Source organism: Streptomyces sp. NPDC006335 (genome assembly GCF_040612795.1).
Taxonomy (GTDB): domain Bacteria; phylum Actinomycetota; class Actinomycetes; order Streptomycetales; family Streptomycetaceae; genus Streptomyces.
The window spans coordinates 1-56,401 of the sequence record NZ_JBEXQX010000029.1 but is presented as its reverse complement, the minus strand read 5'-3'; the positions used below and the strand labels follow the sequence as shown (position 1 = coordinate 56,401).

52 protein-coding genes and 1 pseudogene (1 of these 53 cut by a window edge) are annotated in these 56,401 nt (G+C 70.2%); 30 read left to right on the top strand and 23 right to left on the bottom strand.

The genetic code is table 11. The features are described from left to right. Positions 1–215: the 3' portion of a hypothetical protein gene (locus ABZ098_RS42545; RefSeq protein WP_356600006.1), read on the top strand. Its footprint begins 199 nt before the window's first position; only the last 215 of its 414 coding nucleotides appear in the window; its start codon lies beyond the left edge, outside the window; the stop codon is at positions 213–215. A gap of 43 nt (positions 216–258) precedes the next feature. On the opposite strand, the gene ABZ098_RS42540 is transcribed toward ABZ098_RS42545, so the two are convergent. Genes ABZ098_RS42540 through ABZ098_RS42530 form a run of 3 tightly spaced genes read right to left on the bottom strand, consistent with a single transcriptional unit; the run spans position 259 to position 2,636 of the window. After that, positions 259–1,053, bottom strand: a complete 795-nt coding sequence (locus tag ABZ098_RS42540) for a MerR family transcriptional regulator (protein ID WP_356600004.1) — start codon at positions 1,051–1,053, stop codon at positions 259–261. A 15-nt stretch (positions 1,054–1,068) separates the two neighbouring features. Then, positions 1,069–1,830, bottom strand: a complete 762-nt coding sequence (locus ABZ098_RS42535; protein ID WP_356600002.1) for an ABC transporter permease — start codon at positions 1,828–1,830, stop codon at positions 1,069–1,071. Then, positions 1,827–2,636 (bottom strand): ATP-binding cassette domain-containing protein, encoded by an 810-nt coding sequence (locus ABZ098_RS42530; protein WP_356600000.1) that lies wholly within the window; start codon positions 2,634–2,636, stop codon positions 1,827–1,829. Before ABZ098_RS42530 ends, ABZ098_RS42535 begins: the two co-directional genes overlap by 4 nt. Positions 2,637–3,253: 617 nt before the next feature. On the opposite strand from ABZ098_RS42530, the gene ABZ098_RS42525 reads away from it, so the two are divergent. Then, positions 3,254–3,457, top strand: coding sequence for a hypothetical protein (locus ABZ098_RS42525; RefSeq protein WP_356599998.1), 204 nt, complete (start codon positions 3,254–3,256; stop codon positions 3,455–3,457). Positions 3,458–3,623: 166 nt separating this feature from the next. On the opposite strand, the gene ABZ098_RS42520 is transcribed toward ABZ098_RS42525, so the two are convergent. From ABZ098_RS42520 to ABZ098_RS42510, 3 genes are all read right to left on the bottom strand, one after another. After that, a complete protein-coding gene (locus ABZ098_RS42520) occupies positions 3,624–4,184 on the bottom strand; it encodes a hypothetical protein (RefSeq protein WP_356599996.1) in 561 nt (186 codons plus the stop codon). Further along, complete coding sequence (locus ABZ098_RS42515; RefSeq protein WP_356599995.1) at positions 4,181–4,933, bottom strand: ferritin-like protein; 753 nt, start codon at positions 4,931–4,933, stop codon at positions 4,181–4,183. The genes ABZ098_RS42520 and ABZ098_RS42515 overlap by 4 nt, the downstream gene beginning before the upstream one ends. 835 nt (positions 4,934–5,768) lie before the next feature. Further along, the gene (locus ABZ098_RS42510) at positions 5,769–6,347 is read right to left on the bottom strand and encodes a TetR/AcrR family transcriptional regulator (protein WP_356599993.1); all 579 of its coding nucleotides are present in this window, start codon (positions 6,345–6,347) and stop codon (positions 5,769–5,771) included. 91 nt (positions 6,348–6,438) lie between these two features. Here ABZ098_RS42510 and ABZ098_RS42505 point away from each other — a divergent pair, with 91 nt between their 5' ends. Together ABZ098_RS42505 and ABZ098_RS42500 are read left to right on the top strand one after the other, a co-directional pair. After that, positions 6,439–6,885, top strand: a complete 447-nt coding sequence (locus ABZ098_RS42505) for a DUF1772 domain-containing protein (protein WP_356599991.1) — start codon at positions 6,439–6,441, stop codon at positions 6,883–6,885. A 977-nt stretch (positions 6,886–7,862) separates the two neighbouring features. Further along, positions 7,863–8,171 (top strand): hypothetical protein, encoded by a 309-nt coding sequence (locus ABZ098_RS42500; protein ID WP_356599990.1) that lies wholly within the window; start codon positions 7,863–7,865, stop codon positions 8,169–8,171. Between the two features lie 93 nt (positions 8,172–8,264). On the opposite strand, the gene ABZ098_RS42495 is transcribed toward ABZ098_RS42500, so the two are convergent. After that, positions 8,265–9,233 (bottom strand): WYL domain-containing protein, encoded by a 969-nt coding sequence (locus tag ABZ098_RS42495; RefSeq protein WP_356599989.1) that lies wholly within the window; start codon positions 9,231–9,233, stop codon positions 8,265–8,267. Positions 9,234–9,295: 62 nt separating this feature from the next. Here ABZ098_RS42495 and ABZ098_RS42490 point away from each other — a divergent pair, with 62 nt between their 5' ends. Beyond that, positions 9,296–10,525 (top strand): epoxide hydrolase family protein, encoded by a 1,230-nt coding sequence (locus tag ABZ098_RS42490; protein ID WP_356599987.1) that lies wholly within the window; start codon positions 9,296–9,298, stop codon positions 10,523–10,525. Positions 10,526–11,031: 506 nt separating this feature from the next. On the opposite strand, the gene ABZ098_RS42485 is transcribed toward ABZ098_RS42490, so the two are convergent. From ABZ098_RS42485 to ABZ098_RS42475, 3 genes are read right to left on the bottom strand one after another with little or no spacing between them, the layout of a single operon-like run. Beyond that, positions 11,032–12,141 (bottom strand): enolase C-terminal domain-like protein, encoded by a 1,110-nt coding sequence (locus tag ABZ098_RS42485; RefSeq protein WP_356599985.1) that lies wholly within the window; start codon positions 12,139–12,141, stop codon positions 11,032–11,034. Further along, a complete protein-coding gene (locus ABZ098_RS42480; RefSeq protein ID WP_356599983.1) occupies positions 12,138–13,961 on the bottom strand; it encodes a thiamine pyrophosphate-requiring protein in 1,824 nt (607 codons plus the stop codon). The genes ABZ098_RS42485 and ABZ098_RS42480 overlap by 4 nt, the downstream gene beginning before the upstream one ends. A 44-nt stretch (positions 13,962–14,005) precedes the next feature. After that, complete coding sequence (locus ABZ098_RS42475) at positions 14,006–17,110, bottom strand: FAD-linked oxidase C-terminal domain-containing protein (protein ID WP_356599982.1); 3,105 nt, start codon at positions 17,108–17,110, stop codon at positions 14,006–14,008. 597 nt (positions 17,111–17,707) lie between these two features. Here ABZ098_RS42475 and ABZ098_RS42470 point away from each other — a divergent pair. The 5 genes from ABZ098_RS42470 (at position 17,708) to ABZ098_RS42450 (ending at position 25,325) form a co-directional block, all read left to right on the top strand. Continuing rightward, a complete protein-coding gene (locus tag ABZ098_RS42470; RefSeq protein WP_356600042.1) occupies positions 17,708–18,319 on the top strand; it encodes a MarR family transcriptional regulator in 612 nt (203 codons plus the stop codon). A 156-nt stretch (positions 18,320–18,475) separates the two neighbouring features. After that, positions 18,476–19,696 carry a metallophosphoesterase gene (locus ABZ098_RS42465; RefSeq protein WP_356599980.1) on the top strand — a complete coding sequence of 407 codons (1,221 nt, stop codon included), beginning with the start codon at positions 18,476–18,478 and terminating at the stop codon, positions 19,694–19,696. Between the two features lie 75 nt (positions 19,697–19,771). Beyond that, positions 19,772–20,272 carry a GNAT family N-acetyltransferase gene (locus tag ABZ098_RS42460; RefSeq protein WP_356599978.1) on the top strand — a complete coding sequence of 167 codons (501 nt, stop codon included), beginning with the start codon at positions 19,772–19,774 and terminating at the stop codon, positions 20,270–20,272. Positions 20,273–20,657: 385 nt separating this feature from the next. Continuing rightward, complete coding sequence (locus ABZ098_RS42455; RefSeq protein WP_356599976.1) at positions 20,658–23,816, top strand: glycosyl hydrolase 115 family protein; 3,159 nt, start codon at positions 20,658–20,660, stop codon at positions 23,814–23,816. Between the two features lie 144 nt (positions 23,817–23,960). Further along, positions 23,961–25,325 (top strand): SGNH/GDSL hydrolase family protein, encoded by a 1,365-nt coding sequence (locus ABZ098_RS42450; protein ID WP_356599975.1) that lies wholly within the window; start codon positions 23,961–23,963, stop codon positions 25,323–25,325. Between the two features lie 291 nt (positions 25,326–25,616). Here ABZ098_RS42450 and ABZ098_RS42445 read toward each other — a convergent pair whose 3' ends face one another. Continuing rightward, positions 25,617–25,940 (bottom strand): hypothetical protein, encoded by a 324-nt coding sequence (locus ABZ098_RS42445; protein WP_356599973.1) that lies wholly within the window; start codon positions 25,938–25,940, stop codon positions 25,617–25,619. 235 nt (positions 25,941–26,175) lie between these two features. Between ABZ098_RS42445 and ABZ098_RS42440 the strand changes: the two genes are divergently transcribed. Genes ABZ098_RS42440 through ABZ098_RS42395 form a run of 10 tightly spaced genes read left to right on the top strand, consistent with a single transcriptional unit; the run spans position 26,176 to position 37,400 of the window. Further along, a complete protein-coding gene (locus ABZ098_RS42440; protein ID WP_356599971.1) occupies positions 26,176–27,432 on the top strand; it encodes an ATP-grasp domain-containing protein in 1,257 nt (418 codons plus the stop codon). Continuing rightward, positions 27,429–28,292 carry a DUF364 domain-containing protein gene (locus tag ABZ098_RS42435; protein WP_356599970.1) on the top strand — a complete coding sequence of 288 codons (864 nt, stop codon included), beginning with the start codon at positions 27,429–27,431 and terminating at the stop codon, positions 28,290–28,292. Before ABZ098_RS42440 ends, ABZ098_RS42435 begins: the two co-directional genes overlap by 4 nt. Beyond that, positions 28,289–29,377: a PLP-dependent cysteine synthase family protein gene (locus ABZ098_RS42430; protein WP_356599968.1), complete on the top strand. Its 1,089-nt coding sequence runs from the start codon at positions 28,289–28,291 to the stop codon at positions 29,375–29,377. Before ABZ098_RS42435 ends, ABZ098_RS42430 begins: the two co-directional genes overlap by 4 nt. Continuing rightward, positions 29,374–30,423, top strand: coding sequence for a dipeptide epimerase (locus ABZ098_RS42425; RefSeq protein WP_356599966.1), 1,050 nt, complete (start codon positions 29,374–29,376; stop codon positions 30,421–30,423). The genes ABZ098_RS42430 and ABZ098_RS42425 overlap by 4 nt, the downstream gene beginning before the upstream one ends. Further along, positions 30,407–31,648, top strand: coding sequence for an MFS transporter (locus ABZ098_RS42420; RefSeq protein ID WP_356599964.1), 1,242 nt, complete (start codon positions 30,407–30,409; stop codon positions 31,646–31,648). Before ABZ098_RS42425 ends, ABZ098_RS42420 begins: the two co-directional genes overlap by 17 nt. Positions 31,649–31,661: 13 nt before the next feature. Further along, on the top strand, positions 31,662–32,456 hold the full coding sequence (locus ABZ098_RS42415; protein ID WP_356599962.1) for a class I SAM-dependent methyltransferase: 795 nt from the start codon (positions 31,662–31,664) through the stop codon (positions 32,454–32,456). A 21-nt stretch (positions 32,457–32,477) separates the two neighbouring features. Beyond that, the gene (locus ABZ098_RS42410) at positions 32,478–34,052 is read left to right on the top strand and encodes an ABC transporter substrate-binding protein (RefSeq protein ID WP_356599960.1); all 1,575 of its coding nucleotides are present in this window, start codon (positions 32,478–32,480) and stop codon (positions 34,050–34,052) included. After that, positions 34,049–35,002, top strand: a complete 954-nt coding sequence (locus ABZ098_RS42405; RefSeq protein ID WP_356599958.1) for an ABC transporter permease — start codon at positions 34,049–34,051, stop codon at positions 35,000–35,002. Before ABZ098_RS42410 ends, ABZ098_RS42405 begins: the two co-directional genes overlap by 4 nt. Further along, positions 34,999–35,838: an ABC transporter permease subunit gene (locus ABZ098_RS42400; RefSeq protein WP_356599956.1), complete on the top strand. Its 840-nt coding sequence runs from the start codon at positions 34,999–35,001 to the stop codon at positions 35,836–35,838. The genes ABZ098_RS42405 and ABZ098_RS42400 overlap by 4 nt, the downstream gene beginning before the upstream one ends. Beyond that, positions 35,835–37,400, top strand: a complete 1,566-nt coding sequence (locus ABZ098_RS42395) for an ATP-binding cassette domain-containing protein (protein ID WP_356599954.1) — start codon at positions 35,835–35,837, stop codon at positions 37,398–37,400. Before ABZ098_RS42400 ends, ABZ098_RS42395 begins: the two co-directional genes overlap by 4 nt. A 102-nt stretch (positions 37,401–37,502) precedes the next feature. Here ABZ098_RS42395 and ABZ098_RS42390 read toward each other — a convergent pair whose 3' ends face one another. Then, positions 37,503–38,162: an MSMEG_1061 family FMN-dependent PPOX-type flavoprotein gene (locus ABZ098_RS42390; protein ID WP_356599952.1), complete on the bottom strand. Its 660-nt coding sequence runs from the start codon at positions 38,160–38,162 to the stop codon at positions 37,503–37,505. Positions 38,163–38,414: 252 nt separating this feature from the next. Between ABZ098_RS42390 and ABZ098_RS42385 the strand changes: the two genes are divergently transcribed. Beyond that, entirely contained in the window at positions 38,415–39,206 is a 792-nt protein-coding gene (locus ABZ098_RS42385; RefSeq protein ID WP_356599950.1) for a GNAT family N-acetyltransferase, read from the top strand. Continuing rightward, positions 39,203–39,427, top strand: a complete 225-nt coding sequence (infA, locus tag ABZ098_RS42380) for a translation initiation factor IF-1 (RefSeq protein ID WP_356599948.1) — start codon at positions 39,203–39,205, stop codon at positions 39,425–39,427. The genes ABZ098_RS42385 and infA overlap by 4 nt, the downstream gene beginning before the upstream one ends. 270 nt (positions 39,428–39,697) lie before the next feature. Here the strand turns inward: infA and ABZ098_RS42375 are convergent, their stop codons facing one another. The 4 genes from ABZ098_RS42375 to ABZ098_RS42360 form a co-directional block, all read right to left on the bottom strand. Then, positions 39,698–39,925 (bottom strand): RICIN domain-containing protein, encoded by a 228-nt coding sequence (locus ABZ098_RS42375; protein WP_356599946.1) that lies wholly within the window; start codon positions 39,923–39,925, stop codon positions 39,698–39,700. 474 nt (positions 39,926–40,399) lie between these two features. After that, positions 40,400–40,903 (bottom strand): hypothetical protein, encoded by a 504-nt coding sequence (locus ABZ098_RS42370; protein ID WP_356599944.1) that lies wholly within the window; start codon positions 40,901–40,903, stop codon positions 40,400–40,402. Further along, positions 40,900–41,145 (bottom strand): helix-turn-helix transcriptional regulator, encoded by a 246-nt coding sequence (locus ABZ098_RS42365; protein WP_069766804.1) that lies wholly within the window; start codon positions 41,143–41,145, stop codon positions 40,900–40,902. The genes ABZ098_RS42370 and ABZ098_RS42365 overlap by 4 nt, the downstream gene beginning before the upstream one ends. A 730-nt stretch (positions 41,146–41,875) precedes the next feature. After that, the gene (locus ABZ098_RS42360) at positions 41,876–42,313 is read right to left on the bottom strand and encodes a hypothetical protein (protein ID WP_356599942.1); all 438 of its coding nucleotides are present in this window, start codon (positions 42,311–42,313) and stop codon (positions 41,876–41,878) included. Positions 42,314–42,398: 85 nt separating this feature from the next. Between ABZ098_RS42360 and ABZ098_RS42355 the strand changes: the two genes are divergently transcribed. Together ABZ098_RS42355 and rox are read left to right on the top strand one after the other, a co-directional pair. Then, positions 42,399–43,079, top strand: a complete 681-nt coding sequence (locus ABZ098_RS42355; protein ID WP_356600040.1) for a helix-turn-helix domain-containing protein — start codon at positions 42,399–42,401, stop codon at positions 43,077–43,079. 245 nt (positions 43,080–43,324) lie between these two features. Beyond that, positions 43,325–44,803: a rifampin monooxygenase gene (gene rox / locus ABZ098_RS42350; RefSeq protein ID WP_356599940.1), complete on the top strand. Its 1,479-nt coding sequence runs from the start codon at positions 43,325–43,327 to the stop codon at positions 44,801–44,803. Between the two features lie 16 nt (positions 44,804–44,819). Here the strand turns inward: rox and ABZ098_RS42345 are convergent, their stop codons facing one another. Next, the gene (locus ABZ098_RS42345) at positions 44,820–44,960 is read right to left on the bottom strand and encodes a hypothetical protein (RefSeq protein ID WP_356599938.1); all 141 of its coding nucleotides are present in this window, start codon (positions 44,958–44,960) and stop codon (positions 44,820–44,822) included. A gap of 74 nt (positions 44,961–45,034) precedes the next feature. Between ABZ098_RS42345 and ABZ098_RS42340 the strand changes: the two genes are divergently transcribed. Both ABZ098_RS42340 and ABZ098_RS42335 read left to right on the top strand, forming a co-directional pair. Continuing rightward, the gene (locus tag ABZ098_RS42340; protein WP_356599936.1) at positions 45,035–45,658 is read left to right on the top strand and encodes a TetR/AcrR family transcriptional regulator; all 624 of its coding nucleotides are present in this window, start codon (positions 45,035–45,037) and stop codon (positions 45,656–45,658) included. Positions 45,659–45,809: 151 nt separating this feature from the next. Beyond that, entirely contained in the window at positions 45,810–46,556 is a 747-nt protein-coding gene (locus ABZ098_RS42335) for a phosphotransferase (protein ID WP_356599934.1), read from the top strand. A gap of 514 nt (positions 46,557–47,070) precedes the next feature. Here the strand turns inward: ABZ098_RS42335 and ABZ098_RS42330 are convergent. Then, complete coding sequence (locus ABZ098_RS42330) at positions 47,071–47,676, bottom strand: dihydrofolate reductase family protein (RefSeq protein WP_356599932.1); 606 nt, start codon at positions 47,674–47,676, stop codon at positions 47,071–47,073. Between the two features lie 188 nt (positions 47,677–47,864). On the opposite strand from ABZ098_RS42330, the pseudogene ABZ098_RS42325 reads away from it, so the two are divergent. Further along, positions 47,865–48,011 (top strand): annotated as a pseudogene (locus tag ABZ098_RS42325) (LacI family DNA-binding transcriptional regulator); the annotation flags it as partial. A gap of 59 nt (positions 48,012–48,070) precedes the next feature. Here the strand turns inward: ABZ098_RS42325 and ABZ098_RS42320 are convergent. Further along, the gene (locus ABZ098_RS42320; RefSeq protein WP_356599930.1) at positions 48,071–48,442 is read right to left on the bottom strand and encodes a helix-turn-helix domain-containing protein; all 372 of its coding nucleotides are present in this window, start codon (positions 48,440–48,442) and stop codon (positions 48,071–48,073) included. Between the two features lie 83 nt (positions 48,443–48,525). Between ABZ098_RS42320 and ABZ098_RS42315 the strand changes: the two genes are divergently transcribed. Next, the gene (locus ABZ098_RS42315; protein WP_356599928.1) at positions 48,526–49,434 is read left to right on the top strand and encodes an NAD(P)-binding domain-containing protein; all 909 of its coding nucleotides are present in this window, start codon (positions 48,526–48,528) and stop codon (positions 49,432–49,434) included. Between the two features lie 130 nt (positions 49,435–49,564). On the opposite strand, the gene ABZ098_RS42310 is transcribed toward ABZ098_RS42315, so the two are convergent. The 3 genes from ABZ098_RS42310 to ABZ098_RS42300 are packed head-to-tail and all read right to left on the bottom strand — an operon-like array spanning position 49,565 to position 52,185. Next, positions 49,565–50,095, bottom strand: coding sequence for a cupin domain-containing protein (locus ABZ098_RS42310; protein ID WP_356599926.1), 531 nt, complete (start codon positions 50,093–50,095; stop codon positions 49,565–49,567). Between the two features lie 42 nt (positions 50,096–50,137). Continuing rightward, a complete protein-coding gene (locus tag ABZ098_RS42305) occupies positions 50,138–51,184 on the bottom strand; it encodes an aminoglycoside phosphotransferase family protein (RefSeq protein WP_356599924.1) in 1,047 nt (348 codons plus the stop codon). After that, a complete protein-coding gene (locus tag ABZ098_RS42300) occupies positions 51,181–52,185 on the bottom strand; it encodes a C-terminal binding protein (RefSeq protein ID WP_356599923.1) in 1,005 nt (334 codons plus the stop codon). Before ABZ098_RS42300 ends, ABZ098_RS42305 begins: the two co-directional genes overlap by 4 nt. Before the next feature lie 735 nt (positions 52,186–52,920). On the opposite strand from ABZ098_RS42300, the gene ABZ098_RS42295 reads away from it, so the two are divergent. Then, complete coding sequence (locus ABZ098_RS42295) at positions 52,921–54,189, top strand: MFS transporter (RefSeq protein WP_356599921.1); 1,269 nt, start codon at positions 52,921–52,923, stop codon at positions 54,187–54,189. A 73-nt stretch (positions 54,190–54,262) separates the two neighbouring features. Here ABZ098_RS42295 and ABZ098_RS42290 read toward each other — a convergent pair whose 3' ends face one another. Continuing rightward, the gene (locus tag ABZ098_RS42290) at positions 54,263–55,042 is read right to left on the bottom strand and encodes a fumarylacetoacetate hydrolase family protein (protein WP_356599919.1); all 780 of its coding nucleotides are present in this window, start codon (positions 55,040–55,042) and stop codon (positions 54,263–54,265) included. A 185-nt stretch (positions 55,043–55,227) separates the two neighbouring features. Here ABZ098_RS42290 and ABZ098_RS42285 point away from each other — a divergent pair, with 185 nt between their 5' ends. Beyond that, on the top strand, positions 55,228–56,259 hold the full coding sequence (locus ABZ098_RS42285; RefSeq protein ID WP_356599917.1) for a LacI family DNA-binding transcriptional regulator: 1,032 nt from the start codon (positions 55,228–55,230) through the stop codon (positions 56,257–56,259). Positions 56,260–56,401: the final 142 nt, after the last annotated feature.

Below are 56,401 nucleotides of genomic sequence, written 5' to 3'. Positions count from 1 at the left end.
GCGCGACCGATCCTGTCTCCGCGGACTACATCTACAGGCGCTTCGACCCCGCCGGTCTGACTCTGCGCGCAGTTCGCGCCGACAGCATCCTGGATGAGGTCCGCGAGACCGAAGATCCCTTCCACCTCGTCCGTGTCTTCGAAATCTCCATCACCACTGCCATGAAGTACATCCACGCTGCCCACCCCTACCGCCTCGGCCCTGTTCCTCACTGAGGCAGACGGCCGTCCCGAGAAGCATGTGCACCCCCAAACAGCGTCACGATGGCGGCAGCTCAGTGTTGAGTCTCGTGGCAGGCACTCGCTCGATGCGGGTCCAGCCCCTCCAGCCCCGCTCCTCCAGGATCGCCAACAGCCTTGCGGCGTGCGGTGAGGACTCGACCATGGTCGAGTCCAGCAGTTCGACGAACTGGTCGTCGATACCGTCGTCGGCACCCACCTCTCCGGCCTCCACAGCGCGAATCATCAGACGCTCCATGATGTCGGCGACCTCGACGATCCGCGGATCGTTGTCCGGCCAGTCGAGTGCCCCGCTGAGAAGGCTGTAGAGCTTCACCATGTCGGGGTCGTCCAGCTCCTCGTGCTTCTTGGCGATCACGGAGTCGATCGAATGCGGCACCTGGGCGGCGATCATGATCCAGGCGTCCCGCTCCATCTCGATGTACCGCTCCTCGACGCCGAGACCGCGCAGCCGGTCGAGGTAGTCCACGACGCTCTGCGGAAGCGCCAGGTGCTCTCCGGCGGCGAGCCTGGCGAGCCGGCTGCGAGTGTCCTGCAGCCGCCGGATCTCGGCACGCAGGGCCTTGTCAATCTCCTGGACGCCGTCGGCGAACTCCTCCGGGCCGGCGTCGAGGAGTTCCTGCACGCGGGCCAGCGGCACGCCGGCGTCAGCGAGGGTGCGGATCCGGATCAGTCGCACAACCGCGGCAGCGTCGTAGGTCCGGTATCCGGACCGGTCGCGTTCAGGCTCCGGCAGCAACCCGATCCGGTGGTAGTGACGTACCGCCCGCACCGTCACGCCGGCGTACGCCGCAAGCTGGCTGATGGTGAGCATGGGGCTCAGCCTGCCTCAGGCGATCTTCCGGCGATAGGCGGCCATCGCGAAGATGTACGCCACGACGAGAATGCCGACGCACCACGCGAGGGCGGTCCAGATGTCGTCACCGACCGGCTGCTGGGCGAACAGGTCTCGGATCGTGTTGACGATCGACGTCACCGGCTGATGTTCGGCGAACCAGCGCACCGGGCCGGGCATCGTCTTTGTGGGCACGAACGCCGAACTCACGAACGGCAGGAAGATGAGGGGGTAGGCGAACGCGCCAGCGCCCTCGACCGACGACGCAGAAAGCCCGGGGATCACGGCGAGCCAGGTCAGCGCCAGGGTGAACAGGAGCAGGATGCCGGTGATAGCGAGCCATGCCGACACTCCTGCCCCGGAGCGGAAGCCCATGAGCACAGCGACGCCTACGACGAGCACGAGCGCGATCAGGTTGGCGACCAACGAGGTGACGACGTGGGCCCACAGCACACCCGACCGCGCGATCGGCATGGACTGGAATCGTTCGAAGATCCCGCTCTTCACATCGGTGAACAGCCGGTACGCGGTGTAGGAGATGCCTGAGGCGATGGTCATGAGCAGGATGCCGGGCAGCATGTAGTTCACGTACGGAACCGACCCGGTGTCGATGGCTCCGCCGAACACGTAGACGAACATCAGCATCATGGCGACCGGCGTGATGGCGGTCGTGATGATGGTGTCCATGCTGCGTGTGACATGGCGCAGGGTCCGCCCCGTGAGCGCGGCAGTGTCGTTGAAGAAGTACGTGGTCATCCTCGTCCCCCAGTTGTCGTGCCAGTGACCTCGCTCTTGTCGCTGCCGCCGATGACTGCGAGGAAGATTTCCTCGAGGGTCGGCTGCTTCTCGACGTACTCGACCTTGGCGGGTGGGAAGAGCTGCTTGAGCTCGGTGAGGGTGCCGTTGACGATGATCCGCCCCTGGTGGAGGATCGCGATCCGGTCGGCCAGCTGCTCTGCCTCGTCCAGATACTGCGTGGTGAGCAGCACCGTCGTTCCGTGGCCGGCGAGCTCCTTGACTGCGTCCCACACCTCGATGCGCGCCTCGGGGTCAAGACCGGCCGTCGGCTCGTCCAGGAAAATCACCGGCGAATTCCCGATGAGGCTCATCGCGATGTCCAGCCGGCGGCGCATCCCACCCGAATACGTGGACACTCTCCGCGCGCCCGCCTCGGTCAGCGAGAAACGCCTCAGCAGGTCGTCCGCGGTCGCACCGGGGTCCTTGAGGTGGCGCAGTCTGGCGACGAGTACGAGGTTCTCCCGACCGCTGAGGATCTCGTCGACGGCCGCGAACTGTCCGGTGAGACTGATGGACTCCCGCACGTTCGCCGCTTGCGTGGCGACGTCGAAGCCATTGACGTTCGCCGCCCCCGCGTCGGCTTTCAGGAGCGTGGCGAGGATTCTCACGGTCGTGGTCTTGCCCGCTCCGTTGGAACCGAGCAGGGCGAAGATGCTGCCCGGCGCCACGTCGAAGTCCACACCGCGCAGCACTTCGAGCTGCCCGTACGACTTCTCCAGACCCTGCACGCGAATCGCCGGACCGGCGATCGATTGGGCTGTCATGGTCATCTTCCTCCTTCGCGGAGCTGCTCCAGGCGACTGCGCGGAAGCTCCTTTCGGAAGGATGGAGGGTTGACCCAGCGTCAAGGTCAAGCCCGTTCCGACCGCGGCACTCAGATCGCCGACCGGCCAGACACACCGCAGCGACGACGGGCCGCTCGCCCCGAGCTCGTTCGGCCGCGAACCCGCCATACTCATAGCTGTCGGTGAACCACTCACGCGTCGGTTCCTGCGACTCACCGGCCAGAAAGCAACGAACCCGCCTGCTTCGCCCGGTGGGCGCGTTGCGGCAGGCGAACTGCTGGAGAGGACCGGTCAGGTGCCCGACGCACCGTTGCGTTTCGTCGGCTACGCAGCCTTCGTGCTCGCTCCCGATCGGCGAGCTGAGTACACGGCCTGTTCGCCGGACATGTCAGGGGGTGGACGCGTCCCGGCAGGGCCTCCTGACCACTCTGGCCCACTCGGCGTGCGCACACGCCCGAGAACAACACCCGTCAGCGACCGTCGCTGGCGCCGGCGTCTATGAGTTGGACCAGGCGTGAACCGGCACTAGATCGGTAGCATCCCCGGACCCGGCTCATTTCAGAGGGGTGTCGGGATCTTACGTCGAGGGGTGGCACATGGCGCAACGGTTGGTGGCCTGGAACGAACACGGCTTCATGCCCGACAAGTTGGGGGCAGTTGCTTCCATGAACCTGGACTACGCGTCGTTGTCCAAAGAACGACCGCAACTGGCACAGGCCCTCGGAAACGGACGCGTCATTTCGCACAATGTCCTGCACTACGGCTACGGCGTGCTGTTCACGTTCGTCGTGGAGGACTGAACTGGCTGGAAGGTCGACTATCGAACGGCGTGCTCTGAGCGCCCGGCCCCTGTGGGTCGGGCGCTGCTTGTTGTCGATCCTGCGCTGCCCTCAGAACGGCACGCGAAACACCCCCACAGACGCTCTGACCTGCTTGATCACGCTGGGCCGTTGCGGATGCGTCGGATCAGGCGTCGGCGCCGCGGTCCGTTTCGACGAGCCGGAAGGCCGGGCCGAGTACCGTGCGGCCTCCCGTTGTGCGCGGCATCTCCGCCAGTTGATGTGCCTGCTTCTCCAGTCGGGTCATCAGGTCGGCGGCGTGTCTGAGTTCGCCGGGGTGGCCGTCGAAGACACGCTGCAGGACAGCAAGGATCGTCGTGTACGTCTGGTCGCAGGCTTCGGCGGCTTTCCGTTCGGGTGATCCTTCGGGCAAGCGGGTGGGGTCCGGGTCGTCGACCATCGGGTAGATCCCCTTGGGGTCCAACTCGACCGGAGAGCCTTCGAAGCGCCACTGGCCGCTGCGGTAGACCATGCGGCGCCCCTCGACGATCTCCTGGAACCGGTAGTAGTGCGCCAGTTCCTCGGATGGTGCGGTTGCAGGAACCCCTCCCGACGCGCCGTCGTCGGCGGTGAGGGCGGGACGGCGGCCGTCTGCCGCTTGGACCGTCGGGGCACTGGCGACCGCAGTGGGCACCGCGAGTGCGGCGGCGCCTTCGAGTGCCGTACGACGGCTGATCTCCGGGTTCATCGGCGGGTGTCCTCCTGGGCGGGTGCAGACTGCGGACCGGAGCCGGACCTGTCGGGAAGCGACCCTGTGGTCGGATCGGTGGGGGTGCCCTCTCCTTGGCGGATGATCTCCAGGACGGCCCAGAGCGCGGTATGCGCGTCCGTCACCCGGTAGAGACGGCCGGGTGCCTTGGGCCAGATGACCTGATGAGCGGGGTCGCCGTTGAACAGATCCTCGCGGCTGTCGAGGTCGATGATGGCGGAGGCGATCTGCTGGTAGAACCAGCCCAGCGTGCCGTCGTCGTACAGGGCCTGCTGGAAGAACTCCCGCGGCGCGAGCAGGACATGGTCCGGGCAGTCGTGGATCTCGCCCTGCTCGGTGAGGACGATGTCGTGGGCTTCCAGGGCGGCCAGGGCCTGGCGGCCGGCCGGATTCAGCGGGACGTGAGGCGTCTCGATGGCCATGAAGACGTCCCTCACGTGCTCCACGGAGCAGCGGCGCAGGGAGACGGTCAGACCGGGCATGACCCCGCCCGGCAGGGGCCCCGGATACCGCGGGACTGCGCTGGGGTGGGCGATCTGAGGTGTGGCGCCGATCGCGTTGAGGATGTTGGCCACCAGCGCCATGTGCAGCATCTCCTCCATCACCACGCTGCGGATGATGCCGGCGACCTCCCGGTTTTTGCCCGGCCGGAGAGAGAACAGCGCATACAGATAGGGCGGGATCGTGGCGTGCTCCAGGGCCAGCGCCGTCTGCAGAGCGTCCTGCAATCCCTGACGATCGTTGATGTCCACCCATCCGGTACTGAGATCAGCCGTAGCGCCGTCCCGCAGCTTCGTACGGGCAGGACTCACGTGAGACATGTCCGCCTTCCATCCCTGTCGACTGGCTCGGACCCCTGTCCGTGACCTGCGTGGCACCGTGACACGGCGCCGGAAAGAAAGTCGTGATTGAACCGCCGACCGAACCACTTTCGCGCTATCAGGCGAACCTCCGCCTGGTACGGCGTAAGGGGTCGAGAGGCGAATGGCGCGCCGGCGAGACGGTCCGGCAATGTGGCCTGCTCACGCTGCCAGTGCGGTTGCGTCAGCGGTATCGGCGCCTGCGTTTCGTGGATCGGACACGTCTGGTCACTCCGCGCGCCCGAACGGCTGGATGTTCTCCCGTAGTTGGTCGGACAGTCCGCGCAGTATCTCGCCGCCCCGCGATCACCCGGCGCATGATCTGCCCATCCCCAGGACGATTGGGCGGATCTCTTCCCCTGTCGCTCAGGTGACTTTCCGCGGCTCCTAGCCCCGCTACCTGGGCACCCCCCTCTGCCTGCGGGCACCTTCCCTGCCTGGCGGGCTTCCTCTACTTCATCGAGGAGACGTTCGACCTGCTCTGACGGGAGCTGCCTATGACACGGGGCCGTCGGTGCATCGCGGACAGCCCCACGTATCGGGTCGTGATCAATGAGCACCGCCGCTTCGGGGCGGGTGACCGATCGGGCGTACGCGGCTCGGCGATCTGGGCTGTGTGGGCGCGAGTGGCCGAAAAGCGACGCCGCAGGCAACCAGCGGCCGGAGCCGAGAGCCCCCGCCGCGTGCCGACCGGGACGGCCTGTCAGAGGATGGCGAGTCGGTCCACCAGCAGCCTGACCCTCGCCTCGGTGTGCTGTGGGGGCAGCCGTCCCGATCGGGTCAAGGTCGCCAGCCCGTGCAGGGACGCCCAGAACGTCTCGGTGAACAGCCCCGGATCGACGCCGTCCCCGGCGCCCTCGCCGAGGCTCTCCAGCAACGCGGCGAAGGCGTCCTTGAGAGGTTCCGGGGTGTCCTGCTGTGCGTACGCCAGGCCACCGTCGAGCTGGAAGATGGCGTCGTAGACCGCCGGGTTGCGTTCGGCGAAGTCGAGGTAGGCGTGCGCGAGGGCGGCGATCCGCTCGCGCGGGCCGTCCACGGCGGCGGTCGCGGCCCGCACCGCCGTGGCCATCTCGGTGGCGCCCTGAAGGGCAACGGCGCCGATGATCTCGCGCTTGCCGCGGAAGTGGCTGTAGAGGACGGGCTGGCTGTATTCGATGCGCTCGGCGAGTCGGCGGGTGGTGACCGCGTCCCAGCCCTGCTGCTCGGCTAGTTCACGGGCCGTCGCCACGATGAGGCGCTCGCGCTCCGCCCTTTCGCGCTGCTTGCGTTCCTGTACCGACATGATCCGATCCTAGCACCGCTAGACAACAGAGCGGCAGCAGGTCTAGCGTTGCCACATCAGCTAGCAACACTAGATTCCGAGAGGGTTCATCATGCTCAACGCACTTGAGGTCATCACCACCGTGGTCGTCGGCGTGATGGTGGGGGTGGAGTTCTCCGTCGCCTTCGTCATGAACCGGATCCTCAACGCCCTCCCGGAGGACAGCGCCCAACTCGGCCATGCCCACGGAGGTCGGATGCTCGGCGCCGTGATGCCGGTCTGGTACATCGGCTCGCTCGTCCTCGCCGGCGTCTGGGCTGCCGCCGGGTGGCAAAACCACGGCACCGGCCTCGTCGTCACCGCGGGCGCGCTGCTGATCCTCAGTGTGGTCATGTCGGTCCTGCTGCTCGTCCCGATCAACAACCGGAACAAGACGTGGACCCCCGACAACCGCCCCGCAGACTGGAAGCAGCAGCTCAACCGTTGGGAGCGCTTCCACTACGTCCGCCTCGCCGTCATCCTTGCAGCCTTCGCCCTGCTGGTCACCGCCCTCACCTGAGCCCACGGCTCACCGCCCGGTCACCAGCCCCAGCTCACCAAGGCACGCAGGGAGAAGAGCGATGTCACCGAAGAAGATCGACACCCTTCTGGCCGCTGCCATCACCTCTTCGTCCTCTGGCTCGGGGGCAAGTTCATCCTGAGCCCAAAGACGACGGGGGCCGAACTTCGGCCTGCCGAGCCGACCGTCCGGCGACGACGGCGGCTTACTGATCACCAAGAGAATCCGCACCGTCGTCCCTGGTGACGAGCGCCGCCAAGCGCTGGGCACGGTGCTGCCGGTGGAGCTCTCGCCGGCTCGGCGACATGACCGCAGTCGACGGGCCTGCGGACGGCCCGGACGGTGCCTGGTGGGATGCCCTGTGCGGTGGAGGGAGACGTCGACGGCCACGTCGTGCGGCAGTTGCCGAGCATGGCTGCGAAGTCCCGGCGGGCCAAGCATCGGTCCCACCTCAAACGGGCCCGAGTGGCGAGGTCGGGTCACGAAGCGCGGCGGAAGACGGCGGCGGGTCCGCGTGTGCGAGGGCCGAACTTGTCGCGCACAAGGTCGGCGGCGGTTTCGGCGCCAGGCAGCTCTCTCCCCGAGAGCGCACACGACGCCCGCCTCGCAGCCACTCGGTCGACGGCGACGAGGTCCTCGTCCTGCGGCACGAGCCTGGTCAGCAGGCGCACTGCCAGCCGGCGGCGGCTATCAGGTGATTAGGGAGCTGCCGCAGGTCCTCCTCGTGGGCCGACGGCGCCAGGCCGCGAACCCCCTCCCCGAGTGCTGCCGTCGGCGCACCGCAATGTCGAGTCCAGGCGCGGTCGGCCTGGCCTCGGCCGCGCAACGGTCACCGAGTCGCGCGACCAGCTCCAGCATGTCGGCGCGGACGGCGGAAAGCCCGCTTGGTCAGCGCGTCGCGGGCCGGTTACTGGCGGGTTCAAACAGTGCGTAAGATCAACTTCGACCAACGCAAGCCCACTTTGGGGGAACAACTCATGACAAAGCGCATCTCCGCTCTCGTCGTCTCCGCGGCCATCGCCGGAGGCTTCTTCATCACCTCTGTGCCCGCTCACGCCGCCACGTCGGCCGAGCAAGGCCAGGTCTCGGTCAAGGCCTCCGTCACCTGTGACAAGAACCAGCTGCGCCAGCAGATCGACGAACTCAAGAACAAGGCCGCGAAGCTGAAGCGACTGGGCCAGACCGCGGCGGCGCGGAAGGCGCTCAGCGACGCGACCGCTCTCGAGAAGAGGCTCCACGCGTGCATCAAGGCTGAGGAAGACTCGAGCAAGCCGTTCCCCGGTTAACTGCGTTCCCGACCTCATCGGCCTGCTGAGCAGTGATCGGGCTTGGTGGTCGCGTCCCGAGGTTCCGCGACGCCTGCGTGGCGGCACCGGTGCCTATGCGCTGCGTACGGCGTTCAAGCAGCGGGCGGCGTGGGCGCGCAGGGCGTCGGCGAGTTCGGGTGGTGCGTGGGTGAGAGTGAAATCGGCGTCGACCGAGGTGATCATCCAGGCGAGGTCGCGCGGGGTGTCGGCGCCCAGGTGCAGCAGGCAGGTGTCGTCGTCGACGGGTTCGATGACGCCCATGCCGGGCCAGACGCGGTCGGTGACCGCTGCGGCGGGCTCGTGCAGGGTGATGGTGGCCTGGAACGGCCAGGTCCGCGACGACAGTCGGTGGGCCAGGTAGGTGGCCACGTCGGTGTCGGGGAGTTCGCGGGGGGTGAACCGCGGTCCAGTCGGCGTGCGCGGCGTGAGTCTGTCGACGCGGAAGGTGCGCCAGTCGGCGCGGTCGGTGTCCCAGGCGACCAGGTACCAGTGGCGGTCGAAGCTGACGAGACTGTGCGGCTCGACCGAGCGCGTGCTGCGGCCGCGGCTGCGGCGAGGGCCGGCGTAGTCGAAGCGCAGCCGCTCGCGTCGGCGGCACGCTTCCGCGATGGCCATGAGGGTGTCCGCGCGGACCTGGGGAGCCGGGGCCGCGCCGGCCCGGACGGTAGCGGTGTGCAGGGTGTTCACTCGGTACCGCAGCCGGGGTGGGAGCATCTGCTCGAGTTTGGTGAGCGCGCGCAGCGAGGACCCTTCGATGCCGGCGACCGAGCCACCGGCCGCCGTGCGCAGGCCGACGACGACGGCGACAGCCTCGTCATCGTCGAGCAGCAACGGCGGCAGCGTGGCCCCGGCCCCGAGCCGGTAGCCCGCAGTGCCCTGGGTGGCGTTGACGGGGTAGCCGAGCGCGCGCAGCCGCTCCACATCACGGCGCAGGGTACGTCGGCTGACACCGAGGCGTTCGGCGAGTTCGGCCCCGGACCAGTCGCGGTGGGCCTGCAGCAGGGAAAGCAGCTTCAGCAGCCGCCCGGAGGTCTCCAGCATGCCGTAAGCGTGCCGGAAGGTGAGGACCGGAACTGACCTAAGCGGGCCCTAGCCTCGCGGCCATGGCGAACACAACACCCGGCGGTATCCGCTCCTTTCGCATCGACATCCCCCAGGCCCAGCTCGATGATCTGCAAGCCCGTCTGGCCGTCACCCGCTGGCCGGATGAGCTGCCCGGTGTCGGCTGGAGCCGCGGTGTCCCGGTGGCTTACCTGAAGGATCTGGCCGAATACTGGCGCACTGCCTACGACTGGCGGGCGCACGAGGCGGAGCTCAACGCGTTCCCTCAGTGCATGACCACCGTCGACGGGCAGAACATCCATTTCTTGCATGTGCGCTCCCCCAGGGCCGATGCCACGCCGCTGATGCTGCTGCACGGCTGGCCGGGCTCGGTGGCGGACTTCCTCGATGTCATCGGGCCGCTGTCCGATCCCGACGCGCACGGCGGTGATCCGGCCGATGCGTTCCACTTGGTCATTCCCTCACTGCCGGGGTTCGCCTTCTCCACCCCGCTGGCCGGGCCGGGTATGGACACGGCCCGGATGAGTGCGGCGTTCACCCAGCTGATGGCCCGCCTCGGCTACCCGCGCTACGGCGTTCACGGCTACGACACCGGCTCATGGATCGCCCCGGAGATGGGCAAGCAGGCACCGGATCACGTGATCGGCGTCCACGTCAACGCCATGATCACATTTCCCGCCGGGGCGGAGGGCGAGATGGACGGCCTCACGGAGGCCGAACAACGACGATGGCATCGGATGCAGAACGTCAACGACGGTTACCTGCAGTGCAATTCCAAACGTCCGCAGACCGTGGCCTACGCCCTCACCGACTCCCCCGTCGGCCAGTTGGCCTGGACCGTGGAGAAATTCAAGGAGTTGACCTACCCGGAAGACGCCCTGCCCGAGGCCGGCATCCACCGGGACCGCATCCTGACCGACGTCTCGCTGTACTGGCTGACCGCAACGGCCGCCTCAGCCGCTCAGGTCTACTACGAGGAGATGTCCGCGAGCACTTGGAGCGAAGCGGCAGCCGACGACTCAAGTGTCCCCGGCGCCGCGCACGACAGCGGGTGGAGCGACGGTCAGGGCGACTGGGCAGCCGACCCACGCGGGACCGTGCCCACGGCCGTGCTGCTCTCCGCCCACGATGTGACCATCCGCCGCTGGGCCGAACGCGACCACAACATCGTGCGGTGGACCGAACTCGACCGTGGCGGCCACTTCCTCGCGATGGAAGCCCCGGAACTGCTCGTCAACGACGTCCGCGAGTTCTTCGCCAAGGTGCGCTGACAAGAAGGGTCCCCAACCCGCAACGGCGGGGCAGCATTCGCCCGTGGCCGCCCTGCGCCTCGGCCCCAGCAGGGCGGCCACGGGCAGCGTCGAAGTACGTCGACAGGCCGAAGGCTTCCGCCGTAGCCGCGCCCGGCAGCCTCGACACGCTGCACGTCCCCGGTGTCGACGACCTCCTCCGGCGGGCGGCCGCACACGGCTTCGACTTCGTCGCCGGCGGCTGGGAGGCCGCTGAGCACCCTGACGACGAGGATGGCATTCGCGCCCCGCTGCCGTAGGGGCGGGCGGTCGTCCTGGCGGCCATCGCCGCGCCCGCCGGTGATGACGACTTGCGCGGCCACGGTCGACTCCCGTGTCCTCAGCGCCGTTTGCGCCGGGACCGGGATCCCGCAAGGCGCGCGGTGCTCCGGCGGGAGGCATTGCAGGAACACCTGCGGCAGGCCGTCCCCCAGCCGGCGCCCGGCGGGATCGGGATCCTTCGCGTACGGGGGCGGCCTTCCGGCCGTTCAGCTCACCCGGTACCGCTGGGCGCGCTCGTTGTTCAGGGTCAGGCCCAGGCCGGGCGCCGTTCTGCCGCGGGGGTCGATGCTGCCGCCGACGGGGTCGAGGACGCCGTCGAACAGGAGGCGTTCGATGCGGACGTGGTCGTGGAACCACTCCAGGTGCCGCAGGTTGGGCACCGCCATCGCGACGTGTGCGTGGGCGTGCGGGGCGCAGTGGCCGGAGATGTCCACCCCCCTGGCCTGGGCGAGGGCGGCGGCGCGCAGCCAGACGGTGATCCCGCCGCACCGGGTGACGTCCGCCTGGAGACAGTCCACCGCGCCGGCGGCGAGCATGTGCTCGAAGTACGGGAGGGTGTAGCCGTACTCGCCGGCGGTGACGTCGGCCGTGACGCGGTCGCGGATGCGGGCGAGGGTGGTGAGGTGGTCGGAGGAGACGGGTTCCTCGAACCAGGTCACGCCCTCGTCGGCAAGCACTGCGGCGACCCGGACGGCCTGTTTGGCACCGTAGGCGCCGTTGGCGTCCACGAACAGTTCCGTCGTGTCGCCGATGCTCGCGCGGGCCGCGGCGACACGCCGCAGGTCGCGTTCCTCGCACCGCCCCCACGACTCACCGATCTTGATCTTGACGCGGGGGATCCCCTGTTCCTGTGCCCAGCCCCGCAGTTGGCGGTCCTGCCGCTCGGCGTCGTAGGTCGTGAACCCGCCGCTCCCGTAGACCGGCACGTCCTCGCGGGCGGCGCCGAGCAGGTCGGCCAGGGACAGATCCAGCAGGCGCGCCTTGCAGTCCCACAGCGCGATGTCCACGGCGGAGACCGCCTGCGCGGCGACCCCGGGCAGGCCGACGTTGCGTACCGCGCGCTGCATGGCCTCGTTCATGCCCGGCACGTCGAGGGCGGGGCGGCCGACGACGACATCGGCGAGCAGGTCGTCGATGACGCGGGCCGCGGCCGCCGGCGCGTAGGTGTAGCCGATCCCGGTGACCGGACCGCACCGCACGGTCGCGAGCACCAGGGTCGTGCTGTCCCAGCTCAGGGTGCCGTCCGCCTCCGGCGCGTCGGTGGGCACCGTGTAGACGGCCGTCTCCAGCCGTTCCACCGTCTCCTTGCGTGTCACTGACCCTCTCCGCTGCCGGGCCGGTCCTCGCGGTGGCGGTGGCCGGGCAGCATTTCCTGGACCTTGGCCTTGAAGCCCTGGCGGACCATGCCGGCACGGTCGCTGTCGCCCTTGAGCACGGACAGCGCCGCGGCCTCGATCTGGTCGAGGGACGCGTGCGGCGGGATGGGCGGCACGGCCGGGTCGGTGCGGAAGTCGAGGACGAAGGGCCGGTCGGACGCCAGTGCCGTCTCCCAGGCGCCCTGCACGTCCTGCGGCTTCTCGATCCGCATCCCGCCCAGGCCCAGCGACCGGGCGAAATCGGCGTAGGCGACGTCGGGCAGGGACTGCGAGGGCAGGAACTGCGGGGCGCCGGACATGGCGCGCATCTCCCAGGTGACCTGGTTGAGGTCCTGGTTGTTGAGCACGGCCACCACCAGGCGCGGATCGGCCCACTGCTGCCAGTACTTGGCGATGGTGATCAGCTCGGCGAGGCCGTTCATCTGCATCGCCCCGTCGCCCACGAGCGCGATCGCCGGGCGGTCGCCGTGCGCGAACTTCGCGCCGATGACGTAGGGGACGCCCGGTCCCATGGTGGCCAGCGTGCCGGACAGCGACCCGCGCATGTCGCCGCGCAGCCGCAGGTGGCGGGCGTACCAGTTGGCGGCGGATCCGGAGTCCGCGGCCAGGATGACGTTGTCGGGCAGCAGGCCGTTCAGGGCGTGGGCGACGTACTCCGGATTGATCGGCTCGGCGTCCACGGCGGCGCGCCGCTCCATGACCTCCCACCAGCGGGCGGTGTTCTTCTCGATCTTCTTGCGCCAGGCGTCGTTCCTGGCCGGCCGCAGATGCGGCAGGAGTCGCTGGAGTGTCGTGCGGGCGTCGCCGACGAGGTTGACCTCGAACGGGTAGCGCATGCCGACCATGTGCGGGTCGATGTCGATCTGCACGGCGCGCGCCTGGCCGAACTCGGGCAGGAACTGCGTGTAGGGGAAGCTGGATCCGATGACCAGCAGGGTGTCGCAGTCCTGCATCAGCTCGTACGACGGCCGGGTGCCCAGCAGGCCGATCGAACCGGTGACGTAGGGCAGGTCGTCGTCGAGGGCGTCCTTGCCGAGCAGGGCCTTGGCCACGCCGGCGCCCAGCCGGTCGGCGAGTTCCATGACCTCCTGGCGGGCCCCGCGGGCGCCCTGGCCGATGAGGACGGCGACCTTCTCCCCGGCGTTGAGGACCTCGGCGGCGCGCTCGATGTCGGGGTCGGCGGGCACCGGGGCGTAGTGGGACATGCCGAGGCTGGAGGGGACCATCTTGAAGGCGTGCCCGGGCGGCGAGTAGTCGAGTTCCTGCACGTCGGCCGGGACGATCACGGCCGTCACCGAGCGGCGTGCCATGGCCGTGCGCATGGCGCGGTCGAGGACGTTGGGCAACTGCTCGGGGACGGTGACCATCTCGCAGAAGTCCGAGGCGACGTCCTTGTACAGGCTCAGCAGGTCGACCTCCTGCTGGTAGGAGCCGCCCATCGCGCTGCGGTTGGTCTGCCCGACGATCGCGACGACGGGCACGTGGTCCAGCTTCGCGTCGTACAGCCCGTTGAGGAGGTGGATGGCGCCGGGGCCGGAGGTGGCGGCGCACACGCCGACCTTGCCGGAGAACTTCGCGTATCCGACGGCTTCGAAGGCGGCCATCTCCTCGTGCCGGGCCTGGATGAACTGGGGCTTGTTGTCGGCGCGTCCCCAGGCGGCGAGCAGTCCGTTGATGCCGTCGCCCGGGTAGGCGAAGACGTGCTCGACCTCCCAGGCGCGCAGTCGCTCGAGGATGTGGTCGGAGACCTTCATGGACATGTGCTGACCTTTCCGATCGGACGTGTGCGTGCGGCGGTTGGGGGTCACGGGTGGCGTCGAAGGCGTCGCGTGGCGCTGCGGCCGGCCACGGCGGCAGCGCCGGCCGTCAGGGCCGCCGCGCCCGCGGTGATCGCCCAGCGCGCGGACCGGGACGGCTCGGACGGCCGCCGGGCCAGGCGTTCGGGGTGCTCGCTGGGCAGGTTCCCGTCGAGGCCCAGGGCCAGTGCCTCGGCCAGGTGCAGGGCCCGGCGGCCGGTGTCGGCCTGTTCGATCTGGGTGCGGCAACTGAAGCCGTCGGCGAGGAGGAGGCTGTCGGGGGCGGCGGCGCGCACCGCCGGCAGGACGCCCTGTTCCGCCACGGCCATGGAGACCTCGTGGTGGCCGCGTTCGAAGCCGAAGTTGCCGGCCAGGCCGCAGCAGCCCTCGTCCAGCACGTCGGCGTCGAGGTGGGCGCGGCGCATCAGTTCGCGGTCGGCGTCGTCCTTCATGATCGCGTGTTGGTGGCAGTGGGTCTGCACGACGGCCTGGCGGGTCAGCGCGGGTGGCTGCCAGTCCTTCGGCGCGTGGTGCACGAGGTGTTCGGCGAAGGTGCGGAACCGGGCGGCCAGACGCCGCACGTCCTGGTCGTCGGGCAGCAGTTCCGGCGCGTCGGAGCGGAACACGGCGGTGCAGGACGGTTCGAGTCCGATGACCGGGGTGCCGGCCTCGATGTACGGGCGCAGGACGTCGAGCGTGCGGCGCAGGACCTTCTTGGCGACGGTGAGCTGCCCGGTCGAGATCCACGTCAGTCCGCAGCACACGGCGTCCGTGGGCACGGCGACGCGGAAACCGGCGTCCTCCAGGACGCGCACCGCCGAGATCGCGATCGACGGGTGGAAGTAGGTGCTGAAGGTGTCGGGCCAGACCACGACCGTGCGCGGGTCGGCGGGATCCGCCTGCTCGCCCTCCCGGGCCCGCCACCACTCCAGGAAGGACCGCGGTGCGAAGAGCGGCGCCTGGCGGGCGTCGTCCACGCCGGCCAGCCGTTTGCCGACGCGGGCCAGGCCGGGCGCTTGCAGTACGCCGTTGACCCATGACGGAGCGATCCGTGACAGGCGGGCCCACAGCGGCAACCAGCCCATGGAGTAGTGCGCCGCGGGACGCGGGCGACCCTCGTAATGGTGGGCCAGGAACTCGGCCTTGTACGTCGCCATGTCGACGCCCGTCGGGCAGTCGGACTTGCAGCCCTTGCAGGCCAGGCACAGGTCCAGGGCGTCGCGGACCTCGGTCGAGCGCCAGCCGTCGGTGACCGCCGAGTCGGCGTGTCCGTCGAGCATCTCGAACAGCAGGCGGGAGCGCCCGCGGGTGGAGTGCTCCTCCTCCTTCGTGGCCCGGTAGGAGGGACACATGACGCCGCCCTGGTGGCTGCGGCAGTTGCCGATGCCGACGCAGCGCATCACCGCCCGGGTGAAGGAGTGTTCGTCGTCCGGGTAGCCGAAGTGCGTGTCGGAGGCGGTCGGCCGCCACGCGGGACCCAGCCGCAGCTGTCCGTCCACGGGGTTCGGATCGACGACCTTGCCCGGGTTCATCAGGTTGTCCGGGTCGAAGAGGGCCTTCACCTCGCCGAACGCGGTCACCAGCCGTTCTCCGAACATGCGGGTGAGCAGCTCGCCGCGGGACTGCCCGTCCCCGTGCTCGCCGGACAGGGACCCTCCGTAGGAGGCCACGAGGTCGGCGGCCCGCTCCAGGAAGCGACGGAAGTCGGCGACGCCTTCGGCGGTCTTCAGCCCGAACGGGATACGTGTGTGCACACAGCCCTGACCGAAGTGCCCGTACAGCGAGGGGTGGTCGTAGTCGAACTCGGCGAACAGCTTCTTCAGATCGCGCAGATAGTCGCCCAGCCGCTCCGGCGGTACGGCGGAGTCCTCCCACCCCTCCCAGGTCTCCTGGTCGTCCGGCGGGCGCGCGGTCACTCCCAGCCCCGCCTCCCGCGCCCTGAGCATCTTCTGCTCGCGCTCGGGGTCGTCGGAGAAGGCCACCGTGGCCTCCTTCTCACTGCGCCCCAGGGCACGCAGCAGCGCGTGCGCCTGCCCGTCCACGTCGTCCTGGCTGTCGCCGACGAACTGGAGCATCAGCCAACTGTCGCCGTCGGGAAGGGCGTCGAGCGAGTCGAGGTAAGCCCCCTCCTCACGCATGAGCTGCGCCATCCGGCCGTCGAGCGCCTCCAGTTGGCCGGGCGAGCAGTGCCGCAGGAGTTCGGGTACGTCGTCGGCGGCGCGGCAGATGTCGTCGTAGCCGAGGACCAGCAGTGCCTGGCAGGCCGGTACCGGCACCAGGTCGAGTTCGGCGCGCAGCACCGTCACCAGGGTGCCTTCGCTGCCGACCAGCGCCTTGGCCAGGTCGAAGCCGTTCTCCGGCAGCAGGGAGTCCAGGTTGTAGCCGGAGACCCGGCGCGGGATCTTGGGGAAGCCCTGCCGGATGTCGGCCAGGTACTCGGTGACGATCCGCTCCAGGCCGGTGTGGATCTCGGCCCGGCGACCTCCCTCGGCCGCGATCCGCTCCCGCTCCCCCGCGTCCGTCGGCCCGACCCACATGCGGGTGCCGTCGTACGTGAGGATCTCCAGTCGCCGGACGTTGTCCACGGTCTTGCCGTAGGCCTGCGCCGACGCCCCGCACGAGTTGTTGCCGATCATGCCGCCCAGGGAGCAGTGGCTGTGCGTGGAGGGCCTCGGCCCGAACTGGAGACGGTGTTCCGACAACCGCCGGTTGAGCTCGTCCAGGACGATTCCGGGCTCCACCACGCAGGTGCGGGCAGCGGGGTCCACGGAGACCAGCGCATCGCAGTATTTCGTCCAGTCGATGACCACCGCGGTGTTGGTCCCCTGTCCCGCCAGGCTGGTGCCCCCGCCCCGGGAGAGCACGGGGGCCCTGAACCGCCGGCACACCTCCACCGCCCGTACGGCCGCGTCCACGGTGCGTGGAATCACCACGCCCAGAGGGACCTGGCGGTAGTTGGAGCCGTCCGTGGCGTACGCTCCCCTGCTGCCCGCGTCGAAGCGGACCTCGCCGTCGACCGCGTCTCGCAGCGCGGTCTCCAGTTCCGCCACGTCGACCGACGCGGTCCGCCCGCTCCTCGGGCCGCGGGTGCCGTGTCGCGATGTAGGAGTCATCGGGAAAACCATTCCTTCGGCCTGCCCCGTGTGCGAGGCGAGATCATGTTCTGGAGGGTTCGTCGACTGGGGCGTGCTCCTCGCCTTCCGGCTGGAAGCGGGCCGCTCGGCGGGCCTCCGACCGGCGGGTACCCACCATTGCATTCTGCAATGATGTTTTTCGTGGGACATTTCAGCGGGCCCGCGCCATGCGCGGCTCAGGCGGAGCCGCCGCCTTCACTTCGCGGCTGCGCCAGGTCGTGCACACTCCGCGGCATGAGCCGCGGGGCAGATGAGAGATGGGTGACAGGCCGTCGCCCTCCGCGCCGGAGTTCGCGAGCGACGCGCTCGGGGCACCTTGCGTGGGCCTTCCTGGGCTTTCCTGGGCCTTCCTGGCGCTCTCCTTCGTATGGGTGCTCACGGCAATCCAGACGTTAGGCCCCGTCCGTGATCACCGCGAGCCGAGAGGAGAAGCCCGGTCATCGCTCCCCTGGCACTGAATGGCACAGTTCGCGCGACGCGACGCCTGACCCCACTCATAATTGCATCCTGCAAGGATTCAGGAGCGGAAACCAAGGCGATCCCAGCGCCACCCGACGGAGAAGCGGAACGGACCCGATGACACGCCAGGACTCCCCTCACCCGCACCCCTCGGAAAGACCGCCCACGCATTCCGAACTCGACCAAGAGGCCGAGGAGGTCACCATGGCGATCATGTCTGCATCAAGACTGCTCGTCGCGATCTCCGCACGCGCCCTCGCCTCCACCGACGAATCGCTCACTCTGCCCCAGCTACGCGCCCTCGTGGTGCTGGACACCTGCGGACCGGTCAAGCTCGCCGCTCTGGCCGCGACGTTGAGAGTCAACCCTTCAACCGCCCTGCGCATGGTCGAACGCCTCGAGTCCGCCGGGCTCACCGACCGCAGGACCAACCCCGACAACCGGCGTGAAGTCATTCTGAGTCTCACTGCCCCCGGCCGGGACCTCGTGGCGCGGGTCCTGGCGCACCGGCGTACCGAGATCCGTTCGCTCGTCGAGCGGTTGCCCGCCGAAGCGCGCGCCGGGCTCGTTCCCGCGCTGACGGCTCTCACGAAGGCGGCGCACGAGATGGCCGTAGACCCGTTCGATGAGATGCGCCGGGTGGGGGGCTTGATCGACGACCCGCTCAACCCCGCACCGCCGGAGCCCCCTCAGGGAGGACGCCGTCGGGCGAGGGACCACACTGTTTGACGCCTGGGTGGAGCTCGTCCAGCCCAGCGCCGACTGTGCACGAGGTCCGGCACGCGGCGCCCTGAGTGCCGAGGGCCAGCGCTGGACGCCAGTCCGGCCGTTCCAAAGCGACCGGATACAGTGCGCGAGACGGCAGCCCTGTCAGGGAGGGGAAGCGTGACCGACACCAGCAACACCCGGCCCGCCGAGGGTGAAGCGCAAGCGCCGCGGCGGAGCCGACTGGACCGCCTGATGCGCTACATCCCCCTGATCGCCCCTGTTCTGCTGTGGGCCGTGCCCTGTTGGGTGCTCCTGCACACCGGCCAGCACTGGCCGCTGCCCGTCACGTCGGCCGGCACCGCCCTGTTCGCCCTCGGCCTGGCCGGTATGCCGCTCGCGATGGTGCGCGGCCACGGCCGGCGCCAGCAGGACCGGGCGGCGATCATCGGTGACACCCTCCTGGGCGCCATCTGGATCCTGTTCACCTGGTCCGTTCTGCTCGGCGTCCTCTTGCGGCTCGCCCTGGCGGTGGCCGGCGTCGGCGGGGGTCAGGACCGCGCCCGAATCGTCACTTGGGCCGCCCTCGGCGTAACCGCCCTACTGCTCGCCTGGGGATACGTCGAGGCCCGCCGCGTGCCACGGGTGCGCCGACTCGACGTGCAACTCCCCCGACTCGGCGCCGGGTTGGACGGCATCCGGGTCGCCCTCATCACGGACACCCACTACGGTCCCCTCGATCGCGCCCGCTGGTCGGCGCGGGTGTGCGAAACGGTGAACACCCTGGAAGCCGACCTGGTCTGCCACACCGGCGACATCGCCGACGGTACGGCCGAACGCCGCCGCGCCCAGGCCCTCCCCCTAGGTACCGTGCAGGCGACCCGGGCCCGTGTGTACGTCACCGGCAACCACGAGTACTACAGCGAGGCCCAGGGCTGGGTCGACCTGATGGACGAGCTGGGCTGGGAGCCGCTGCGCAACCGCCATCTGCTGCTCGAACGCGGCGGCGACACCCTCGTGGTCGCCGGCGTGGACGACGTCACCGCCGAGTCCTCCGGCCTGCCAGGCCACCGCGCGCACCTCGCCGGTGCTCTGGACGGCGCCGACCCCGACCTGCCCGTCCTGCTCCTGGCACACCAGCCCAAGTTCATCGACCGGGCGGCAGCCGCCGGCGTCGATCTCCAACTCTCCGGCCACACCCACGGCGGCCAGATCTGGCCCTTCCACTACCTGGTCCGCACCGACCAGCCGGCCCTCGCCGGCCTCAGCCACCACGGCCCCCGCACCCTCCTCTACACCAGCCGCGGCACCGGGTTCTGGGGCCCGCCGTTCCGCGTCTTCGCCCCCAGCGAGATCACCCTGCTCGTGCTTCGCTCCCCGAACCGGTCCACCTCGCCGTAGTCCCGCCACAGCACCGGCTCAGTAGCGGTTGCACCGCCGCCGAACAGTGACCGACGCGCATGTGATGCTGACGTCATGACTGATCGACGCGAGGTTGACGTGGTCCGCTGGCCGGATGAAGCCCCTTCCTCCCAGAACGGGCCGGCCGAGCTGCTGGCGGGCTACCACGTGCAGACGCAGGCCGAGAAGGGTGAGGCTGTCGCCGGTGTCGACGAGCTGCCTGACCGCTACCGGGCGGAGGTCATCGAGCCGCAGGCCGCGTTTGCAGATGAGCTTGTGCTGTTGGCGTTGAGCGGGGACACGGCAGTGGGCTGCCTGGTGGTGACCGCCCCCGTCGACGGACATACCGAGATCAAGAGGCTCTGGACCGACCCTGCCTTCCGGGGCCGGGGCATCGCGTCCACGCTGGTCGGCGCAGCACTCGCGCATGCTGCGGAAAGCGGCGTCAGCACAGTGCGGCTCTCGGTGTGGAAGTGGCGCGCCGGTGCGATAGCCCTGTACGAGCGGCTCGGCTTCACCGTCACCGAGTCGTGGGACGAGCGCGACCACCTGGTCTGCATGGAACGCGCCATGTAAGTGGCCTAAGTGCCCCCGTGCAGCGAAACTTTCTGGTATCGATCGGAACATTCGTCGCCCACCTCGGGGGATCGACGGATCCACGCCGGCCCGCGGGTTCACCACCCGCAACCACTCCACCGGATCGCTGACGCCCCACGTTGCGCACATCTTGACCGCCACGAGCGCGCGCCTCTACATTCCCACAAGCGGTTCGCAGGCATGGCATGCATCTACATACATGAACCACGCAAGGGTGAGACCGGACGAGCGCGCACTACCCCTCTCTCCGTCCCACCCTCGGCACCGAAATCTTCGGAAGATCCTCCTAATCTTGCGTGAGCAGCAGAGGCACCGCCCGAATCTGACGAAGCCGCACAACGCCGCCCCCTCACGAGGAGTTGTCATGGACGACAGCGCCAGGCACCCGCTGAGCCGACGATCGGTACTGGGCTGGGCGGCAGGCGCAGCCGCTGCCGTCACCCCGCTCGGAGCCGCCCTGGGACTCGCGGACGAGGCGTCCGCGGCGAGCCGGCCCGCGCGCCCCACCGATCCCGGGGCCTACATCTCCTTCACGCCCACCGCGGGAAGCTTCCCGCTGGTGCGCGCCGGCCGTGCGGGGCCCCTCCTGGTCAGCGGTGACGACTGGCCTGGGGTCGTGCGTGTGGCCGGTGACCTGCAGGCCGACATCGAGCGGGTGAGCGGGGTGCGGCCCGTCCTCTTACGGGACCAGGTGCCGAGGGCAGCGGAGATCACCCTCATCGGAACCCTCGGCCGGAGCCCGCTCATCGACGGTCTCGTCGCCGCCGGGAAACTCGATGTGCAAGCCATCCGGGGCAAGTGGGAGACGTCCCTCCAGACCGTGGTGGACCGGCCGATGCCGGGGGTCGAGCGGGCCTTCGTGATCGCGGGGAGCGACCAGCGCGGCACCGTCTTCGGGGCCTACGACGTCTCACGCGGCATCGGGGTCTCCCCCTGGCACTACTGGGACGACGTCGTGCCCGTCCACCGGGACGCGCTCTACGTCCTGCCCGGCGCCCACACCCAGGGCACCCCGGCGGTGAAGTACCGCGGATTCTTCATCAACGACGAGAACCCGGCCCTGGGCACCTGGGCGCCGGCGACGTTCGGGCCCGGCAAGGCGCCTGGCTATCCGGGCGGATTCAATGCCGCGTTCCACGAGAAGGTCTTCGAGCTGCTGCTCCGACTGAAGGGCAACTACCTGTGGCCCGCGGTCTGGGGCCGCGCCTTCGCCGAGGACGATCCGCAGAACCACGCCACCGCGAAGGCGTACGGGATTGTCATGGGCACGTCTCACGAGGCACCGATGATGCGGGGCATCGAGGAATGGAACCGCCACGCGAAGGCTGCCGTACGGGACGGCAACGGCACCATCGTCACGCCGGGGCACGACCCCTACGGGGGCACCGGCGAATGGTCCTTCCGCTACAACGCCCCGGCCCTCAAGGCGTACTGGCGCGAAGGCATCCAGCGGATGGTCGACCAGGACTTCGAAGCAGTGGTGACCCTGGGGATGCGCGGCAACGGCGACACCGCGCTGAGCGACGGCGACGGCATCGAGCTGATGCGGCAGATCATCACCGCCCAGCGCCAGATCCTCGCCGACGTCACCGGCAAGGACGTCACCACCGTCCCGCAGGTGTGGACGATGTACAAGGAGGTGCAGCACTACTGGGACAGCGGACTGCGCGCTCCGGACGATGTCACCGTCGTCTTCACCGACGACAACTGGGGCAACGTCCGCAAGCTGCCGAACCCCACCGCCGACCCACGCACCGGCGGCTACGGTCTCTACTACCACTTCGACTACGTGGGCGGCAGCCGCAGTTACAAGTGGATCGACACCAACTCCGTGCCCGACATCCGGGACCAGCTCCACCAGACCTACGCCTACGGCGGACGCGGACTGTGGGTCGCCAACGCTGGAGACGTCAAGGGCAACGAGCGGCCCACCCAGTTCTTCCTCGACTACGCCTGGGCGCCCGACAGATGGACCCCGGAGACGTTGCCGGAGTGGGATCTGCAGTACGCGCGGCAGAACTTCGACGGCCGGCTCGCCGACGACATCGCCGAAGTACTGCGCGGATACGAGCGGTTGCAGGCGCGCCGCAAGCCGGAGCTGCTCAACCGCCGGCAGAGCCTCGACCCGGCGAAGGATCCCGCGAGTGCGTCCGCGATCGTCACGAACGACCGGGCCACCCCCTTCAGCCAGACCGACTACCAGGAGATCGAGCGGGTCACGCGGGAGTGGCAGGACCTGGCCGCCCGGGCCGACACGATCGCCTCCAAGCTGCCCGCGAGCGACAAGGACGCGTGGTTCGAGCTGGTGGGCTACGCGGTGCGGGCGACGGCGAACGTCTACCTGCTGCGGCAGGCCCAGTTCACCAACCTCCTCCACGCCGCCCAGGGCAGGGCCGACACCAATGACCAGGCCGACGCCGCCGAGGCCCGGCTGGCCGACGACTTCGCGCTCGCCGACCGCTTCAACCAGCGGATCGCCGGCGGCAAGTGGAAGGGCTTCCAGACCCAGACCCACATCGGATACGGCGACAAGGACCGCTACGGCTCCAACGCCTCCTGGGCCGACCCGCCGCAGCCCGATCAGATCTACCCCGCCGTCCGTCGGATCACCGTGCCGACCGCCGCCGCGATGGGGGTGGCCGTCGACGGCTCCGACAAGTGGTGGCCCCTCGACCAGGGAGAGGCCGTACTGCCCGCGTTCAGCCCCTTCCAGACCCAACCGGCGCAGTACATCGACGTCTTCAACCGCGGGACCACCTCCTTCCGCTACAGCGTCAGCACGGGCGCACCGTGGCTGACCGTCGACCGGCCCCGCGGTACGGTCCTCAAGGGGCAACGCCTCCTCCTCGCGGTCGACTGGCGCCGTGCTCCCAAGGGCTCCAGCCGTGTCCCGGTCACCGTCACCGGCTCGGAAGGCACGACGGTCACCGTGCAGGCGGTGATCGACAACCCCGCGATCTCCCGTTCCCGGCTCGCGGGGTTCATCGAGGCGAACGGCTATGTCGCCATCGAGGCCGCGCACTTCACCCGCAACGTCCCCGCCGACGGCGTCTCCTGGCAGCGGGTTCCCGGCATCGGCCGTACCGGCGACGGCATGGAGCCCTTTCCCGTGACCGCCACGCGCCGGGCTGTCGGCGCCGGGCCCCGGCTCGAGTACGACTTCACCTGCTTCACCACCGGTACCGTCACCGTCTGGGCCCATCTCGCGCCCCGCAACGCGGCGTTGTCCACGGCGGGGCTCAGGTACGCCGTGGCACTCGACGACCAGGCACCGCAGAGCGTGGACGTCATCGCGGCCACCGGTTCCGACGACGCGACCATGAACAACCAGTGGGGCCGCAACACGGCCGACAACGTCAACCGCACCGGCACGACGCACCGCATCGGCAGCCCCGGACGGCACGTACTGAGGTTCTGGATGGTCGATCCCACCGTCGTCCTCAACAAGATCGTGATCGACACCGGCGGCCTCAAGTACAGCTACCTCGGCCCTCCGGAGAGCATGCGGCTGACCGGGCAGTGAAACGCGGCGGTCCCGCCGGCACGGCAAGCGCTCGCCTGCCGTGCCCAACCCCGTACAGCGACCGTGAACAGCCCTGCCCGACGCACACGTCGCACTCAACGCCCCCGGAAGGTACCGGCCCGACCGAGCATGACGGGAAGCCACATGTCCTCCATGAACCGAACCTCGGCGCTGGCGAGCGTCATCGCCACCCTGGCCGTGGCCGTCGTCGCGTACTTCATTCCCGTGGCGGCAGGCGCGGAGCGCGGCAAGGCGCCCCGCCCGGCCGGCCACGCCACCCCGACGACGAAGGACGCCCACTGGGTCAACACCTGGACAGCCATGCCCCAGTTGACCGAGCCCGCCAACATGCCGCCCCCGCCGTTCACCCAGGGAGATCGCGTCCTCGCCGACACCACGCTGCGCCAGACCGTGCGCGTCTCCGTCGGCGGCCGGTACACGCGGATACGCCTCTCCAACGCGTTCGGGGGTACGAACCTGCCCATCACGTCGGTCTCGCTGGCCCGCCCGAAGGACGGCAAAGCGGGTGTCAGTTCCGTCGTACCCGGTAGCGAGCGGCCGGTGACGTTCGGCGGACAGCCGGGCATCGACATCCCGAAGGGGGCGCAGGCGGTCAGCGACCCGCTGGACTTCCCCTTCCAGCCGGGGACCAACCTGACCCTGACCCTCTACCTCGCCGACGGCCAGGCGTCCGGTTCGATCACCTCGCACCCCGGCTCGAGGACGACCTCCTACATGCTGGCCGGCGACCACCTCGACGACACCGATCTGCCCGGCGCCACCGCGGTCGACCACTGGTACTTCATCAGCGGCGTCGAGTCCTGGTCCAGGCCCACCACCGGCGCGGCCGTGATGCTGGGTGACTCACTCACCGACGGCCGCGGATCCACCACCAACATGAACGACCGGTGGCCGGACCAACTCCTGGACCGACTCCGGTCCCAGCCCGCCACCTCCGAGATCGGGGTCCTCAACCAGGCGGCCGGCGGCAACCGGCTCCTCCACGACGGCCTCGGCCCCAACGGCCTGGCCCGACTGGACCGTGACGTCCTCGCACAGAGCGGCGTCCGCTGGCTGATCGTCTTCGAGGGCATCAACGACATCCCCGGCGCGACGACGGACTCCGCCGGGAAGCAGATCACAGCCGACCTCATCACCGGCTACCAGCAGATCATCACGCGGGCCCACGCCCAGGGAATCCGTGTCTACGGAGCCACGCTCACGCCCTTCGGGGGCAACGGCTACGACGACGCGGCCGGCATCCACGAGTCCTCCCGCCAGGCGGTCAACGAGTGGATCCGCACCAGCGGCCGGTTCGACGCCGTCATCGACTTCGACAAGGTGGTACGCGACCCGCAGAACCCCCGCCGCCTCTCCCCCGTCTACGACGTCGGCGACCACCTCCACCTCAACCCCACCGGCTACCGGGCCCTCGCCGACGCTGTCCCCGTCAAGCTCTTCAAGCAGACGACGATCCCGCCGGAGTTCCCCCTGGCGGACGCCGGATGACGGGAGACCACCCGCCCGTCGCGAACGCCCCGAACCGCACCAGAGCTCTCCCGGTCCTTGGACGATGTCCCGGGACCAGATGACGACCGGCCTGACGGCCCGGGAGCCGTCGACCGTGCAGCCGCGCGTGTCGAGACCCGATGCGGACGGCGCGCGGTCGGCTTGCCCCCGTACGGGGGCATCGTCGGCGGTCTCGTCCTCGACGGTCGTGGCCAGTTGGCCGCGGAGGACGGAGTGAGGTGGCTGGCCGGCATCGGGGGCGGTCCGGACGGATCCACCGTACGGCCGGTGTCAGCGGGCGGCGGCCCTACGAACGACTGCGTCCCGGTCGGGGCCGAGCAGGTACGGCAGCAGCTCCTTCAGGGCCCTCGCGAACGCCCGCACCCTGACCTCCGTCAGGCGCGCGTTGCCCGCGGTCCCCGGCAGATGATTCGGCGCCCCAAGCCCGCACTCGGCGTAGATTCCCTCAACGGCGGCCCGGCAACGTCCGGTTGCGGAATCTTTCGCCACCTCCACGAATGCGGACGGCGCAGCGAACCCCGCCTCGGTCAGAAAACCCAAGGCGTCCCGCCCCACCCGACGGACCACTTCCTCCCCGCTCTCCCGTTTCCCCATCCCGCCACCATCCAGCCGAGCACCCGCGTCCGGAAGCGCCGCTCGCACTGTTCGGCGTCCGCAAGCCGCCCCGAGCGCCCACTCCGGACGGCACCGGGAGACATCGGCTCCAGTAAGAGACTAGTAAATGAAAATGATTATCGATAGCGTGTGCGGTGCGCGCAGCCCGGACCCTCCATGTGAGGGCTCACCGAGCTGCGCTGACGCCTGAACCGAGCGCACGAAAAGGGGAGTTGTGGCTCATCTGCTGATGGTCGAGAGCTGGGTCGGGTCGATGAGCAGGCTGCTGCCACTCGCGATCCGCGAGGGCGGCCACGAGTTCACCTTCCTCACCCGCGACCTCCACCACTACCTCCGCTCGGCACCCGAAGGGGCGGCGCACCCGCTGCTCGGCGCACGCAACGTCCTCACCACCGACACCAACGACGTGGGCGCTCTCCTGCCGGAGATCGAGCGGCTGCACGGCGTGCTGCGCTTCGACGGTGTCATCACCTCCTGCGACTACTACCTGCCGACGGTGGCCAAGATCGCCGCGCATCTGGGACTGCCCGGTCCTGCGCCGGAAGCGGTCGAGAACGCCTGCCGCAAGGACGCCACCCGCCGGATCCTCACGGACGCGGGCGTCCCCGGGCCGCGTTACGCCGCCCACCAGGAGTGGTCCGACCTCGCGCGGGCCGCGCGGGAGATCGGCTATCCGCTGGTCGTCAAGCCGGTCGACCTGTGCGCGGGCATGTACGTGCGCCGCGTGGACGACGAGGAGCAACTGGCCGCCGCCGTACGGGCGCTGGCCGACTTCCCGGTCAACGCCCGCGGGCAGCGGCGGGAGCCGCTCGTCCTGCTGGAGGAGCTGCTGGACGGCCCCGAGGTGAGCGTCGAGACGGTGTCGCACGCCGGTGCGGTCCACGTGGTGGGCGTGACCGACAAGAGCATCGGCGGGGCACCCGCGTTCGTCGAGACGGGGCACATGTTCCCGGCGGCTCTCACCTCCTACGACACCGAGGCGGCCGAGCAGACCGCGCTCGCCGCGCTGAAGGCCCTCGGTCTGACCGACGGCGTGGTGGCGCACACCGAGATCAAGCTGACCTCCGACGGCCCGCGCGTGGTCGAGGTCAACGCCCGTCCCGCCGGGAACCGCATCACCGAGCTGGTCCGCCATGTGACCGGCATCGACCTGGCCGCGGCCTTCGTGGACGTCTCCCTCGGCCACGAACCCGACCTTCGGGGCGCCGACACCGGGCTGCGCAGCGCGGCCATCGGGTTCCTCGTACCGCGGAGGTCGGGCACGCTCGCATCACTGGACGGTGCGCAACTCCTCGACGTTCCAGGCGTGTTGGAGGTGCAGCTCGCCGAGCCCGGCAAGCGGGTGACGGCGGCGGGCAGCAACAACGACTACCTCGGTCACGTCATGGTCGGCGACGCCGAGGGACTGGGCGCCCGCGCGCGGGTCGAGGAGCTGCTCGACCAGCTGCGGTCCGGACTGGTGATCCGATGACGGCCCCCGCCGGCACGGCCCGCCCAACGGCCTTCCGGACGTGTGCGTCGTACGACGAACTGGTGGCGCGCGTGCGTGCCGGTGAGTTCGGCCCGGATCCGGCCGACCGACGGATCGACGTGGCGTTCAGCACGAGACAGGCCGTTCGACACGAGGGGCGCGGGACCGGCTACCGCAACGAGGTCCTCAGCCTGCGGCTGGGCGGGGTCGTCGGCTCGTGCTCGGTCGAGCCCGGAGCCCTGCCCGACGACGCGATCGACGACTGCGTCGGCGCCGACGTGGCCCTGCTGCTGGGCCATCCGCTGCCGCCCGTGCGCGTCGCCGCACTGGACGCCTATCTCATGCACGTCACTCCGCACGTCCCCGAGAACGGAGCGCGGCCCGTGCACCTGGCCGCCGGTTCCTCCCTGGACAGGTCCAGGGCCCGGGCGAAGGCCGTCGTCGAGCTGCTCGATGTTCCGGCCGGCGCGAACGTACTGGTGGTGGGCGTCGTCAACTCCCTGCTGGAGGCGCTGCGCACACGCGGTCTGCGCTATGTGGCCTGTGACCTCAAGGGCGGGCGGACCGAGTGGGGCGAGGCGGTCGCCACCGACGCGCTCGCGGAGACCGCCCGCTGCGACGCCCTGCTGGTGTCCGGGATGACGCTGGGCAACGGAACCTTCGAGCCGCTGCGGCGACACGCCCTCGCGCACGGCAAGCAACTGGTCATGTTCGCCCAGACCGGCAGCGCCGTCCTGCCCCGCTTCCTCGGCCACGGGGTGAGCGCGGTGTGCGCGGAGCCGTACCCCTTCTTCTGGCTCGACGGCGGCCCCGGCACCGTGCACCGCTACGGCGGCCCGGGTCCGGAGGGCGAGCGATGACCACGGCCGCCGTACGCCCCACGGCCCGCCCGGAACTCCTCGCCCTGCTCGGCCGCACGCCCCTGGTGCGCATCTGTGCCGACCTGCCGGGCCCGCACCCCGGATTCTGGGCCAAACTCGAAGGGCTCGCCGCCGGCGGGATGAAGGCGCGGGCGGCCGTGTCGATGCTGCTGGGCGCCCGGCAACGCGGCGAACTGCGGCCCGGGGCCCCCGTGGTGGAGTCCACATCGGGCACGCTCGGCATCGGGCTCGCCTTCGCCGGACAGGCGCTCGGGCACCCCGTCGTCCTGGTCGGCGACTGCGAACTGGAGTCGTCCGTACGGCAGTTGCTGCGCGCCCACGGTGTGCGGCTGGAGATCGTCGACCGTCCCGCCACCCGGGGCGGCTGGCAGACGGCACGGCTGAACCGGCTGCGGGAGCTGCTCGCCGTACTGCCGGACGCGTACTGGCCGGACCAGTACAACAACCCCGACAACAGCGCCGGTTACGCCTCTCTCGCCGCCGAACTCGTCGACCGGCTCGATCATCTGGACATCCTGGTGTGCAGCGTCGGCACCGGCGGCCACAGCGCGGGCATCGTCGGCCCGCTGCGCAGGCGCTGGCCCGCGCTGCGGCTGATCGGCGTCGACTCCACCGGCTCCACCATCTTCGGCCAGCCCGCCCGGCCGAGGCTGATGCGCGGCCTCGGCAGCAGCATCCACCCCCGCAACGTCGCCTACGACGCCTTCGACGAGGTCCACTGGGTCGGCCCGGCCGAGGCCGTGGACAGTTGCCGCCGACTCGCGCGGGGCAGCTTCGTCAGCGGCGGCTGGAGCACGGGGGCCGCCGCCCGCGTCGCCGCCTGGGCCGCCCGCGTCCACCCCGGCGCGGTCGTCGCCACCGTCTTCCCCGACGGTCCGCACCGCTACCTCGGCACCGTCTTCGACGACGACTTCACCACCGCCCACGGCCTCGATCCGGCCACGGCGGCCATCCGCCCCGTCGAGATCCCGCACCCCCGCGCGGCCGAGGCGACCGGCTGGGTGCGCTGCACCCGCGTCACCGACCCCCTCAAGGCCCTACCCCGCCCGGAAAGGTTCCCGTGAAGGCCAGCCTGCGCACCGTACGTCTCGAACTCGCCGAGCCGCTGCGCATCTCCCGCGCCACCATGACCGCCCGCGACGCCGTATGGCTGAGTGTCGAGCACGAGGGCGCCACCGGCCACGGCGAGGCCGTCACCAGTGCCTACTACGGGCTGGACACCGACACTCTCGGGCGGCTCCTCGCCACCGCCGGCAGGGACCTTGCCCGCTTCCCCGATCCCGAAAGCGCCCTGCATTCGGGCGAGTTGACACGCGAAGGCACTCCCCCGACCGTGACCGCCGCTGTCGAGGCCGCGCTGCTCGACCTCGTCGGCAAGCGCGCGCACCTGCCCGCGCACCGGCTCCTGGGTGCGCCGAGGGCTCCGATCGCCGCCACCGCCCGCACCATCGGCATCACCTCCCCCGCCCACGCGGCGGCACAGGCCCGCCGCCTCGCGGCGAGCGGCTTCACGATCATCAAGGTGAAAGCGGGCACCCCCGACCCGGAGGACGACGTCGAGCGCCTCCGTGTCGTCCGGGACGCCGCGCCCCGGGCCCGGATCCTGCTCGACCCCAACGGCGCCTGGACCGTGGCGCAGGCCGAAGCACTGCTGCCGCGGTTCGCCGAACTCGGCGTCGAGGCCGTCGAACAACCGGTGAGACCCGGCTCGCCCCACACCCTGGCGGCGCTGGCGGAACGCTCGCCGCTGCCGGTCATCGCCGACGAGGACGCCGTCGACCTGGACGACGTGCGCCGCCTGGCCGGACGCGTGCAGGGCGTCAACGTCAAGCTCGCCAAGTGCGGCGGGGTCCACGCGGCCCTGCGCATCGCCGAGTTGATCGACGGCAGCGGCACGGAACTGATGCTGGGCTGCCTGACCGCCAGCAGCCTCGGCCTCGCGCCCGCCGTGCACCTCGCCGACCGGGCCCGCTGGGCCGACCTCGACGGACATCTGCTGCTGGCCCGCGACCCGTGGACCGGCATCGGCGGCACCGACGGAGTCGTCCGGGCAAGTGACCAGCCCGGACTGGGAGTTCGGGAGGTGGAGGCATATGAGGACGTGGCATGAGATGCGCCGCTTCCCGCTCGCGGTCCAGCTCCTGCTGGTCAACCAGCTCGGCGTCAACACCGGCTTCTACCTCCTCATCCCCTACCTCGCCACCCACCTCACCGACAACCTGGGCATGTCGGCGGCCGTCGTCGGCATCGTCCTCGGGGTGCGCAACCTCAGCCAGCAGGGGCTGTTCATCCTCGGCGGCTCCGCCTCCGACCGGCTCGGCGCGCGCGGTGTCATCATCACGGGCTGCGCCCTGCGCACCGTCGGGTTCGCGCTGTTCGCGCTCGGCGACGACCTGGCCGTGCTCCTCGCCGCCTCGGTGCTCAGCGGGCTCGCCGGTGCCCTGTTCAATCCCGCCGTGCGCACGTACATCGCGCAGGAGGCCGACGGGCGCAAGGCCGAGGCGTTCGCCCTGTTCAACGTGTTCGCCACCACCGGCGCCCTGATCGGCCCGCTGCTGGGCAGCGCGCTGCTGCTGGTGGACTTCCGCGCCTCCGCGCTCACGGCGGCCGGCATCTTCGCCGTGCTCACCGTCGCGCAGGCCGTGGTGCTGCCCGCCCGGGAAGTCGAGCCGAGCGGGAGCACGGTCCTCGGGGACTGGCGCGAGGTCCTGGGCAACTGCGCGTTCCTCGCCTTCGCGCTCGCCATGGTCGGCATGTTCACCCTGGAGAACCAGCTCTACCTGCTGCTGCCCGACGGCGCCCGCCGGGCCACGGGCTGGGAGGGGGCCGCCGGACTCGTCTTCCTCGTCGGCACGGTCACCAACCTCTTGCTCCAGCTACGCATCACGCGAGCCCTCAAGGAGCGTGCGAACAGGGCGCGTTGGATCGCGGGCGGCCTGGTCCTCATGGCGGTCGCGTTCCTGCCGCCCGCCCTGCTCACCAACCCCCCGGACAACCCGGTGCTGAGCGTCCTGCCCGTCCTGACGGGTGCCCTGCTGCTCTCCCTCGGGGTGATGGTCGCCCAGCCGTTCGTGATGGAGCTGATCCCCGGCTTCGGCCGGCCCGAGCTGACCGGCACCTACTTCGGCGTCTTCTACGTGGTCTCCGGCATCGCCGCCGCCGTCGGCAACACCGCCGTCGGCTACGCCATGGACACCGGGCAGGACGGCGCCGACTGGCTGCCGTGGGCGTGCTGCGCTCTGTTCGGACTCGTCTCGGCGACGGGCGTGGCCTGGCTGCATCGGCTCGGGTCGCTGCCCGCCCCCTCGATGCCCGCCGTTGCGGCCACGGTCTGAGGAGGGAGACGCCATGACGGCCACGAACCTGCTCACCGACAACCCCGCCCTGTACGAGGCCCGCTTCCCCGACCCCGACCGTCTCGCCGCACGCTGGACCGAGGACTGCCTGCGCCGGAACCTCGCGGGACCGCGCGTCCTCGACCTGGGCTGCGGCACCGGCCGCGACGCCGCCCACCTCCACCGCGCCGGACGTACGGTCACCGGCGCCGATCTCTCCGAGGCGATGCTCGCCCATGCCCGCACCCACCACCCCGGGCCCACGTACGTCCACGCCGACCTGCACGGATTCGACCTGGGCCGGGAAGTGTTCGACGCCGTGGTGTGCCTGGACAGCGCCCTGCTGTACTGCCACACCAACGAACAGCTCGACGCCTTCCTGACCTCCTGCCGCCGCGCTCTGGCCCCCGGTGGTCTGCTGATCGCGGAGATGCGCAACGGCGCCTACTTCCTCGGCCGTACCGACCTGCTGGACACGCCCGCCGTCCACTCCTTCACCTGGCAGGGCACCGTCCACCGCTCCCGCACCACGCTCACCGTGGACCGCACGGCCCAACTCCTGCGCCGTACGCGCGTATGGACCGCGAGCGACGGGTCGCAGCCGGTCGAGCAGCGTTCCGCGTGGCGCCTGCTGTTCCCGCAGGAGCTGCGCCACCTGCTGACCACTTACGGCTTCGAGGTCCTCGAACTCCACGACGGACCCGGCCCGCGCACCGAACCGCCATGGCGGGACGGCCGGTTGCCGGGCGCCACCACGGACGCGGACCGGCTGCACGTCGTCGCCCGCCTGGACACCACCACCCGCTGAGACCACACCCCAAGGACGTTCATGTACGACGCACGTTTTCCCGGCCTGCGCCGCCGCGGCTTCCTCGCCGCCACGGGCGCCGCCTCACTCGGCGCGCTCGCCCTCACCGGGTGCGGCGCCTCCGGCGACGAGGACTCCGCCGCCAAGGGCGACGGCACTCCCAAGCGCGGCGGGCGGCTGCGCGCCGCGTTCGCGGGCGGTGGGGCCGGCGAGACCCTCGACCCGCACCTGGCCAACCTGTTCGCCGACGTCGCCCGCGCCAAGGCCCTGTTCGACAAGCTCGCCGACTTCGGCGCCGACCTGTCCGCCCAGCCCCGCCTCGCCGAGAAGTGGGAGGCGAACAAGGCGCTGGACCGCTGGACGGTCACCCTGCGCGAGGCCACCTTCCACGACGGGAAGCCGGTCACCGCCCAGGACGTCCTCTACAGCTACCGCCGCATCGCCGACCCCGATCAGACGTTCCGCGCCAAGGCGTCCCTGGACCCCATCGACCTCGACGCCAGCCGCGCCACCGGCCGGCGGTCGATCGAGTTCGTCCTCAAGCGCCCCACGGCCGAATTCCCCAACGTCCTGGCCTCGTTCGGGGCATACATCGTCCCTTCGGGTGCGAAGGACTTCGACCGGAAGCCGATCGGCTCCGGCCCCTTCCGCTTCGTCTCGTTCGCCCCAGGCCGCTCGGCCGTCTTCCGCCGCTACGACGGCTACTGGGAGGGCGCCCCGCATCTCGACGAGGTCGAGTTCGTCGTCGCCAACGAGGAGTCGGCCCGCGTCAACGCCCTGCTCGGCGGCCAGGTCGAGTACGCCCACGAGCTCAACCCGACCACCGCCCGCGCCCACGACGGCAAGGGGCAGATCGAGATCGTGCGGTTGCGCAACAGCGCCATGCAGGCGTTCTGCATGAAGACCGACCGGGCTCCCTTCGACGACCAGCACGTACGCGAGGCGTTCTTCCTCATCGCCGACCGCCGGGAACTCGTCGACGGTGCCCTGTCCGGCGCGGGTGTGATCGGCAATGACCTGTTCGGCAAGGGCTACGAGTACTACGCCGACGGACTCCCCCAACGCGAGCAGGACCTGGACAAGGCGCGCGCTCTGCTCAAGCAGGCCGGAGCGGAGAACCTGAGGGTCACCCTCGACACCTCGGCCGTGGCCGCCGGATTCACCGAGGCCGCCAGCATCTTCCGGGACCAGGCGAAGAAGGCGGGCGTCACCATCGACGTCAAGATGGGCAGCAAGGACTCCTACTGGGCCGACATCCTCGACAACGGCACCCTGTGCTGTTACCGCTCCGGCGCCATGCCCATCGAGGCCCACATCTCCCAGCGCCTGCTCAGCGACTCCACCACCAACGCCACCAAGTGGAAGCACAAGGACTTCGACGCGCTCTACCAGCAGGCGCAGTCCACCCGCGATCCGAGCGCACGCGCCGCCGTCTACCAGCGCATGCAGCGGCGTCTGTACACCGAGGGAGGTTTCCTCATCTGGGGCTTCGCCGACTGGATCCTGGGAACGGCCCGCAACGTGAAGGGAGTTGCGACCAAGGCGCCCGCCAACACGCTCGACTGGGCCCGCTTCGACAAGGTCTGGCTCGCGTGAGCGGACTGCGTTCCTTCCTCGCCCGGCGGCTGCTTCTCGGCGCCCTTCAGACCGTGGCCGTCGTGCTGCTGGTCTTCGCGCTCACCGAGGCACTGCCGGGCGACGCCGCCGTCGCCCTGGCCGGCGACCAGCCCGACCCGGCCAGGATCGCCGCGATCCGCGAGGCCATGCACCTGGACCGGCCCGCGTACGAACGGCTCACCGACTGGGCGACGGGCCTGCTCCACGGCGACCTGGGCACCTCCCTGACCTCCGGCCGCCCGGTCAGCCGGTACATCGCCGACGGCCTCGGCCCGACCCTCCTGCTGGCCGCCCTCACGGTGGCCCTGCTCGTCCCGCTCGGCTTCGGCCTCGGCGTGCTCGCCGCCCGGCACGAGGGCCGCCCGACCGACCAGGTGATCACCTCGGTCACGCTCGCCGTGTACGCGGTGCCCGAGTTCGCCCTCGGAGTGCTGCTGGTGACCGTCCTCGCACTGAAGCTGGCCTGGCTGCCACCGACCGCCGTCGGCTACGGCACCGACCTGCTCGACCACCCGACCGCGCTCGTCCTGCCCGTCCTGGTCCTGCTCTCCCGCCCGGTCTGCTCCCTGTCCCGCCTGGTGCGGGCCGGCATGATCGACGCACTCGCCTCGCCCTACGTGGCGCACGCCCGCCGCTACGGCATCCCGGACGCCCGCATCCGCCACGGCCACGCCCTTCCCAACGCTCTCGCCCCGGCCGCCCAGCAACTCGCCCGCACCATCGACTGGTTGCTGTGCGGCGTCATCGTCGTGGAGGCCTTGTTCGTGATCCCCGGACTGGGAACCGTCCTGCTCAACGCCGTCGCCGAACGCGACGTGCCGGTGGTGCAGGGGCTCGCCGTGGTGTTCGGCGTCCTGACCGTCGTACTGAATCTGGGCGCCGATCTCGTCGCCCACCGGCTCGCGCCCCGGGCAGGAGTGGCCGCATGAGGCATGTGCGTACGGGCCGCTTCGCCCTAGGTATGACGGTGGTCGCCGTACCCCTCGTACTCGCCTTGCTGGGCCCGTTGTTCGCAGGTGAAGCGGGGTCGCGGACGGCGTCCTTCACGCTCGGCGACGGTCACTGGCTCGGCACCGACTTCGTCGGCCGGGACGTGTGGCGGCAAGTGCTGCACGGCGGCCGGTCGGTCGTGCTGACCGCCCTCGCCGCAACCGTTCTGTGCTATCTCGTCGCGCTCCCGGTCGGGCTGATCGGCGCGCTCACCCATCGTCCATGGCTGGAAGAGCTGCTGATGCGGCCGCTGGACATCCTGCTCGCCGTTCCGTCCCTGCTGCTGGTCCTGCTCGCCGCCACGGTCTTCACCCCCGACGCGGTCGGCGTCGCCCTCCTCGTCGCACTGGTCAACGTGCCCGACGCGGCCCGCCTGATCCGCGCCGCGGCCACCGAGGCGGCCGCCCGCCCCGCCGTCGAGGCACTGCGCTTGCAGGGCGAGACCTGGTGGCGCATGGCCGTCGGCTATGTCGGCCGTTCCATCCTGCGCACCCTGGCCGCAGACGCCGGCATCCGTCTGACCGGCGTGCTGTACCTCGTCGCCACGGCCGCGTTCCTCGGTGTCGGGGTCGCCCCGGACGCCGCCGACTGGGCGGTCATGGTCGACCGCAACCGCACCGGGCTGTTCGTCCAGCCCTGGGCGGTCGTGGTCCCCGCCCTGCTCATCGTCGCCCTGACCATGGGCACCAATGTCCTCTTCGACGCCGCGCTCGCGGGTGACCGGCGAAGCGGCCAGGACCATCCGCAGCGGCCAGGGAGCACAGCACGCTCGTGAACCTCACAGACGACACCACCGGGGAACCCGTGGCCGAGATCCGCGACCTGCGCGTCGAGATCGACGGCAGAGCGATCGTCGACGGCGTGAGCCTCAGGGCCCTGCCCGGCAAGGTCACCGCCCTGGTCGGCGCCTCCGGCAGCGGCAAGACCACCACGGGCCTCGCCCTGCTCGGCGCATACCCGCCCGGTGCGCACGTCACCGGCGACGTACGCCTGAGGTCCGACGGCCCGGTCGGCTACATCCCGCAGCACCCGGCCGCCGTCCTCAACCCGGCCCGGCGCGTGACCGCCCTGCTGACGGACATCGCCCGCGCCCAGGTGCGCCACCTGCCCCGCCACCGTCGCCGGGCAGCGGCCCGCGATCGTGTGCTGGACGCTCTCACCGCGGCCCACCTTCCGGACCCCGCGTCCCTGTTGCGCCGCTACCCTCATCAGCTCTCCGGCGGCCAGCAGCAACGCGTCGTCCTGGCCCAGGCCCTGCTGCTCGGCGCCCCGGTGATCGTCGCCGACGAGCCCACCACCGGTCAGGACGCCCTGACCAAGAGCCGTGTCGTCGACCAACTGGCGGCCGTCGCGGCACGCGGCATCGCCGTCGTCCTGCTCAGTCATGACCTGGACGTCGTACGGGCGCTCGCCGACGAGGTGCTCGTCATGCGGGCGGGCGCGGTCGTCGAGTCGGGTCCGGCACAGCGCCTGTGGCTCGCGCCCCGGCACGCGTGGACCCGCGAACTGCTCGCCGGACAGCCGCGGTTCACGGAGCCGCGGGCCGCGAACGGTCAACCGGTGCTGCGCGTACGCGACCTGACCGCCCGTCACCGCGACGGCGCACACGGCTCGACCGAGGTCCTGCACGTCCCCGAACTCGACCTGCGCACAGGTGAATGCCTGGCCGTCGTGGGACGGTCCGGCAGCGGCAAGACCACCCTCGCCCGCTGCCTCGCCGGGCTCCACCGCGGCCACGAGGGAGAGATCCTGCTCGACGGCACCGCGCTGCCGCGCAGCGTGCGCGACCGTGACCGCGCCCAACTGGCCGCCGTCCAGTACGTCTTCCAGGACGCACGCGCCGCCTTCGACGAACATCGCCCCGTCCTGCACCAGATCGCCCGCACGGCGATCCGACTGCGCGGCACCGAGACCTCCGCCGCGACGCGGGAGGCCCTGACCACGCTGACCGATCTGGGCCTGTCCGACGACCTTGCCCACAGACGTCCCGGACAGCTCTCGGGCGGCGAACTCCAACGCGCCGCCCTCGCCCGCACCCTCCTGGCACGCCCACGCGTCCTCATCTGCGACGAGATCACCTCCGGCCTCGACATGATCACCCGCCGGGGCCTCCTCGACCTCCTCACCACCCTGCTCCACGACCGCGACGACCTGTCCCTGGTCCTGATCACCCACGACCTGGACACCGCCGCACTGGCCCACCGCATCGCCGTCCTGGACGCCGGCGAACTCGTCGAACAGGGGCCGGCCCGACAGGTCCTCACCGCGCCGGGCCACCCGTTCACCAGGTCGCTCGTGGAGACCACCACACGACTGGCGGCGGGAACGGGCGCCTGACTCTCCCCGTCCGTCCGGTCGGGAAAGACCTCGAAGCGACGAGGGCCGACCACGGTGTACGGTGACCGCGCTCGCCCGAGCGCGTACTGTCCCGCCCGCCCGCTACTCGTACCGGTACTTCAGCGAGTCCGCCTCCGCCTGCTCGATGTCGGCGATCGTCAGCTCCGGCATCCGCAACTGGGCCAGCGTCACCTCGGCCGAGGTCGGCTGGGCGTCCTTCGGCAGCCACTGCTCCGGCTTCCAGGCCGAGCTACGCAGAAGCGCCTTGGGGCAGTGCGGGTAGACCTCCTCTATCCCCACCACCAGGGCACTGGCCGGCGGCTTGCCCACGGCGGTCAGCCGCGACAGGAGCTCCGGGTTCGTGGAGACGCAGGCCCGGCCGTTCACTCGGAGCGTCGTGGTCCGCCCCGGGATGATGAACAGCAGTCCGGCCCGTCCGGTGACCATGACGTTCTGCAGGGTGTCCAACCGCTTGTTCCCGGTCGCGTCCGGTATCGCCACCGTGCGCGCGTCCAGGACGGATACGAACCCGGCGGGGCCGCCGCGCGGGGAAACGTCGCAGTTGCCCTCGGCGTCCGCGCTGGCCACCAGAACCAGTGAGGCACAGCCGATCAACTGCCGGGTCTGGTCGGTGAGTTCCGTCATCTGCTTGCGTACGGCCGTGGCGTTGGGGAGTTCGTAGACCTGCCGCAGCGCCTCCTGGTCGCGCACGGCGTCGAGGCTGAGCAAGTCGAAGGCACTGTCGGCAAGGGGAAGCGTCATGCCTCTGACCCTAATGGGCCGACCTGCGGTTGATCGAGGTCATTCAGGTGAAGCGGACCGGCGTCAAAAAGGGTTTGAGCCTGGCGTCGCTCCGCTGCTACTTTCTCGCTGGACCGTGAAGTCGTCGTATGGAGGTGAGCCCCGTGAACACAGTTACCCGTGGGTGCTCCCTCAATCCGTCACGGTCCGGCGGCTGACGTTCGGTGTCGCCAGGAGCGCCTGAGATCGAGGCACTCCTGGAGGGAGACTCCGATGAACACAACGCCTTTCCCATCCGGCCTGAGCGAGGACGCGGTCGTGATCACGCGCGTCGCGGACAGGCAATGGCATGCGCTGGACGACGACCTGGTGGTCGGCCGCGGGCATGCGCAACACCGGCCCGACGGACGCTTGTTCGTCAGCATCGACGCCTGGCACGACACCGCCTTCGACCGTCTCGCCGCAGCGATGTCGGCGCACCTTCCGGCCCCGCTGCACACAGTGGTCGACGAAGCCGACGTCGAGCTGACAGCCGCCTGGCGGCGGGCCGGTTTCAGGGTGCGGCGCCGCGAGTGGGAGTACGTCGTACCGACCGATACGCAGTTCACCGGGCTCGACGCGGCCCTGCCGCCCCGGGGCGTGACGATCGTTCCCGCCGGTCAGGCGGACGAGAGTCTGCTGCGGGCGGTGGACCGCGCGATCCGTGACGAAGTCGAGGCGGCCGTCGGGTGGCAGTCGATGCCCGCGGAGGTGATCCCCCGCAGCGAAGGCGACACCATCGTCGACCCGTCGAAGTACGCGGTGGCCGCGACACCCGACCGCTACCTGGGCCTGATCCGGGTCGTGACGGCGATCCGGCCGCGCATCGGTCTGATCGCGGTCCTTGCCGACGAGCGGCGTCGCGGCATCGCGCGGGCGTTGCTGGCCCATGCGCTGGAGACGCTGCATCACTCCGGGTTCCCCGAGGCCTGGACCGAAGTCCAGGAGTCCAACCGGGCAGGCTCGGCCCTGTTCGAGGGCATCGGCGCCCGGCCGATGAGCAGCAACCTGGAGCTGGTGCGATGACGAAGAACAAGAACGTCATCGAAGTCGAGGGCAGGGTCGTCGAGTGCCTGCGCAGCGCCATGTTCACCGTGGAGCTGGAGAACGGCCACCAGGTCCTCGCGCACATCAGCGGGAAGATCCGCAAGCACTACATCAAGATCATGCTGGAGGACCGGGTGCTGGTCGAGCTCCCACCGTACGACCTGACACGCGGCCGGATCGTGTTCCGGTACCGCAACTAGTGGGGGTCGGCACCTTTCCTGGGAGCTGAACTCGGAGCCCCGGTCACAGTGTTGGTGTGACCGGGGCTCCGATGACAGCGCATACGACAGCGGCGGCCACCGCTCGGGCAAGCGGGCGGGCTCCAACCGAACTTCAGCTACCGGGACGGCGGTTGCCCGGCGACGCTGGTCGCCCAAGGCCCCGAGTCAGACACGGCGGCGGGTGAAGCGCTGGTTGGAGGTGCCGTCGTACGTCCACTGGGCGATGCGGGACCCGTCGGCGGTCGAGTACTACCAGACATCCATGGCCAGGTCGGGCTTCCGGGTGACGAGGCTGATCACGTCACCGCCGTGGTCGACCACGCGCCACTGCTGGCTGGTGGCGCTGGTATCGGCCTGCTGGACGATATCCGCGCCGGTCGCGGTGCCCGTGGGCTGGAGGAACAGGGCGTGGCGGGTACCGGGCGGCGGTCGGTGGGTAGCCGGTGGAGCAGCCTCCCGAGCGCCGGGGAGACCCACAGTTCGCCGGGGGTGGGGAATCGGTCCAGGCGGGGCGGAGCGGGAACGGCACGTCCGGGCAGTCGGGCGACGTCCACGTCGGTGACGGGTACTCCCCGGGTGAACGTGGTCCCGGCTGCGAACGGGGAGTTCGGCCGGCGCGGGTCGATGTGTCCCTACGCGGGGAACAAGACGGCGCCGGCCCGGCCCGTTGGCATCGGCACCTCTTTGTGTGCCGCCGGATCCTGAGCAGCGCCTGACCCTTGGTCTGCGTGGATGTCCGGGGGTGTCGGAGGGCTCCGCAAGAGCGTGACGCGCCCCGCCTCGTCGGGATCCAGCATGCGCCGGACCGGCGGGCCATCGCCCACCGTGCGGCCCGTGGATCGGCGAGAGGAACGACAGGTCCGCCTCCGAGGTCGACACACTCGCCGAGGCCCAGCGGTACGCACACGGCCTTCACTCATGAGAGCGCCCGGACACCACTTTTGTGGCGGGTCAGTCCTCGGTGGGGTCGTCCTGGATCCGCAGGCCGGCCACCCAGAGCGGCATCAGCAAGTGCACGGCGAGGGCGGCGAACAGCACCGGTGCGACCAGGCCTTCGGCCCGCACGTCCGCGAACCATCCGGCCGCGCCCACGCCTACTGCCGCCAGGAACAGGAGCACCCCGGTGATCCGGTGGGCGACGGCGTGGACGCGGTCCCGCTCGGCCAGTTGACGCTCGTCCAGCATCCGACCGCGCAGCTCCAGCAGTCCGCGCGTGGCCCCGTTGATGACGCCGGTGGCCACCACCCAAAGGGGCAGCACGGCCGGCATGGCGAACAGCGGCCAGCGGGCATCGCTGAAGACCGTGGTGGCCCAGGCGGTGAAACCGGCCGCGGTGAGCAGCAGATGGGCGCCGATGACGGCCCGCCTGCGCGTGGCCGTTGCGTACATCGGGGCCGCCGCCCGGTTGTTCATGATGGCGTACATCCGCCGGTCGTACTTCGTCGCGGTCGTCACTGCTTCCTCCCATAGACCTCGTCGGTGAGCGGCCGGAACGGCTCGAGGGAGAACAGTGCCTCCACCGGTAGCTCGAAGAACCTGGCGATCTTCAGTGCCAGGTCGAGGCTGGGGTTGTACTGCCCCCGTTCGATGTAGCCGATGGTTTGGTAGTGGACCCCCACCGTCTCGGCGAGGGCTTGCCGCGACACCTTGCGCTCAGCCCTCACCACCGCCAGCCTGTTGTGCACCTGCTCGCTCATGTATAAGAAGTACTACATTCACGAGCAGTCACACAACATGAATAGACGCCCGTCACCGCATGGCGTTCCTCTTCGCCGTGAACTCCGCCCGGGCGGCCACGTTGCGGTCGACCAGCGCGGCCGCCGCCCGTGCCCCACCTGCGCTGCCGTCGCCCGGAAAGGTTGTGGCCGTGCGTGCATGGACCGAGTGATGCCGGGCAGACGAGGAGGTGCAGGGCCTTGCAGCACTGTTCCCCCGTGGTGCTGCAAGGCCCTTTCTCATGGCAGACGCCTGCATCTGGGCAGGCGTCTCTCTGCGGAGCAGACGAAAGCCGGGGCTGGAGCCAGGTGCGCGATGGCGCTGCGATCAGCGCTCACTTCCGCCCCCTCGCGCCCCAACTCAGCTCATATGCATGGCGGTTGTGCTGCCGTCTCGCCCTGGACGCGGATGCGGGCTGCCGAAGAGGCGTGCCGCGTACCCACCGCCGGCCGCTGCGGCACGCCAGGCGTCCCGCAGCGAGCAGCAGCCGAGTCACCGGCCCGGTGACGCTCCCCGATCGCTCGCACGGACACGGACTGACAACCGCCGGAAACCTTCCAGGTGCCGGCGCGCCTTCCAGGCTTGCCGAAACCGGCCGGGGGCGTATCGCTCGCAGACTGATGTCTCCGGTAGCCGCCAGGCCTTGCGGAGCCCGACCACCGGAGACATCAGCCCGAGTACCGACCGTTCAGCAGTCCGAGTACCGCCCGTTCAGTGCTCGCTCCTGCCGTGGTAGCGCTCGGCGAGGCGGGCGAGGGCGACGGCGGCGAGCAGGAGGCCGAAGTCCCGCAGGGCGATGTCGTAGTAGTCGGGGATGGTCAGGAGGTTGACGATGATGCCGGCCAGCCAGCCGGCCACCAACCAGGCTCCGAAGCGGGGCGCGAGGGCCACGGCGATTCCGGCGACGACTTCGATCACGCCCACGGCGTACATGGCCGCCTGGCCACTGCCGGGGACGAGGTCGTTGATCCACGGCGCGAGGTAGGCGGGCCAGTCCACGAGCAGGTTGGCGAACTTGTCCAGCCCGAACAGGATCGGCGCCACGGTGAACGCCGTGCGCAGGATCACGAACGCCTGGTAGCCGGGGTCAGCGAGCCGCGCGCGCCCTGGGGCGGCGGCGGACGGGGTGCTTGCGGTTGCGGAGGACATGGCAACCTCTCCTTCTAACGACAACTCTCATCACTTATAGAAGCCCCGATTCCTTCTTTAGTCAATGGCCCTGGGTTTTACACTGGTGTTCGTGGAGGACCCGAAGGAAGTACGTGACACCGATGTCTCGGCCATCGCCGCATTGGACGAGCCGACCCGCAGGCGGCTGTACGACCATGTGGTGCGCCAGCCCGGGCCCGTCAGCCGCGACGACGCGGCCGCCGCACTGGGCCTGGCGCGGCAGACCGCGGCGTTCCACCTCGACCGGCTCGCCGATGAGTCCCTCCTCGACGTGGTCTATGAACGGCGCAGCGGGCGGACGGGGCCGGGCGCGGGCAGACCGGCCAAGCTGTACCGGCGCTCGGGGAAACAGATCGCGGTCAGCCTGCCGGACCGGCGCTACGAACTCGCCGGGCGGCTCCTGGCCCAGGCCGTGGAGGAATCCGCGGCGACCGGCGCACCGGTGCGGGAGGTGCTGCACCGCAAGGCCGAAGAACTCGGTACGCGGCTGGAGGAGCCAGGCAGCGTAAGCCTCTTCGATCTGCTGGAGCGGTACGGGTTCGAACCGCGGTACGAGGACTCAGGCGCCATCGTGCTGGGGAACTGCCCCTTCCACGCACTGGCACGTGAGCACACCCAGACGGTGTGCGGCATGAACCTGCACCTGCTGCGCGGTGTCCTGAACGGTCTGGGCGAGCGCGCGTACACAGCCTGCCTGTCGCCCGCCCCGGGCCGGTGCTGCGTCCGGTTGGAGCCCGTCGCCTGACCGCCACGCCGGCATGGCGCTCAAACGGACGTGCACGAGCCGAGCGTTGACCACCGGCCCGGAAAAGAATTGGACGGGCGATGGTCGGGCTTGTAGCTTGCGCTTGTCCGTGACACGGCCCGAGGAGGTGAGACCCATGAACGCTGTAGCGATGTGGGTGCTCCGCCTTTGCGTCACGGCCGGCGAATGACGTAGGTGTCGCCGGGAGCGCCTCGACAACCAGGCACTCCTGAAGGGCAACACCTATGGACTCTCAGCAGTTCTCCCACCCGCCCCTCGACTTCGACTTCGACTTCGACGTGATCATTGCCGGATGCGGGCCGACCGGCGCGATGCTGGCCGCCGAACTACGGCTGCACGATGTGCGGGTACTCGTTCTGGAGAAGGACACCGAGCCCGTGTCGTTCGTCCGCATCGTCGGTCTGCACATGCGCAGCCTTGAGTTGATGGCGATGCGCGGACTGCTGGATCGGCTTCGCGAGCACGGAAGGCAGCGTCCGGCCGGCGGCTTCTTCGCCGCCATCGACAAACCCGTGCCCCGGGGCCTGGACTCCGCGCACCCCTATCTGCTGGGCATCCCGCAGCCCGTCCTCGTCGATCTGCTCGAAAAGCACGCGATCCGCCTCGGCGCACAGGTCCGACGCGGGTGCGCGGTCGCCGGATTCGAGCAGGACGACGAGGGGGTGACGCTCAAACTGGCCGACGGCGAAACGCTGCGCTCGCGCTACCTCGTCGGCTGTGACGGCGGGCGCAGTACGGTGCGCAAACTGCTCGGAGTCGGCTTTCCCGGCGAGCCCTCCCGGAACGAGACGCTGATGGGCGAGATGCGAGTGGGTGTGCCGCACCAGGAGATCGCCACCAAGATGGCCGAACTCCGCGAGACCCATCACCGCTTCTGGCTCCGGCCCTTCGGTGGAGAGGTCTACAGCGTCGTGGTCCCCGCGGCCGGAGTCAGCGATCGCGCGACACCGCCCACCCTCGACGATTTCAGACGGCAGTTGCGCGCCGTCGCCGGAACCGATTTCGGCGTGCACTCCCCCCGCTGGCTGTCCCGCTTCGGCGATGCCACCCGGCTGGCCGAACGTTATCGGGTGGGGAGGGTGCTGCTGGCCGGCGATGCGGCACACATCCATCCGCCCATCGGCGGACAGGGCCTCAACCTCGGCCTCCAGGACGCGTTCAACCTCGGCTGGAAACTGGCCGCTCAGATCCGCGGCTGGGCGCCGGAAACACTGCTGGACACCTACCAGTCCGAACGTCATCCCGTCGCCGCGGACGTACTGGACAACACCCGCGCCCAGACGGAACTCCTGTCCCCCGAACCGGGTGCGCAGGCCGTGCGCAGGCTGCTCACCGAGCTCATGGACTTCGACGAGGTGAACCGCCACCTGATCGAGAAGATCACGGCGATCGGCGTCCGCTACGACTTCGGCGCAGGCCCCGACCTGCTCGGCCGCCGCCTGCGCGACATCGACGTGCGTCAGGGGCACCTCTACGGTCTGCTGCATCGCGGCCGAGGTCTGCTGCTGGACCGCACCGAACGCCTGGCTGTGGGCGACTGGTCGGACCGGGTCGATCACCTCGCGGACCCCACCGCCCAGCTGGATGTCCCCTGCGTCCTGCTACGTCCTGACGGCCACGTCGCCTGGATCGGCGACGATCAGCAGGACCTGGACGCCCACCTCACCCGGTGGTTCGGCAGCCCGCACGGTGACATGGCCTGAGCAGTCGAGAGGGCTGTCAGGAGAGTCGGGCGGTCGGTAGCCCCTGGCCATGGAGGGGCGCGAGCACCACGGAGTCGATCACCGTGAAGTCGATCACCGTGGTGCTCGCGGCGGCCGTAGAGGCATCGGCTGGTCCGTTGGCGCGATCTGCCATCATGACCGAAACGGAACCTCGTTCCAGGACGACATGGATCCGGATCCACCCTGCGATCCGACGAGAGGAGCCTCACGGTGAGCGACAGCCGCCAGGGCACGGAGAAGGCCGCCGCGTCCCAGCGCAAGGACGTCCGGCGCAACAAGCAGATCCTGCTGGACGCGGCCGCCGCCGTCTTCGTCACCTCGGGCGTCGACGCACCGGTACGCGACATCGCGGCCAGGGCAGGCGTCGGGATCGGCACGATCTACCGCCACTTCCCCACCCGGGCGGATCTGATCGTCGCGGTCTTCCGCCACCAGGTCGAGACCTGCGCCGAGGCCGGCCCCGCCCTGCTGGCCAGCAGCCCCACCGCCTACGACGCACTGGAACAGTGGATCGACCTCTTCGTCGACTTCCTGGTGACCAAACACGGGCTCGCCGCCGCCCTGCAGCACGACAACGCCGGCTTCGAGACCCTGCACGCCTACTTCATCGACCACCTCGTACCGGTGTGCGCCCAACTCCTCGACGCAGCCGCGACCGCCGGCGAGATCCACTCCCGCATCGGAGGCCTCGAGCTGATGCGAGGCGTGGGCAACCTCTGCGTCGGCGCGGAGAACGATCCCGACTACGACCCGCGCACCCTGGTCGCACTCCTCATCGCGGGGCTGCGCCAACCCCGCCGCCCCGGGTCCGGGGCGGGCAGCGGCGAGGCGTGAGCGGCACCCGATCTCCACGCCGTGGACCAGCCTCCCCGGCCGACCGACCACGTCCGCACGCCGACCGGTCTGAGCGTGACGCGGTCCGCCAAGTCATCGCACGTGAGAAACCCGGCGACGTCGGCGGTCATCCTCGGGATACTGGTCGCGCATGGATGAGGTCGAAGTCGTCGTCGCCCATTCCGAGCGTGCGACCCTGCGTGTCGGCGATGTGTTTCTGAAGGTGGACGTCGATCAGGCGCGCCTCGACGCCGAGGTCGAGGCGATGTCCCTCGCGCCGGTCCCGACGCCGCAGGTCCTGTGGCGCAAGCCGCCCGTGCTCGCGATCGCCGCGCTCACAGGGACGACGCTGGGCAGCCTCGGCGGCCCGTCGACCGGGTCGCCGGCGGCATGGGCCGCGGCGGGCGCCGCCATCCGGAAGTTGCACGACGCGCCGCTGCCTCCTCGGCCCGGCCGGGCGGGCCGGAGCATCACCGCGCTGGTGGCGGAACTCGACGACGAGTGCGAGCGGCTCGTGACGAACGGCGTCCTGCCCGCGGACCTGATCGCCCGCAACCGCCAGGTCGCCCAGGCCGCGCTCCGGCCGTGGACGCCGGCGTTCACTCACGGCGACCTTCAGATCGCGCACGTCTTCGTCGACGGCGACGAGGTCACGGGCATCATCGACTGGTCCGAGGCGGGTCAGGGTGATGCCTTGTACGACCTCGCCACCTTCACGCTCGGACACGAGGAGCGCCTTGACGACGTCATCGCCGGCTACGGCACTGACATCGATCTCGACGTGATCCGCGGCTGGTGGTCGTTACGGAGCCTGCTGATCGTCCGCTGGCTGGCCGAGCACGGTTTCGACCCGTTCGCGCCGGGTTGCGAGGTCGACGTGCTGAGATCCCGCATGTGAGGCTGCGCGCGCCGGGGACTGCCGCGACCACCGGGCTCGTCGTCACCGTCGGCGGGCCGGTTCTGACCGCGACCTGACAGTTCGCCCGCCTGCCCGAAGCCCCGCAGCACTGGCGGGCCACCCTCACCGAGACTCACCACCGGACACCGGTCTCCACGAGGGCGCAGACTGTCTGCCACTCCACCGCGTGCTGGACAACTCGCGGTGTGAAACCGGCCGCGATGCACGGGCCGATGATCTGGTCGTGCAGTGACGGGCCCGACGCTGCGGGGCAGCAGTACGAAGGGCGAGTGCGCCAACTGGGCAATTTGTACGGTCCGTTGGGCGGCCAGAGGATGGTCGGCCGGCAGAGCCGTTGCTCGCGTGTCGTAGTTCTGGACGTCCCACTGCAAGGGTGTGCTGCGGCAGGCCCATGCATCACCGGCAAACGGCCCCTGTCCGTCGAGGAGTTCGTCGCCGCCCGCAAGGACTTCTACCTCGGCCGGTGCGGCCGTACCGGAACTGCGACCCGGCGTCACTCAGGGACGACGAGCGGCGGGTGTTCGAGCACGCGGGGCTTGTACTCCACGAGCTGGATGCGGCCGTCGAAGGTGCGGTGCTCGATCATCTCGAGGGCAACGTCGGGATAGCCGTCGTAGATGCGTTCCTCACCCGTGGCCCCGGTGATCACCGGGAACATCACGACCCGGAAGCGGTCGACGAGTCCGGCTCGTAGCAGGGACCGGCACAGGCTCAGGCTGCCGATCGTGCTGAGGAGTCCCGAGCCACTCGACTTCATGGCGCGGACCGCCTCGACGGCGTCGTCGCGGACGAGCGTGGAGTTGGCCCACGTCAGCGGCTCGTCGAGGGAGGAGGAGAACACCACCTTGGACGCCTGGGTGAGCTCGTCGACGGACGCCTCTTCCTCGGGCCTGAACTCGTCCTGGCCCTTCGGGACCTCGCCTGCGGCGAAGCCCGACATCAGGCGGTAGGTGTTCGCTCCCATCAGGTAGGTGGCCTCGGGCTGCTCACCGAGCCATGCGAGATACTCCGGGCCCTCGAGGCCCCAGAACCCGGGCCATCCCTCTCCCGATGCGTAGCCGTCGAGGGAGGTGATGAAGTCGACGAGAAGCTCCGACATGGCGGTGTCCTTTCCTGAGGTGTCACGAGCTTGGACCGGCCCGGGGCCACAAACTCATCGGCCGCGCCGTGGCGCAACGAGAAAACCCATGACGCCGCAGCCGATCGTGTCGTGCGAGGAGCGGGAGGCAGCGCGGCAGGCACTGCTGGGAGAAGGAACATCGAGACGCAGACCGCCACCTCGGCGAGATCGCCCGGGAGGCCGGCGTTTCCGCGCCGACAGTTTCGAAGGTCCTCAACGGGCGGGCCGACGTCGCGCCCGCGCTCCTCGCCCGCGTCGAGGACCTGCTGCGCGCGCACGGCTACCGGCGCCGACGAGCCGTGCGTTCCCGTGCCTTGTGAGGCATCCGCCGTTTGCGACGCTCGCGAACGACGATCCGTGCCCGCGCGATCGCTCAGCTGTGTGAGGCCTCGGCCACCTCAACCCTTTCGGAGCGTTCCCGACGTATCCGCTCCAGCCCCCACGCCCCGAGCGGCTCAAGCGCTCGATTGAGCGTATGACCGTGCTCGGTCAGGGAGTACTCCACGCGCGGCGGCACCTCCGCGTAGACCTTCCGGTGGACGAGGCCGTCCTCCTCCATCTCCCGCAGGTGCTGCGTCAGCATCTTCTCGCTCACTCCCGGTAAGCCGCGACGAAGCTCGGCGAAGCGGCGTACGCCGTGGGCGTCGAGTTCCCAGAGGATCAGCCCCTTCCACTTCCCGCTCACCACGTCGAGCCCGGCGTCGATGCCACAGATGTAAGGCCCGCATCTCGGTGTCCTGGCCATCACTGAACCCCTTACTAAAAGGTAAGTACCGCAGTAGATAGTGGGTACTTCCGACAGTAGCCGCGCTCTCCGACCATGGAGGGGTGAACGAACAACTGAACGCCCCCACCAGGCAGAACAGCGCTGTCACCGTGATCGGGCTCGGTCCGATGGGCCGGGCGATGACCCGCACCCTCCTCACCGCCGACCGTCCCGTCACCGTCTGGAACCGCACCGCCGGTCGGGCCGACGGCGTCGTCGCCGACGGAGCCGCGCTCGCGGCGACACCCGGCGAGGCGGTCGAGGCCAGTGACCTCGTGATCCTCAGCCTCACCGACTACCAGGCGATGTACGACATCCTCGGCGGCGCCACCGCATCGCTCGCCGGCCGCACACTGGTCAACCTGAGCAGCGACACCCCCGACCGCACACGCGAGGCGGCGACCTGGGCGGCGGGCCACGGCGCCCACTTCCTCACCGGAGGTGTCATGGTTCCCGCGCCGATGGTCGGCACCGAGGCGTCCTACATCTACTACAGCGGCCGCGAGCAGGTGATGGAGAACCAACGGGCGGTGTTGGCGCCGCTCGGAACGCCGAAGTATCTGGGCGATGACCCGGGCCTCGCCCAGATGATGTACCAAGCCCAACTCGCGGTGTTCCTCACCACGTTGTCGGCACTGATGCACGCCACCGCGATGTTGGGTACCGCGGGATTGAAAGCGTCGGAAGCGCTGCCGGAGTTGCTCTCCTTCACCGACTCGATCGGCGCCATCCTCAGGGCCGGTGAGGGCAAACCCGGCGCCGCGCTCGATGCCGGGGAGCATCCCGGCGACCTCAGCACCGTCACCATGATGGGTGCGACGTCCGACCACATCGTCGAGACCAGCGCGTCACTCGGCCTCGACCTCGCGCTCCCCCTGGCCGTGCAGGCCCACTACCGCCACGCGATCGAGCACGGGCACGGCGGCGACAACTGGACCCGCATCATCGACAGCATCCGAGGACCGCGCTGACCGGCCACGCGCGCGGCGGTGGCCCATCCGCTCTGCGGAGGAGGAGCGGCCGGCCCTGCTACCGGCGGGACCCAGGTCCGCATCCTGCCCTCGTCGCCGCGCCCCACCCTTCCCTGACGGACGTCGCCCGTCAGCCGTCGCCTTCGGCCCCGATGAGGACGAAGGCCATCGTCACCGGTCGGTCGCTGCGGTTGCGCCAGGCGTGCCGGGTGCCGTTCTGGATCACGATGTCGCCCGCCGAGAGCGGGGTGCAGTCGCCGTCGTCCAGTTCGAGGACGATCTCGCCCTGGAGCACGATGCCGTAGTCGACCGTCGGTGTCGCGTGCATGCCGTCGGGCTCGATGAGTTCGGCGAGGCCGGGCGAGTCGGCGCGCTGTTCCCGGTCGAAGGCGACGGGGTCGAAGGCCGGATCGGCCAGCGCGGCCTCCGGGGGGAAGGTCAGGACGATGAACCGGGTGCCACCGGGCGCCGGAAGAAGGCTGGTCACCTTCGGTGTGGGATCCTCCCCCGCCCGGCTGACCGGTTCGCCGGGGTCGGTGGCCCACGGCAGGCGGGAGACCCAGCCCGGCAGGCTGGTGAACTCCCGGCTGCGCGGGACGGGGCCGTCGCTGACGACGACCGACTTGCCGTTCTCGTCATGGCCGGTGACGACTCTGCGCATGGTCTCTCCTCGTTCAGTCCGCCGGATCCGCCGGACGGTCGGTCACGCGTGGCGGCCGACGCGGGCCTCGGTCGGAGCCTCCTGGGCGGCCGCCCAGGCGTCCAGCACACCGATCACCGTGGAAGCGGGCGCCCGCAGCAGGGCCGACGCCACCGTGCGGACGAACAGCCGGTGCCGGTCGTCCGTGAGGTACTCCACCGGGGACTTGCCGTCCACACGGGCCAGCAGCAGGGCCGGCAACAGCGAGGCGGCCCGCGTCTCCAGGGCCGGCCGGGGTTCCCAGTCGACCTGCCGGACGTACTCCTGTGCCAACACCCGTGCCGAGCGCAGGAGTTCGGCGCGGCGACCGGGCACCACGAGACTCTTGAGGAGCAGGTGGTTGACGCAGAAGGCCAGGTCGAAGGCCGGGTCGCCGTACCAGGCGCACTCGGCGTCCAGGAGCACGGGCCCCGACGGGCCGACGAGGATGTTCTTGGGGCTGACGTCGCCGTGCACCAGGGCCAGGCGGGTGCCGGCCGTGCGGTCGGCGAGGTCCCGGAGGATGTCGGCCAGAGCGGGGTGTGCCGCCGCGGTGGCCAGCAGGTACGGCTCGATGCGCAGGGCGTGGAAGTTGTCGTCCGTGGCGAACTCCGCGGCGAGGACCCTGTCGCCCGCGCTCGCCGCGTGCAGGGCGCCGAGCACCTCTCCGACGGCCGCCGCGGTCGTCACCTCCACCTCGCCGGCCAGGAGCTGGGTCTTCCACACGGGGTAGCGCTCGGGGGGCAGGTACGCCATCGCGAAGAGCCCGGCGCCTGGGTCGTGGGCCAACAGCTCGGGCACGCTGTCCGGGCGGTGGCGGGAGGCGAACCGCATCCACGCCCATTCGTAGGCGTTGCGCGACACCGGCGCCTCCCAGTCGGCCGCGACCCGCAGCCGGGCCAGGGCCCGCTTGACGCACAGGGAGCGCCCCGGCAGGTCCACCCGCCACAGGTCGGAGGAGACTCCGCCGGCCAGCGGTGTCCACCGCGCGGGCTCGTCGGGGTGCGCCAGCTCGTGGGCGGCCAGGAAGCCGGCCAGGGCGGGGTCCTGGTTCGGGGCTGCGGGGCTCATCGCCGGTCCCCCGCTCCGGCCGCCGGGACGCCCGGGGCGTTGCAGGGGTGCGCCGGTGCCTCGCCCGCCAGGATCCGTACGACCTCCTCCGCGGCGCGTCGGCGCAGTTCCGTGACCGAGGCGTCGGAGGAGAAGGCGACGTGGGGGGTGAGCAGCGCGCCGGGTTGGTCCAGCAGCCCGGCGGGGACGTGGGGCTCGCTCTCCAGGACGTCGAAGGCCGCCCCGTCCAACTGGCCGCCGTCCAGCGCCTTGACGACCGCGTCGGTGTCCACCAGGCCGCCGCGGCTGACGTTGACCAGCAGCCCGCCGGGCTTCATCAGGGCCAGCTCCTCGGCGCCGATCAGGTGGTGTGTGCCGGGCGTCAGCGGCACGTGGAGGATCACCACGTCGCTGCGGCGCAGCAGCTCCTGGAGGCCCACCATCTCGACTCCGTACTCGCCCTTCGGCGGGTGCGGGTCGTGGGCCAGGATCCGGCAGCCGAACGCGTCGAGCTTGCGGGCGGTGGCGCGTCCGATCCGGCCGAAGCCGACGACGCCGCAGGTCAGCGTGGACAACCGGCGCAACCGGGCGCCCGCGGGGTCCCACCGCCCGCTGCGGACCTCCCGGTCGAACACGGCGAGGCCCCGCGTCCAGGCGAGCACCATGCCCACGGCGTGGTCGGAGACCTCCTCGACGCAGTAGTCCGGCACGTTGGTGACCCACACGCCCCGCTCGGTGGCGGTGCCCACCGCGATGTTGTCGAGGCCGACGCCGAGTCTGGCGACGATCCGCAGGTCCGGTGAGGTGCCGATCGCGGTGGCGGAGACGGGCGCCCAGCAGGTGAGGATGCCGGCGGGCCGGTGCTCGGCGACCAGCTCCTCGATGGCCTCGGCGGAGGCGGGTTCCGCCGGGCCGGACACCAGGGTGTGGCCCGCGCCCTCGATGACGGATCGCTCGACGGAGTCGTCGGGCCAGGCGTAGTCGGTGAGCAGCACGGTCTCTGGGCGGCTCGGTGGTGTCATGGCAGATCGTCCTCGCAGAATCGTACGGCCGCCGCGGGACGGCCGGGCTCGATGCCCGGTGCGTCCGGTCAGCAGGTCTGAGCGTCACCCGTTGCGGCGGCCGTCGGCCTGTCCGATGGCCTACGGCCGCCGTGAACGCGGGTGGAGAGTGTCGCTGGGATCAGTCGGGTGTCGCCGGCGCCCTCCGACTCGTGGTCGGGAGGCGCCACCGCTGGCCCCTGGAACTGGGTCACGAGATGCCGGGGCACGTCGAATCACTTTGTCACAGCCACGCGATGCTAACGATAGCACTAAGGGTCTGCGCATCGTCAAGAATGCGTGCGCACTCCGGTACGCGGCCGACCCACCTGCACCGCGACCCAAAGACGACGACCCACCCATGCCGGGAAAACGGTGGCACTCCAAGAAATCCGTGCGCATGTCTTGACGCGCCGGGCACTTCCCTTCATGGTTTCTGCAACCCCGACCGCGCGGCCGAAAAACTTCCGCGCACGGTCCGGTCGTCGAAGACTCCATAGCCACGGACGTCCCCGACGGGCGCTGTACGGCTGAATTCCGCACGCGGTGTCCGACCGCGCGGTGGCCGTCGCCCGCATTCCGTCGGACGGCACCTATTTCGCCGTCGCCGACTCGAGTCCGTGTTCAGCTCACCGCTTCTCGTCCTCGCCGCGCGATCCCCGTACGGCGACGGATCCGCCACGGCCTGCCGTGGCCCCTTCCTCTTCAGGAGCCGCAATGACTCACGCAGCGCAAGTCGACACCAGTGCCGTGCCCGTCGAGGGCACCCAGGAAAGCAGCCGGCCACCCGTTTCCCGGACCATGATCGGCGTGGGCTTCCTGCTGGTGGTCCTCTCCTACATGGTCAACGCGATGGACCGTCAGGTCTTTCCGCCGCTGCTGCCCGACATCCGCGCGGAGTACGGGTTCTCCCTGGAGCAGGGCGGGCTGCTCGCGACGAACTTCACCCTCGGCATGGCCCTGGCCGGCCTGCCCGCCGGTTATCTGCTGGACCGGTTCCGGCGCAAGACCGTGCTGCTGGTCAGCATCGTGATCTACTCCCTCGGCACGATGGCCACCCCGCTGGCGACCGGCTTCGCCGACATGACCCTGTACCGGGTGGTCTCGGGCTTCGGTGAGGGCATGCAGTCCGCCGCGATCTTCGCCGCGATGGGCGCCTTCTTCGCGCACCGGCGCGGGCTCGCGTTCGGCGTGATCGGCGTGGGCTACTCCGTGGGCGTGTTCATCGCCCCGCTCATCGGTGTCGAGCTCGCGAGCAGCCACGGCACCTGGCACTCGCCGTTCTACCTGTTCGGCACGGCCGGACTGCTGATCGCCGCCGCCTCCCTGTTCCTGCTGAAGACCGGCCTGACCGAGCACCGCGCCGAGAAAGCCGTCTCGACCAGGACCTACGACCACATGCCCGCCTCGGCGTACAACCGCAACACCATCGCGCTGGCCGTCCACTCCGTCGTCAGCGGTGTGGCCATCTACGGCTTCCTCGGCCTCTACCCGACGTATCTCATCACCTCGCTGCACTACTCCGCCGGGCAGGCCGCGCTGGCCATGAGCTTCCTCGGCTTCGGCGGTATGACGGCCGTCTTCGGCGGCTGGCTCGGGGACCGCGTGAACCAGCGCAACCTGCTGATCCTGAGCCTGCTGGCCGTCTCCGCCATCAGCGTGTGCATCTACGAGACGCAGGCGGGGGTCGGCGTGCAGTGCGGGTTCGCCTTCCTCATGGGCGCGTTCGGCCTCGGCTTCGTCTATCCCAACACCAACAGCGTGATGCAGCGGGCCGTGCGTCCCTCGCAGATCGGACGCGCCTCCGGTCTGTTCGTCACCAGCTACTACGGTCCGGCCGCCTTCTCGGGTCTGCTCTTCGCCGCCCTGGTGGACTCCTTCGGCTGGGACCGGGCCGGGCTCCTCCAGGTCACACTCCTGCCGCTGGCCGGCGTCGTCGCCCTGGTCTTCGTCCGTCCCGGGCAGTTCAACAACGCGGCCCGCTGACGCGCCGAAGGGGGATGCCCACCGCCGAGCGGTGGGCATCCCCCTTGTGCGGTCGCCATGGCAATCCGCGCGGTCAACGGCTCTCGGCCACGACCGGGTTGCGCAGGACGCCGATGCCCTCGATCTCGACCTCGACCTCGTCCCCGGGGCGGATCGGTCCGACACCGGCGGGCGTGCCGGTCATGATCACGTCTCCGGGCAGCAGCGTCAGGTACCGGCTGAGGTAGCTGACGAGCTCGGGCACGGGAAGCATCAGGTCGGCCGTGCTCGCCGACTGTGTGACACGCCCGTTCACGCGGGTGGTCAACGACAGCGCGGACGGGTCGAGTTCCGTGGCGAGGACCGGCCCGAGGGGAGCGAAGGTGTCCTGGCCCTTCCCGATCAGCAGCGTCCCGTATCTGCTTTCCCTGCGCTGGACGATCCGGTCGCTGACGTCATTGCCGCAGGTGTAGCCGAGGATGTATTCATGAGCCTCGGAAGGCTTCACATGACGGGCTTCCTTTCCGATGACGACGACCAACTCGCCCTCGAAGTGAATCAGTTCGCCGTCCGCCGGATAAATGATGGCGTCTGACGGGCCGACGACCGCCGTGCTCGGTTTCATGAAGCACACGGGAACTTCCGGAATCTCACGGTCGGTCTCGTCGACATGTGAGGCGTAGTTGTAGGCGAATCCGAAGATCCGGGGTTTCTCGACCGGTGCGAGAACGACGACGTCGCCCACTTCGTCGACATGATGCGCGGGGGTCAGTCCCGTGAAGGGATCGCCCTCGAATCTCGCGATGGTGACGTCACCGGGTTCGAGTGCTCCGTAATGGCACACGCCGCCGACGGCATATCTGACGATCCGCACGGACACCTCCGTACTTGGGCAGCCGCGGGCGGCTGCACGGCCCATTCAGCAATGCTAACGTTAGCACAACAGGCCTGACCCGAACTCTCGACCCACTTCCACGATCACGGAGCGCGACTTCAGTGCTATCGTTGGCATACGGAAAGTGACGGGCGCGGAACGAGTCAGCCGGAGGGGACCTTCACGTGATCACGACCAGGGACATCGCCGAACGCCTCGGGATCTCGGTCTCGACAGTCGGCCGGGCGCTCGCCGACGACGCGCGCATCAGCGAGGAGACCAAGTTCCGGGTCCGCCAAACCGCTTCCGAGATGGGCTACGTCGGCAACCGGGCGGCCCGGATGATGCGCGGCGCGTCCAGCAACGTGGTCGCGCTGGTCATCCCGGACATCCGCAACAGCTTCTACTCGACCATCGCGCACGAGCTCTCCAAGAACGTGCAGGCCGAGGGCTTCCAGCTGATGCTCTCGGAGACCGACGACGACCGCACGGTGGAGCTGCGTCATCTGCGGGAGCTGTCCGCGAACCGCGTGGCCGGCGTCATCATCGTGCCCACCGCGCGCCCGCACAGCGAGTCGGTCAAACTCCTGCGTGCCGTGCCGCACCTGCAGCTGCTGCGCCGCCACCCCTCGCTCGGCTCCCAGTGGTTCGGTGTGGACGACCAGGAGGCGCTGCGCCGGGCCACGGCCCACCTGGTGGCACTGGGGCACACCCGCATCGGGTACCTGGGCGGCCCGGAGGAACTGCCCACGGGCGCGGAACGTCTGCGCGGCTTCCGCGCCGCCCTGCGGGAGGGCGGCCTTCCGGACGACGCCGGACGCGCCGAACTGGGGCCGCCGTCCTCCGTGCGGCACGGGCGCGAGGCGGTGCGCCGGCTGCTTCAGGGACCGGCGGCTCCCACCGCCCTGGTCCTCGGATCGATCCAGCTCACCCTGGGCGTCCTGGAGGAACTGTCCGCGCAGGGCGTGAAGGTGCCCGACGAATTGTCCGTGGTCGGGTTCGGGGACGAGCCCGGCTTCTCCTGGTGGGGCCCGGGGCTCACCACGGTCGGCCTGCCGATCCAGGAGATGGCGACCGGCTGCGCGCTGTGGCTCCTGCGCCGCCTGAAGACCGAGCCGGGCAACGACGCCGCATACACCTCGGTCTCCCCCGGCTCGCTGGTTCTGCGCGGCAGCACGGCCCCCCTCGACGGGAGGGCTCCCTCCGAGCCCGCCTGACCAAGTCGCGCCCGGCGCAGTGAACGGCCCGGCGCGTGAATGTGAAGGTGCCCGGAGCCTACACGGCGGTCGCGGAGTTCGCCCGGCGGGGCAGCGGGCCGCTGCTGCTGCGGGTCGGGAGCAACTCCGGGCAGTACACGGG

Excerpts from the sequence above, each read along its gene's own strand:
- ABZ098_RS42540 (WP_356600004.1), bottom strand. The coding sequence starts at position 1,053 with ATGCTCACCATCAGCCAGCTTGCGGCGTACGCCGGCGTGACGGTGCGG.
- ABZ098_RS42535 (WP_356600002.1), bottom strand. The coding sequence starts at position 1,830 with ATGACCACGTACTTCTTCAACGACACTGCCGCGCTCACGGGGCGGACC.
- ABZ098_RS42530 (WP_356600000.1), bottom strand. The coding sequence starts at position 2,636 with ATGACAGCCCAATCGATCGCCGGTCCGGCGATTCGCGTGCAGGGTCTG.
- ABZ098_RS42525 (WP_356599998.1), top strand. The coding sequence starts at position 3,254 with ATGGCGCAACGGTTGGTGGCCTGGAACGAACACGGCTTCATGCCCGAC.
- ABZ098_RS42520 (WP_356599996.1), bottom strand. The coding sequence starts at position 4,184 with ATGAACCCGGAGATCAGCCGTCGTACGGCACTCGAAGGCGCCGCCGCA.
- ABZ098_RS42510 (WP_356599993.1), bottom strand. The coding sequence starts at position 6,347 with ATGTCGGTACAGGAACGCAAGCAGCGCGAAAGGGCGGAGCGCGAGCGC.
- ABZ098_RS42505 (WP_356599991.1), top strand. The coding sequence starts at position 6,439 with ATGCTCAACGCACTTGAGGTCATCACCACCGTGGTCGTCGGCGTGATG.
- ABZ098_RS42500 (WP_356599990.1), top strand. The coding sequence starts at position 7,863 with ATGACAAAGCGCATCTCCGCTCTCGTCGTCTCCGCGGCCATCGCCGGA.
- ABZ098_RS42495 (WP_356599989.1), bottom strand. The coding sequence starts at position 9,233 with ATGCTGGAGACCTCCGGGCGGCTGCTGAAGCTGCTTTCCCTGCTGCAG.
- ABZ098_RS42490 (WP_356599987.1), top strand. The coding sequence starts at position 9,296 with ATGGCGAACACAACACCCGGCGGTATCCGCTCCTTTCGCATCGACATC.
- ABZ098_RS42480 (WP_356599983.1), bottom strand. The coding sequence starts at position 13,961 with ATGTCCATGAAGGTCTCCGACCACATCCTCGAGCGACTGCGCGCCTGG.
- ABZ098_RS42475 (WP_356599982.1), bottom strand. The coding sequence starts at position 17,110 with ATGACTCCTACATCGCGACACGGCACCCGCGGCCCGAGGAGCGGGCGG.
- ABZ098_RS42470 (WP_356600042.1), top strand. The coding sequence starts at position 17,708 with ATGACACGCCAGGACTCCCCTCACCCGCACCCCTCGGAAAGACCGCCC.
- ABZ098_RS42460 (WP_356599978.1), top strand. The coding sequence starts at position 19,772 with ATGACTGATCGACGCGAGGTTGACGTGGTCCGCTGGCCGGATGAAGCC.
- ABZ098_RS42455 (WP_356599976.1), top strand. The coding sequence starts at position 20,658 with ATGGACGACAGCGCCAGGCACCCGCTGAGCCGACGATCGGTACTGGGC.
- ABZ098_RS42450 (WP_356599975.1), top strand. The coding sequence starts at position 23,961 with ATGTCCTCCATGAACCGAACCTCGGCGCTGGCGAGCGTCATCGCCACC.
- ABZ098_RS42445 (WP_356599973.1), bottom strand. The coding sequence starts at position 25,940 with ATGGGGAAACGGGAGAGCGGGGAGGAAGTGGTCCGTCGGGTGGGGCGG.
- ABZ098_RS42435 (WP_356599970.1), top strand. The coding sequence starts at position 27,429 with ATGACGGCCCCCGCCGGCACGGCCCGCCCAACGGCCTTCCGGACGTGT.
- ABZ098_RS42430 (WP_356599968.1), top strand. The coding sequence starts at position 28,289 with ATGACCACGGCCGCCGTACGCCCCACGGCCCGCCCGGAACTCCTCGCC.
- ABZ098_RS42420 (WP_356599964.1), top strand. The coding sequence starts at position 30,407 with ATGAGGACGTGGCATGAGATGCGCCGCTTCCCGCTCGCGGTCCAGCTC.
- ABZ098_RS42415 (WP_356599962.1), top strand. The coding sequence starts at position 31,662 with ATGACGGCCACGAACCTGCTCACCGACAACCCCGCCCTGTACGAGGCC.
- ABZ098_RS42410 (WP_356599960.1), top strand. The coding sequence starts at position 32,478 with ATGTACGACGCACGTTTTCCCGGCCTGCGCCGCCGCGGCTTCCTCGCC.
- ABZ098_RS42400 (WP_356599956.1), top strand. The coding sequence starts at position 34,999 with ATGAGGCATGTGCGTACGGGCCGCTTCGCCCTAGGTATGACGGTGGTC.
- ABZ098_RS42390 (WP_356599952.1), bottom strand. The coding sequence starts at position 38,162 with ATGACGCTTCCCCTTGCCGACAGTGCCTTCGACTTGCTCAGCCTCGAC.
- ABZ098_RS42385 (WP_356599950.1), top strand. The coding sequence starts at position 38,415 with ATGAACACAACGCCTTTCCCATCCGGCCTGAGCGAGGACGCGGTCGTG.
- infA (WP_356599948.1), top strand. The coding sequence starts at position 39,203 with ATGACGAAGAACAAGAACGTCATCGAAGTCGAGGGCAGGGTCGTCGAG.
- ABZ098_RS42365 (WP_069766804.1), bottom strand. The coding sequence starts at position 41,145 with ATGAGCGAGCAGGTGCACAACAGGCTGGCGGTGGTGAGGGCTGAGCGC.
- ABZ098_RS42360 (WP_356599942.1), bottom strand. The coding sequence starts at position 42,313 with ATGTCCTCCGCAACCGCAAGCACCCCGTCCGCCGCCGCCCCAGGGCGC.
- rox (WP_356599940.1), top strand. The coding sequence starts at position 43,325 with ATGGACTCTCAGCAGTTCTCCCACCCGCCCCTCGACTTCGACTTCGAC.
- ABZ098_RS42345 (WP_356599938.1), bottom strand. The coding sequence starts at position 44,960 with ATGATGGCAGATCGCGCCAACGGACCAGCCGATGCCTCTACGGCCGCC.
- ABZ098_RS42335 (WP_356599934.1), top strand. The coding sequence starts at position 45,810 with ATGGATGAGGTCGAAGTCGTCGTCGCCCATTCCGAGCGTGCGACCCTG.
- ABZ098_RS42330 (WP_356599932.1), bottom strand. The coding sequence starts at position 47,676 with ATGTCGGAGCTTCTCGTCGACTTCATCACCTCCCTCGACGGCTACGCA.
- ABZ098_RS42320 (WP_356599930.1), bottom strand. The coding sequence starts at position 48,442 with ATGGCCAGGACACCGAGATGCGGGCCTTACATCTGTGGCATCGACGCC.
- ABZ098_RS42310 (WP_356599926.1), bottom strand. The coding sequence starts at position 50,095 with ATGCGCAGAGTCGTCACCGGCCATGACGAGAACGGCAAGTCGGTCGTC.
- ABZ098_RS42305 (WP_356599924.1), bottom strand. The coding sequence starts at position 51,184 with ATGAGCCCCGCAGCCCCGAACCAGGACCCCGCCCTGGCCGGCTTCCTG.
- ABZ098_RS42300 (WP_356599923.1), bottom strand. The coding sequence starts at position 52,185 with ATGACACCACCGAGCCGCCCAGAGACCGTGCTGCTCACCGACTACGCC.
- ABZ098_RS42295 (WP_356599921.1), top strand. The coding sequence starts at position 52,921 with ATGACTCACGCAGCGCAAGTCGACACCAGTGCCGTGCCCGTCGAGGGC.